This is a genomic window from Streptomyces sp. NPDC050997 (assembly GCF_040660135.1).
Lineage (GTDB): Bacteria > Actinomycetota > Actinomycetes > Streptomycetales > Streptomycetaceae > Streptomyces.
Map to the genome: position 1 here is coordinate 115,344 of NZ_JBFAGK010000021.1, position 57,671 is coordinate 173,014.

Consider the following 57,671-nt stretch of genomic DNA (forward strand, 5'->3'; position numbering starts at 1 on the left):
TGGCTCGACGACGAGGACCGGCAGTTGCTGTCCCTGTGGTGGCTGGAGGTCGCCGGCGAACTCACCCGGCGTGAGCTGGCCGCGGCCGTCGGCATCAGCAGGCAGCACGCCGCCGTGCGTGTCCAGCGGATGAAGGAGCGCCTGGAGACCTCGCGCGGCATCGTCAGGGCCCTCGACGGCGCCTGCCCGGACCTGCGCGAACTGACCGCCCGCTGGCCCGGCCGCCCCGACTCCGTGTGGCGCAAGCGGCTGGCCCGGCACATCCGCGGCTGCGGGTACTGCGGCGACGCCCGCGAGTCCGTCGTACCGGCGGAGCGCCTGCTCGTCGGGATCGCGCTGGTCCCGCTCCCGGTCGGCTTCACGCTCTCCCTCGCCCTCGGCGGCAAGACGGCCGTGGCCGCCACGGCCGCCGGCACCTCCGTCGGCTGGTCCGCCAAGGTGCTGAGCGCGCTCACCAAGCCGGCCGTCGCCGTGACCGCGGGCGCGACCTTCGTCGCGGGCGGCGCGTACGTCGTCACCCGGCCCCCGGACCCCGCCCCGCCCCCGCGCGCGGCCGTCACCGCCCCGAGCCGGACGGCCACCTCCGCCCCGCCACCGCCCTCGGCCTCCCCGACTCCCACGGCCCCGCCGTCACCGACCCGGCCGAAGAAGACCGACCTGTACGGCACCGTCGTCGACGCCGTCGACCGGGCGCCCGACCCGAACGCCGAGCCGGCCGCCCTGCCGCACCGGCCCGAGAGCGGCATCACCAGCAGCGGCGGCGCGCACGCCACCATGAACCACCGCGGGGACAGCGTGAAGCTCAGCGGCCGGGGCTATGTCCTCGTCCGCTGGCAGATATCGCCGCAGTACCGGGCCGGCGGCCTGGTCATGCCGGCCTGGACCGGTCTGCGGGGCGAGCTCTTCCATGTCGCCTCGGGCGGCGGCCGGCGCATGGACGACCCGGTCGGCGCCACCGACGGTTCCGCCACCGGCATGGGCGACTCGGCCACCGGCTACGCCGTCCTGCCGTCCGGCACCCAGCAGATGTGGCAGAACGAGTACTTCTACGTCGACGGCAGCGTCACCCTCACCGTGAACGAGCGCGGCGCCGACTACGGCCTGAACGTCTTCCCGTCGAGTTTCGACGCCGTGGAGAAGGACGTCACGACGGGCCCCGACCGGGGCGCGAAGCGCTACGGCCTGGTCCGCGACACCGGCAAGGACGACGCACCCGTGCCGCAGTACGTCACGCGCGCGACCCCGGCCGATCCGGCGACCGTCTCCCAACGCTCCCGCGTGTAGCTCCCCGGCTCCGGTGGCCGCGGGGCCCGCGATCAGTCGCCGTCGCCGTCGCGCGGAGCGCTGTCGCGTAGGGCGCCGTCACGCAGGGCGCACAGGATGTCGACGCGGTTGGTGGTGATCGAGTCGACGCCCATGCCGACGAGGCGGCGCATGGAGCGCAGGGTGTCGGGGGTCCAGACGGAGAGCAGACAGCCGTCGGTGTGGACGCGCTCGGCCAGGGCGCGATCCACCAGCCCGAAACGGTAGTTGAGCCAGCGCGGGCGCACCGCGTCCAGCAACGCGGGCCGGGGCGGGGCCAGCGAGGTCCAGGTCAGCGCGATCTCGGCGGCCGGGTCGGCGGCACGCACGGCGAGCATGGCCGGGGCGCCCGCGCAGTAGTACACCCGGTCCCGCGCCCCGCACTCCCGCACCACGTCCGCGACCCGGCGGGCCGCCCGCACGTCCGGCGTGCCCGGCAGGTCGAGCAGCACCCGGCTGCCGTCGGTCGCGGTCAGCGCCTGAGCGAGTGTCGGTACCCCGCCGTCCGTGAGCCCGCGCACCTCGTCCGCCGACAGCGACCGCAGTGGCCGTTCGTGCTCCCACAGCCGCTTCAGCGTGTCGTCGTGCAGCAGGACGGGCACGCCGTCCCGGGTGAGCCGTACGTCGATCTCGACCGCGTCCGCGCCCCGCCGGAGCGCGGACCGCAGCGAGTCGACGGTGTTCTCACGGACGCGGTAGGGGTCGCCGCGATGGGCCACGGCGGTCAGCTTCTGCATGCGCCCATTGTGGTCGGGTCAGGGGGCGAGCCAACCAGAGGTGTACGTGTCGATCTCGTCCTTGATGCGGGTCTTGCCGGCCTCGTCGAGGAACGAGACCTCGACCGCGTTCTTCGCCAGCTCGGCCAGTCCACGCTCGTCGAGGTCCAGCAGCCGGGCGGCGACGCCGTACTCGTTGTTGAGGTCGGTGCCGAACATCGGCGGGTCGTCGGAGTTGATCGTGACCAGCACGCCGGCGTCCACGAAGTCCTTGAGGGGGTGCTCGTCGAGCGTGCGCACCGCGCGCGTGGCGATGTTGGAGGTCGGGCACACCTCCAACGCGATCCGGTGCTCGGCGAGATGGGCGAGGAGCTTCTCGTCGCGTGCGGAGCTGGTGCCGTGTCCGATGCGCTCGGCACGCAGGTGGGTGAGCGCGTCCCACACCGTCTGGGGGCCGGTGGTCTCGCCGGCGTGCGGAACGGAGTGCAGGCCGGCGGCGATCGCCTGGTCGAAGTAGGGCTTGAACTGCGGCCGGGGTACGCCGACTTCGGGCCCGCCGAGCCCGAAGGACACCAGGCCCTCCGGACGCAGACGCTCGTCGGTGGCCATCCGTACCGTCTCCTCGGCGGACATCAGACCGGCCTCGCCGGGGATGTCGAAGCACCAGCGCAGGACCGTCCCGAACTCGGCCTCCGCCGCCTTGCGGGCGTCCTCGATCGCCTCCATGAAGGCGAGTTCGTCGATGCCGCGCCGGGTCGAGGAGAACGGGGTGATGGTCAGCTCGGCGTACCGCACCTGCTGCCGGGCCAGGTCCCGGGCGATCTCGTACGTCAGCAGCCGGACGTCCTCCGGCGTGCGGATCAGGTCGACGACGGACAGGTACACGTCGATGAAGTGGGCGAAGTCCGTGAAGGTGAAGAAGTCGACCAGGGCCTCGGGGTCGGTGGGGACCTTGGAGTCGGGGTGGCGGGCGGCCAGCGTGGAGACGATGCGCGGAGAGGCGGAGCCGACGTGGTGCACATGGAGTTCGGCCTTGGGCAACGACGCGATGAAGGCCTGCAGATCGCGTGGGGCACGGGCGTCGACGAGGTGCTCGGTCATGGGGGCCTCCCCGGGGCAGGGCGCCGGGCACCGGTCGGGTGCGGCGCGGGTGATCGGCTGATCGAGTGCGGTGACATCGTAGGCGGTGGGCGGGGTGGAGCCCCCTGCGGGCTGCGCCGGGACCGGCCGCCGAGGCGTGGTGGCCAGGCCGTAGCATGGCGGCAGGAACGACCTAGGGGGACATGGCATGACGGACGCAACTCAGCCGAGCGGGGAGGCCGGTGGGGGCCACGACCCCTGGGCGCCGCCGGAGAGCAGACCGTCCCTGGACAAGAACCAGGCACCCGGTTCCGGCCAAGCCCCGGGCACCGCCCCGGCCCCCGGTTCACCGCCCCCGTCCGTACACGACCAGGCCACGGTCACCTCGATGCCCGCCGACGGGTACGCGGCACCCGGCTACACCCCGCCCGGCTACCCGCCGCCCGGCACCGCCTCCCCGGGCGCGGACGCTCCCGGCGCCGCTCTGCCTCCGCCGCCCGTCGCCCCCACCGGCCCCACGCCTCCCGGCGGTTACGGATACCCGTCCTACCCCCCGGGCTACGGCTGGCCCGGTATGCAGGCGCCCCCGCAGAACGGCATGGGCGTCGCCGCGATGGTCCTGGGCATCCTGTCCTGCTGTCTGTTCTGCCTCTACGGCATCGTCTCGATCGTGCTCGGCATCCTCGCCGTGATCTTCGGCCTCAAGGGGAAGAAGCGGGCCGAGCGCGGCGAGGCCGACAACCACGGTCAGGCGCAGGCCGGCCTGATCACGGGCGTCATCGGCATCATCCTCGGTGTCGCGGTCATCGTCCTGATCGCCATCGGGATCACGGCCGCGATCAACATGGACGACGAGTACGACGACACCTACGGCGCCTTCCGGGCCGGTCCCGTGTCCGTGCTCACGAACGACTGAGGCATCAGCCGGAGCGACCGCCGAGCCACTGCCGAACCAGCCGCGGAAGCAACTGCCTGATCCACCTGGCGAATTCACCCGTCGAAACGGTGCCCCCCGAGGTGAGCTGGGCCATTACGATGCCCTGGCAGTCAACGAGGGGAGCAGTTCATGTCCGACGCCAATCCCGGATCCGGTGGGTTCGGGCCACCGCCGTCGCAGCCACCGCAGCCGCCGCAGCAGCCGGCCGGGGGCTACGCCTATCCGCAGTCCGGATCCGCTCCGGGGTACGGCTACCCGAACCAGGGGCAGTCCTACGCCAGTCCGGCCCCGTCGTACCCGGCCGCCGCTCCGGTGGGTGCCTACCCGCAGATGCCCGGCTACGGCATGGCACCGCAGCCGAGCAACGGTATGGGTACGACCGGTCTGGTGCTCGGCATCATCGGCGTCGTGTGCAGCCTGACGTTCTTCCTGTGGTTCTTCGGGGTCATCCTCGGGATCCTGGGGATCATCTTCGGCGCGATCGGCCGCGGCAAGGCGGGCCGTGGTGAGGCGACCAACAGGGGCGCGGCGACCGCGGGACTCGTCTGCGGGATCGTGGCCACCGTGATCCTCCCGCTGCTGGGGCTTCTGCTCTTCGCGAGCTTCATGAGCGCCTTCTGACACCGCGGCTGAGGCGGGGCGGGCCCGACGGCCGGTCCCGCCTCAGATCGTCCCGCCGGCGAGGTCCGTCCGGTCGGCAAGGTCCATCCCGCCGGCGAGGTCTGTACGGCCCCTGAGGTCCGTCCCGTTCACGAGGCCGGTCCGCAGCCGCTCCCGTGCCTCCATCAAAGCGAACCCGAGCAGGTTCGGCCCCCGCCACCGCTCCGGATCCGAGGCCGCCGCGTCGTCGGCGGCGAGGCCGATGCCCCACACCCGGTCCACCGGGCTCGCCTCGACGAGCACTCTCTCACCCGTGGCCAGCAGGAACTCCCGCAACTCGGGATGCGCGGCGAACTTGTGCACGCTGCCCTCGACCACGATCCCGAACCGCTCGCGCTCCCACAGCGCCTCGTCGAAGCCGCACACGAGCCGCCCCGCCTTCTTGGCCTCGGCGGGGTGCCCCGCCGCCAGCACCCGCTGCTCGGCCTCCGCGTCGTCGAAGAGCCGCGCTTTGCGCGCCATCATCCAGTGCTCGGCGCTCGCGTAGGACACGCCGGACACCGTGAACGGCGAGGGCCACCACTGGCTCAGACAGCTCGGCCCCACCCTGCCGTCGCTCCGCGGCCGGTGTCCCCAGAAGTGCAGATACTTGATCCTGGAGCCGGCCCGGACCTCGCTGACCAGCGCGTCCCGCGAAGCGATCTTCCCCGTGATCCCTTTCATGCACGCGAGTCTGGCAGGCACCACTGACATTCCGTCCTACCTTTTCGCGGCCGACTCGACACCTGGTCGACAGATTCCGTCGCGTAACCAAAAGGCAACAACGGAATCACTTGTTGGACGCCCTTTGCTCTGTCAGGATCGGCATTCAAATCGAGCTGGAGCTACGCCACCCGCCTCCATGAACGCGGGGCGAGGGCGGAGGAGAGCGGCATGCACAACCCGGGCACTGTCACCCCGGACCGGTTCGCGGCCCAGGAGCGTTTCGCGGAGGGCGCCCAGTTCATCGCGGGCCGTCTCACGAAGGGAACCTCCGGCCGCACGCACGCGGTTGTAGACCCCTCGACCGGCGAGGAGGTGTTTACGTACGAGCTGGCGGGCGTCGCCGACGTGGACGCGGCCGTGGCCGCCGCCCGGGCGGCCTTCCCGGGCTGGTCCTCGATCACCCCGGGCGAGCGCTCCGACGCCCTGCACCGGTTCGCCGCCGTGCTGGCCGACCGTGCCGAGGACCTCGCCCGTGCCGAGTCCATGCAGTGCGGCAAGCCCCTCAAGCTGACCCGTGAGTTCGACGTGCCGGGCACGATCGACAACATCGCCTTCTTCGCCGGTGCCGCCCGACACCTCCAGGGCCAGTCCGCGGGCGAGTACTCCGGCGACCACACCTCGTACGTCCGCCGCGAGCCGATCGGCGTCGTCGGCTCCATCGCGCCCTGGAACTACCCCCTCCAGATGGCCGCCTGGAAGATCCTCCCGGCGATCGCCGCGGGCAACACGATCGTGCTGAAGCCCGCCGAGCTCACCCCCCTCACCTCGCTGCTGTTCGCGCAGGCCGCCACCGACGCCGGGATCCCCGACGGTGTGATCAACATCGTCAACGGCGCCGGCCGGGTGGCCGGTGAGCACCTCGTCGGCCACCCGGACGTGGCGATGACGTCGTTCACCGGCTCCACCGCCGTCGGCAAGCGCGTCGCCGAGATCGCCACCGCCACCGTCAAGCGCCTCCACCTGGAGCTGGGCGGCAAGGCCCCCTTCGTCGTCTTCGACGACGCGGACCTGGAGGCGGCCGTCAACGGCGCGGTCGCGGGCGCGCTCATCAACACCGGGCAGGACTGCACGGCGGCCACGCGCGCGTACGTACAGCGTCCCCTCTACGAGGCCTTCGTCGAGCAGACGGCCGCCCTCATGGAGACCGTCCGCCTCGGCGACCCGTTCGCCCCGGGCACCGACCTCGGCCCGCTGATCTCGCATGTCCAGCGCGACCGGGTCGCCGGGTTCGTCGACCGGGCGCGCGGCTACGCGCGCGTGGTGACCGGCGGCGAGGCTCCGAAGGCGGATCTCGAGAACGGTGCCTACTACCGCCCCACCCTGGTCGCCGACGCCGCCCAGAACAGTGAGATCGTCCAGTCCGAGATTTTCGGGCCGGTTCTGGTCGTCCTGCCCTTCGACACCGACGACGAGGGCCTTCGGCTGGCCAACGACACGCCGTACGGGCTGGCCGCCTCGGCCTGGAGCCGGGACGTCTACCGGGCGAACCGCGCCACCCGGGAGATCAAGGCGGGCTGCGTATGGATCAACGACCACATTCCGATCATCAGCGAGATGCCTCACGGCGGGTTCCGGGCGTCCGGCTTCGGCAAGGACATGTCCGCGTACTCGTTCGAGGAATACACCCAGATCAAGCACGTCATGTTCGATAACACTGCGGCGCCCCGCAAGGACTGGCACCGGACGATCTTCGGGGATCGACAGGGATAACCGGCTGCCTGACCAGTGGCCGTATTATCACAAAAAGAACATTTGCCAAAAAGGGCATCTCCCGAAAGGGCACCACGGCATGGAGCAGTACGAGCCAGACCGCCTGTCCCCGGCCCAGGTGGCCGCTATGCGGCGCAGCCTCAGGAACGGCAGGGCCGCCATGACCCGGCGGTCCGTGCTGGGTGGCGCGCTCACGATCGGCGGTCTCGGGGCGCTGAGCGCCTGCGGCATCCCCGCGGCCGGGAGCACCCAGGGCGGTGTCTCCGCGGACGACCACTCGGCTCAGGAGAAGACCGTCAACTTCTCCAACTGGACCGAGTACATGGACGTGGACGAGAGCGAGAAGCACCACCCCACGCTCGACCAGTTCACCGAGCGGACCGGCATCAAGGTCAAGTACACCGAGGACATCAACGACAACAACGAGTTCTTCGGCAAGATCAAGCCGCAGCTCGCCGCCGGCCAGGACACCGGCCGTGACCTCATCGTCCTCACCGACTGGCTGGCCGGCCGCCTCATCCGCCTGGGCTGGGTCCAGAAACTGGACCCGGCCAACCTCCCGCACGCCTACGCCAACCTGTCGGACCAGTTCCGCAGCCCCGACTGGGACCCGGGCCGCGCCTACTCGTACGTGTGGCAGGGCATCTCGACGGTCATCGCCTACAACAAGAAGGCGCTCGACGGCGTCGAGGTGAAGTCCATCTCCGACCTGCTGGACAATCCCAAGCTCAAGGGCCGGGTCGGCTTCCTGTCGGAGATGCGCGACAGCATCGGGATGACCCTGCTCGACATGGACAAGGACCCGGCGAACTTCACCGCGGACGACTACGACGCGGTGATCGCCCGCCTCCAGAAGGCCGTCGACAAGGGCCAGATCCGCCGCTTCACCGGCAACGACTACACCTCCGACCTCACCAGCGGCGACTTCGCGGCCTGCGTCGCCTGGGCCGGTGACGTGGTCCAGCTCAAGGCGGACAGCCCGGACATCGACTTCCTGATCCCGGCCAGCGGCTACATGACGTCGACCGACAACCTGCTGATCCCCAACAAGGCGCGGCACAAGACGAACGCCGAGCGGCTCATCGACTACTACTACGAGCCGAAACCGGCCGCCGAGCTCGCCGCGTACATCAACTACGTGTGTCCCGTCGACGGTGTGAAGCCCGAGCTGGCGAAGATCGACAAGGACGCGGCGAACAACCCGCTGATCATCCCGGACCGGGCCATGGCCGCGAAGTCCCGCGCCTTCCGCTCACTGAGCTCGAAGGAAGAGACCGAGTTCGAAGAGAAGTTCGCGAAGCTGACTGGGGCGTGATCACCGTGAAGACGACCGACAAGACCGACCACGGCGGCGATGTCCGCCTCTCCGGCATCAGCAAGACCTACGGCTCGTTCACCGCCGTGCACCCGCTCGAACTGACCGTCCCGCACGGCTCCTTCTTCGCTCTGCTCGGCGCCTCGGGCTGCGGCAAGACCACCACCCTGCGCATGATCGCGGGCCTGGAGGAACCTTCCTCCGGCAGGGTTTTCCTCGGCGACCAGGAAGTCACCGATCTGCCGCCGTACAAGCGGCCGGTGAACACCGTCTTCCAGTCCTACGCCCTCTTCCCGCACCTGGACATCTTCGAGAACGTCGCCTTCGGCCTGCGCCGACGCGGCATCGGGTCGGTGAAGAAGCAGGTCGAGGAGCTGCTCGACCTGGTCCAGCTCGGCGAGCAGGCGCGCAAGAAGCCGCACCAGCTCTCCGGCGGCCAGCAGCAGCGCGTCGCCGTGGCCCGCGCGCTGATCAACACCCCCAAGGTGCTCCTCCTCGACGAGCCCCTCGGCGCCCTGGACCTCAAGCTGCGCCGCCAGATGCAGCTGGAGCTCAAGCGCATCCAGACCGAGGTCGGCATCACCTTCATCCACGTCACCCACGACCAGGAGGAGGCCATGACCATGGCCGACACGGTCGCCGTGATGAACGCGGGCCGCGTCGAACAGCTCGGCTCGCCCACCGACCTCTACGAGAACCCGCACACCACGTTCGTCGCCAACTTCCTCGGCACCTCCAACCTGATCGAGGCCGAGATCGACTCCAGGAGCGGCGACGACGTCGTCCTCAAGGCGGGCGGCGGCAAGCTGGTGCTGCCCGGGACGCGATGTTCCGCGCCGACGACGACCGGCGGCAGGGTGCTGGTCGGCGTCCGCCCGGAGAAGATCTCCCTCACCCACGCCGACCAGGCGGGCGAGATCCCCGAGGGCCGCAACCGGATCACCGGCAGGATCGCCGACTCCAGTTTCATCGGAGTCTCCACGCAGTACGTCATCGACAGCCCTGTCTGCCCCGAGTTCGAGGTCTACGCCCAGAACATCGACCGCGACGCCCGGCTCGTGCGCGGCGCCGAGGTCGTCCTGCACTGGAACCCCGCGCACACCTTCGGGCTCGACCCGGCCCAGGACATCGACGCCGGCATCGACATGTCGGAAGAGGCGGCCTGATGTCGACGCTCACCGAGGCGCCCCCGCCGCTCTCCCCGACGGCCCCGGCGCAGAAGCCCCCGCGCAAACGTGGCCGCCTGGTGCCGTACTGGCTGCTGCTGCCCGGCATCCTGTGGCTGCTCGTCTTCTTCGCGCTGCCGATGATCTACCAGGCCTCCACGTCCGTGCAGACGGGCTCCCTGGAGGACGGCTACAAGGTCACCTGGCACTTCGCGACCTACTGGAACGCGCTGAGCGAGTACTGGCCGCAGTTCCTGCGCTCGGTCCTCTACGCCGGATCCGCCACGATCCTGTGTCTGGTCCTCGGCTACCCGCTGGCGTATCTGATCGCCTTCCGCGCGGGCCGCTGGCGGAACCTGATCATGATCCTGGTGATCGCGCCGTTCTTCACCAGCTTCCTGATCCGCACGCTCGCCTGGAAGACGATCCTCGCGGACGGCGGCCCGGTCGTCGGCGCGCTCAACACGCTGCACGTCCTGGACGTCACCAGCTGGCTCGGCTGGACCTCCGGCGACCGCGTGCTGGCCACGCCACTCGCCGTCGTCTGCGGTCTGACGTACAACTTCCTGCCGTTCATGGTCCTGCCGCTGTACAGCTCGCTGGAACGCATCGACACACGCCTGCACGAGGCGGCGGGCGACCTGTACGCGCGGCCGGCCACGGTCTTCCGCAAGGTCACCTTCCCGCTCTCGATGCCCGGAGTGGTCTCCGGCACGCTGCTGACCTTCATCCCGGCGGCGGGCGACTACGTCAACGCGGACCTGCTCGGCTCCACCGACACCCGCATGGTCGGCAACGTCATCCAGAGCCAGTTCCTGCGCATTCTCGACTATCCGACCGCCGCGGCGCTCTCCTTCATCCTCATGGCCGCGATTCTCATCATGGTCACCGTCTACATTCGCAAGTCCGGCACGGAGGATCTGGTTTAAATGACCTTCGTCAAATGGCTCAAGCACCATCTCGTCGTCATCGCCGGACTGCTGACGCTCGGATATCTCCTGCTGCCGAACGTCGTTGTCACGGTGTTCTCCTTCAACAAACCGAAGGGCCGCTTCAACTACGAGTGGCAGCAGTTCTCCACGGACGCGTGGAAGGACCCGTGCGGGGTCGCCGACATGTGCGGCTCGTTGTCGATCAGCCTCCAGATCGCGGTGTGGGCGACGATCGGGGCCACGATCCTCGGCGCGATGATCGCCTTCGCGCTGGTGCGCTACCGCTTCCGCGCGCGGAGTTCGGTCAACTCGCTGATCTTCCTGCCGATGGCGATGCCCGAGGTCGTCATGGCCGCCTCGCTGCTGACCCTGTTCCTCAACATGGGCGCCCAGCTGGGATTCTTGACGATCCTCATCGCGCACATCATGTTCTGCCTCAGCTTCGTCGTCGTCGCCGTCAAGGCGCGCGTGATGTCGATGGACCCGAGCCTGGAGGAGGCGGCCCGGGACCTGTACGCCAGTCCCGCACAGACCTTCCTTCGGGTCACCCTGCCGATCGCCGCCCCCGGAATCGCGGCGGGCGCGCTGCTCGCCTTCGCGCTCTCCTTCGACGATTTCATCATCACGAATTTCAACGCGGGCTCGACCGTCACCTTCCCCATGTTCGTCTGGGGTTCGGCACAGCGCGGAACGCCCGTTCAGATCAACGTCATCGGTACGGCCATGTTCCTGGTCGCCGTACTTCTCGTCCTGGCCTCGATGGTCATCGGGAAACGCCGCACCAGGCAGAAGGCGTAACCGGAAGACCCCTGTAGGGAGTTGACATCATGGCCCCGAGCGCCATGAACAGGTGGACCAGATCCCTTTCCGAGGCCCAGCCGGTTCCGTACTGGCTGGACGACCCTGGCAAGCCCCGCCCCGAACCCGCGCTCACCGGCGTCGAGATCTGCGACCTCCTGGTCGTCGGCGGCGGCTACAGCGGACTGTGGACCGCGCTCCTCGCCAAGGAACGGGACCCCGGGCGGGATGTCGTGCTGCTGGAAGGCCGCGAGGTGGGCTGGGCCGCCTCCGGCCGCAACGGAGGCTTCTGTGCCGCCTCCCTCACCCATGGCCTGGCCAACGGACTGACTCGCTGGCCGGGCGAGATCCACAAGCTCCAGGAACTGGGCGCCCGCAACCTCGACGAGATCGAGAAGGCGGTCGCCCGGCACGACCTCGACTGCGACTTCGAGCGCACCGGCGAGATCGACGTGGCGACCGAGACGTACCAGGCGAGGGAACTGCGCGACTGGTACGAGGAGATGGAACGCGAGGGCTTCGCCGACGGCGTGGAGTTCCTGGACACGGAGGCGGTACGGGAACAGGTGGCCTCACCGACCTTCCGGGCGGGCCTCCACGACAGCCGGGGCGTGGCCATGCTCCACCCGGCGAAGCTCGCCTGGAACCTGAAGCGGGCGTGCGTCCGACTCGGGGTCCGCGTCCACGAGCACACCCCCGCCCTCACCCTGAAGCCGTACGGCGCCGGGATGGCCGTACGCACTCCGTACGGCCAGGTCCGCGCCCGCAGGGTCGCGCTCGGCACGAACATCTTTCCCAGCCTGGTCAGGCGCGTGAGGGCGTACACGGTCCCGGTCTACGACTACGCGCTGATGACCGAGCCCCTGAGCGCCGACCAGTTGGCGTCCATCGGCTGGAAGAACAGGCAGGGGCTGGGGGACAGCGCCAACCAGTTCCACTACTTCAGGCTGTCCGCGGACAACCGCGTCCTGTGGGGCGGCTACGACGCGATCTACCCGTACGGCGGCCGGGTGCGCGCCGAGTACGACGACCGCCCGGAGACCTACGCCAAGCTCGCCCGGCACTTCTTCACCTGCTTCCCGCAACTGGAGGACGTCCGCTTCACCCACGCGTGGGGAGGCGCGATCGACACCTGCTCGCGCTTCTCGGCGTTCTACGGCACGGCCCACCACGGGAAGGTGGCGTACGCGGCGGGCTACACGGGCCTCGGGGTCGGGGCCACCCGGTTCGGCGCGGACGTGATGCTGGACCTGCTGGCGGGGGAGTCCACGGAGCGCACCTCGCTCGAAATGGTCCGCAAGAAGCCCCTGCCGTTCCCGCCCGAGCCCTTCGCCTGGACGGGCATCGCCCTCACCAAATGGTCGCTCGCCCAGGCGGACGCGCATGGCGGCCGGCGCAACCTGTGGCTGCGCACGATGGACCGCTTGGGCCTGGGCTTCGACAGCTGATCCCACCTGGCTCTCCTCGAACTGGCCATGCACGAGGCGGCGGCGGGCCTGCCACGGTGCTAGGAGGGCCGGCCGGGCGTCCCCCGTCCGGGAACCCGCCCGAGGAACAGCCACAGCGACGAGAGCAGCACCGCACACAGACACCAACTGGCCAGGACATCCAGCGGCCAGTGGTAGCCGTGGCGGACCAGGCCGAAGGAGACGCCCAGGACGAGCAGGGCGCAGGTGGCGAGGAGGGCGCGGCCGGTGTGGGCGCGCAGCCGGGGCAGGAGGAGCAGGGTCGCGGAGCCGTAGGCGAGGGCGGCCGTGGCGGTGTGGCCGGAGGGGAAGTAGCCGGTGCCGGGGGGTACGGCCGGGGTTCCCGGGCGGGCGATGACTTCCTTCAGGGGGACGATCAGGGCCGGGGCCAGGGCCATCACGAGGGCGGCGGCGGTGGCCGGAAGCCACCAGCGGTCTGTACCAGCGCGGCGGGAGCGCCAGGCGACATGGGCCAGCGCGAGGACCAGGACCGGGACCGCGACCTGGACATTGCCCAGGTCGGCGAGGAGTTGGGAGATGCGGTCCGGGTGGACCAGGGCGCGGCTGGCGCGCTCGTCCACGCGCACCAGCGGGCCGTCGGCGACGACCTGCCAGGTGATCAGCGTGAAGAGGAGGGCCGAAAGCCCGAGCATCCCGAGAAGGAGGAAGGAGGCCGGCCGCCCCGGAACAGGGGGGGTGGTTCCGGGGCGGCCGATCGGATCGGATGGTCGCGCGCCCCGGGGGGTTTGGGGCGAGCGACTGTCCGATCGGTGAGGAGATCCGGAGCCAGAGGCCCCGTTTGTGTGCGCGAGGGCACGACCAGGTCGAAGCTGGGGAGGCCTCGGCCTGAACTCGCCCGCAGTTTCCCACGGACGGGGTGTATCTCTCATCTGGGTAGAACCTACGGCAGGGGGTGGGCTCACGACAGGCGGAATCGAGTCCTGTCATCTACCTCGCACACCTTCTTCACACCGTCTGCCGTTGGCGCGATCAGCTGTGCGGGGCGACCGTCAGATGCGCGCGAACGCCTGCTCGATGATGTCGAGGCCCTCGTTCAGCAGGTCCTCGCCGATGACCAGCGGCGGAAGGAAGCGCAGGACGTTGCCGTAGGTGCCACAGGTCAGGACCAGCAGGCCCTCCTGGTGGCAGGCCTTGGCCAGCGCGGCCGTCGCCGCCGGGTTCGGCTCCTTCGTCGTACGGTCCTCGACCAGTTCGATGGCGATCATCGCGCCGCGGCCGCGGATGTCGCCGACGATGTCGAACTTCTCGGCCATGGCGGCCAGACGGGACTTCATCGTCGCCTCGATCGCCTTCGCCCGGGCGTTGAGGTCGAGCTCCTTCATCGTCTCGATCGCGCCCAGCGCGCCCGCGCAGGCGACCGGGTTGCCGCCGTAGGTGCCGCCCAGGCCGCCCGCGTGCGCGGCGTCCATGATCTCGGCGCGGCCGGTCACCGCGGCCAGCGGGAGTCCGCCGGCGATGCCCTTCGCCGTGGTGATCAGATCCGGGACGATGCCCTCGTCCTCGCAGGCGAACCACTGGCCGGTGCGGCAGAACCCGGACTGGATCTCGTCGGCGACGAAGACGATGCCGTTGTCGGCGGCGAACCTGCTGATGGCGGGCAGGAAGCCGGTCGCCGGCTCGATGAAGCCGCCCTCGCCGAGCACCGGCTCGATGATGATCGCGGCCACGTTGTCCGGACCGACCTGCTTGGTGATCTGGTCGATGGCCTGCGCGGCGGCCTCCGGGCCCGCGTTCTCCGGACCGGTCGGCCAGCGGTAGCCGTAGGCCACCGGCACCCGGTAGACCTCGGGCGCGAACGGGCCGAAGCCGTGCTTGTACGGCATGTTCTTCGCGGTCAGCGCCATGGTGAGGTTCGTACGGCCGTGATAGCCGTGGTCGAAGACGACGACCGCCTGGCGCTTCGTGTACGCACGGGCGATCTTCACGGCGTTCTCGACGGCCTCGGCGCCACTGTTGAACAGGGCGCTCTTCTTGGCGTGGTCACCCGGCGTGAGCTCGGCGAGGGCCTCGGCGACCTCCACGTAGCCCTCGTACGGGGTGACCATGAAACAGGTGTGGGTGAAGTCGGCGAGCTGGGCGGAGGCCCGGCGTACGACGGCCTCGGCGGAGGCGCCGACGCCGGTGACCGCGATGCCGGAGCCGAAGTCGATCAGACGGTTGCCGTCGACGTCCTCGATGATCCCGCCGCCCGCCCGCGCGGTGAACACGGGCAGCACGGAGCCCACACCGGCCGCGACCGCGGCGGTACGGCGGGCCTGCAGCTCCTGCGACTTCGGGCCGGGGATGGCGGTGACGACGCGGCGCTCCTGCGGAAGTGCGGTCATGAGAGCTCCCTGAAGATATTGCGAACCGGAGTTTCCGGGTGGGCGTCTTTCGGACGCTTGAGGTCTTTTCTCGCAGGCTAGGACGGGGCATGGGGGGTGGGCATGCTCCATGTGGGCGGTGTCGGCGACACCTATTGTCCGCCGTGGACATGGCGCTGGACATGGCGCTGGACATGGCGGTGGATACGGCGGTGGACATGGCGGTGGATACGGCGGCCGGACCGCGCAGCACCGGCCACCCGGCCGCGTAACGGTGAACTCCCCTTCCGGGGGCGTTAGATTGACTCGCTGATGGTGGACGGAACGGCTGGTCAAGGGGCGAGGGCGAGGGCGATGAACAGCGACGGGACGCAGGACGCGCGGGGTACGCATGCGAACCCGGTGCCACGTCCGGCGGGGCCCCCGGAGGTGCCCGCGATGCCGCCGCGGCCTCCCGCGGCACCGGGCATGCCGCCGATGCCGGACGGCTCGGCCTTCCTCACCTGGCTGCGGGTACCCCGCCCGGAGGCGGCACCGGGCATGTGGCGGTTCGGACACCGGCCCCGCCCCGAGGAGGAGCCCGAACAGATCCCGACCCGGCAGCTGCTCAGCGGCGCGGTGATCGCGTTCCTGGTGGGCTGGCTGGTCTGGTCCCTGCTGTGGAACGGCTACCTCGGCGGCTGGTGGGTGCTGCCCCTGGAACTCTTCACCCCGGACTCCTGGCGGCACAGCGACGACCGCGTAGGCAACGCGGTCCTCTGGTACGGCTACTACACCCTGATCGCCTTCACGATCATGCTCGTCGTCGGCCGTCTCGGTCGCTGGGGCGAGATCTGGCGCCGCTTCGGCCCACCCGCCTGGAGCCGGGCCGCACCGACGCCCGAGCGAACCCGCACCCCCGAGCAGGACCCCGCCGAGTGGCCCGAGCTGCGGGCCGCCGGCGCCGCCGACGCCGCCGAACGGCTCGCCGCCGAGGCCCGCGCCGGGCTGATGCGGGACGTCGACCACGCCCGGATCACCCGCGCCTGGCAGGGCGTACGCGGTGGCCGGCACAGCCTCGCCACCTTCACCGGCGCCGTGCTCCAGGAGGGTGCCGCCGCCTGCCCGCACCCCTCCGGGGAACGCGACCTGCCGACCCGGCTCGCCCGCCACGACCTGGTCACCGGCCAGGTACGCCTCGGTGCCACGGCCGACGACGCCCGCAACCCGTACGCCTACCGCGGCACCGGCCTCGGCCTCGGCCCCGACCTGCTCGGCACCTCCCTGCTCGCCGTCGGGCCGGCCGGCTCCGGCAAGACCGGGACCGTGGTGCTGCCGCTCACCGAGTCCCTGTGCCTGCACGCGCTCGCCGGTCGGGCCGCCGTCGTCGTGGTCGGTGCCGCGGGCGCGGGGCTCGGCCCGGCCGACTCGTACGACGTCGTCGTACAGATCGGGAATCCGGAGTCGGTCTACGACCTCGACCTGTACGGCGGGACGAGCGACCCGGACGAGGCCGCTGCGGTGCTCGCCGAGGCGCTCGTCGGAGACCTCGCCGAACCCCACCAGGGCGGGGACACCCGCCGGTCCACCACCGTCCTCGCCCAGCTCCTCGGGCCGTTCCGGGCGGTCCACGGACGCTTTCCGTCCGTGCCGGAGCTGCGAGGGCTCCTCGACGGCGCTCCGGTGCCGCTGGCCGCGCTGCGCAAGGGCCTCGAGGACGCCGGACAGGAGTCGCTGCTGCGCGAACTGGACGCGCGGGAGCGGCAGATGGGGCACCCGGGGGATGTCGGCGGGGTGCTCGCCGACCGGGTCGCGCTGCTCGACCGGCCCGCCTTCGCCGGGTTCTTCGACACCTCCGGCCAGTCCCGGCCCTTCTCGCTGAAGGCACTGGACCACCCGGTGCGGGTGCGTGTCGACCTGCCCCAGCGCGGGCACGCCGACGCCTCGAAGATGCTGGCCCGGCTGGTACTGGCCCAGTTCACGGCGAGCGTCGCGGTACGGGACGACCGGTCGCTGTTCGCCTGCCTGGTGCTCGACGACGCGACCGGCGTGGTGACGCCCGAGGCGGTACGGGGCATCCAGCGGCTGCGGTCGGGCAACGCCGGGGTCGTGCTGACACTGCGCACCCTGGACGACGTGCCGAGGCCGCTGCGCGGACCGCTGCTCGGGGCCACCGGCTGCCGGATGGCGCTGTCCGGGCTCACACCGTGGGACGGGCAGGACTTCGCCGAGGTGTGGGGCAAGGAGTGGATCGACGCGACGGACGTCACGGACCGGCAGATCATCGCCGAGACCCCGGCGGGCAAGGCGCTCCACATGGTCCGACGGGTGATCACCGGGAAGGCGCCGACCGCGCGGGCCGTGACGGTGCGGCAGGTCGAGCGGGAGCGGTGGTCCGCGTCCGAACTGGCGCACGGGGTGCCGCCGGGGCACGCGGTGCTGTCTCTGACCAACGTGAAGGGGGAGCACGCGCCGCCGCTGCTGGTGGACCTACGGGGTTGAGGTGACGCGCGGACCGTACGGTGAGGCAGAATCACCATAGGTCGTTCATACATGGCGGCCAAAAGATCATAGAGATCACCACGGTCACACATACCTGAAGGCCTCATGCCCCCGACCCTCGCCTCGCTCGTCCATCACTCCGCGCTCAAGCTGACCGTGCGGGCGGGCGGCGACCGCCTGGACGTTCCCGTCCGCTGGGCGCACGCCAGTGAGCTCGCCGACCCCGTGCCCTACATGGAGGGCGGGGAACTGCTGCTGATCACCGCGCTGAAGCTGGACGCCGAGGACCCGGAGGCCATGGGGCACTATGTGCGGCGGCTGGTCGAGGCCGGGGTCGCCGGACTCGGGTTCGCCGTCGGGGTCAACTACGAGGAGACGCCCAAGGCACTGGTCGACGCGGCCGAGCAGGAGGGGCTGCCGCTGCTGGAGGTACCGCGCCGCACCCCCTTCCTCGCCATCAGCAAAGCCGTCTCGGCGGCGATCGCGGCCGACCAGTACCGGGCGGTGACCGCGGGTTTCGCCGCGCAGCGCGAGCTGACCAAGCAGACCCTCACGGCCGGCCCGGAGGGACTGCTCGCCGCACTCGCGTCCCAGGTGGACGGATGGGCGGCGCTCTACGACGCCTCGGGTGCCGTCGTCGCCACCGCGCCGGAGTGGTCGGGCCGCAGGGCCGCCCGGCTGACCGCGGACGTCGAGCGGCTGCGGGAGCGTCCCGCGCCCGCCTCGTCGGTGGTGGGCGGTCCCGGGCACGAGGACCGGGTCGAACTGCACTCGCTGGGCACCGGCCGCCGGCCCCGGGCTGCGCTCGCCGTCGGCACGGCCGCGGCGCTCGGTACGGCCGAGCGGTACGCCGTCCACTCGGCCATCGCCCTGCTGACGCTCACCACGGAACGCTCGCGGGCCCTGCACGCGGCCGAGCAGCGGGTCGGGGCGGCGGTGCTGCGCATGCTGCTCGCCGGTGAACCCGACCACGCCCGGGCGGTCGCCGGGGACCTGTACGGGGAGTTGCTCGACGCGCCCTTCCGGATGATCGTCGCCGAGTCGGCCTCCGCCGCGTCCGCCGCACGGGTCCAGGCCGACAGTCACGCGCGGGCGCGGCTCAGCAAGTCGACGGCCGCGACGCTGGCCGCCGCCGACGCCCAGGGCGATCCGCTGGCGTCGCTCACCGAGGTCCTGGAGTCGGCGGCCGCGCGGTCCGGGGAGACCGTGCTGGTCGTGCCCCAGGGGGACGGCGAGGGGGAACGGCTGGTGGCGCTGGCCGCGGACCGGGGCGCGGCGGTGGCCGCGTGCGCGGAGTACGCGGCGGCGCTGGAGGCCGCGCGGGAGGGGGGCGACACCGCGGCGGAGCAGGCCACCGGCACGGGTTCCGGACCCGGACCCGGACCCGGATCAGGATCGGGGACCGTCGGGTACGAGGACGAGCTGGTCGTGGGGCTGTCGGCGCCGGCCGGGCCGATCGCGGCCGCCGCCGCGTACAAACAGGCCGAGCAGGCGCTGTCGGTGGCTCGGCGGCGGGGGTGGGTGTGTGTCGAGCACGAGCAGATGGCGGCGGGGTCGGTGGTGCCGTTGCTCGCGGACGACGCGGTCAAGGCCTTCGCGGACGGCTTGCTGCGGGCACTGCACGACCATGACGCCCGGGGCCGGGGGGACCTGGTGGCCTCCCTGCGGGCGTGGTTGTCGCGGCACGGGCAGTGGGATGCGGCGGCCGCGGAGCTGGGGGTCCACCGGCACACCTTGCGGTACCGGATGCGGCGGGTGGAGGAGATCCTGGGTCGGTCGCTGGACGACCCGGACGTGCGGATGGAGTTGTGGCTGGCGCTGAAGGCGACGTCGTCGGAGTAGGCGCGGGGGTGTCGGTGCGGGTGCCGTTGCCGGGGCTCTCCCCGGGCGTCGTATCGCCCACCACACCCACAAGCCTCCACGGACGTCCGCCCCCACCCTGCCGAACCGGAGTATTACCACACACCACCTCTACACCCCGGCCAACCACAGCCCACCCACCCCCGCTCTACCGTGGAACGCACCGCACCACCCACCCCCAACGCGGAAGGGCCGGGACTCGTACATGCCCAACGACACTGTGGCGGCCACCCACGCCTTCTGGCTCGCCGGCCGCAAGGCCACCGGCGAGGACACCTTCTCCGTCACCTCCCCGTGGGACGGTCACCTCGTCGGCGAGGTCGCCGTACCGACCGACGCCCAGATCGAAGAGGCCGTGGCCGCCGCGTACGCCGTCCGCGAGGACTTCGCCGCCACCCCGGCCCACGTACGCGCCGCCGCCCTCGACCACGTCAGCAGGCGACTCGTCGAGCGCACCGAGGAGATCGCCCGGCTGATCTCCGCCGAGAACGGCAAGCCGCTCAAGTGGGCGAGGGGTGAGGTCGGCCGGGCCGTCTCCGTCTTCCGGTTCGCCGCCGAGGAGGCCCGCCGGTTCAACGGCGGGGAGGCCCAGCGGCTCGACACCGACGCCGGCGGCCAGGGCCGGCTGGCCCTCACCCGCCGCTTCCCGAAGGGCGTCGTGCTCGGCATCGCGCCCTTCAACTTCCCGCTCAACCTGTGCGCCCACAAGATCGCCCCGGCGATCGCGGCCGGCGCGCCGATCATCCTGAAGCCGGCGCCCGCCACCCCGCTCTCCGGCCTGGTCATCGGCGAACTGCTGGGCGAGACCGACCTCCCGGCCGGCTCCTGGAGCGTCCTGCCCGTCCCGAACGACCGGATGCCCGCTCTCGTCCAGGACGAGCGGCTCCCCGTGATCTCCTTCACCGGTTCCGAGAAGGTCGGCTACGCGATCATGGACTCGGTGCCCCGCAAGCACTGCACCCTGGAGCTGGGCGGCAACGGCGCGGCCGTCGTTCTCGGCGACTACGCCTCCGACGCCGACCTCGACTGGGCCGCCACCCGTATCGCCACCTTCTCCAACTACCAGGGCGGGCAGTCCTGCATCTCCGTGCAGCGGGTGATCGCGGACGCCTCCGTGTACGACCGTCTCCTGCCGCGTGTCGTCGCCGCCGTCGAGGCCCAGGTCACCGGTGACCCCAGTGACGACAAGACCGACGTCGGGCCGCTGGTCAGCGAGGACGCGGCGAAGCGGGTCGAGGCGTGGGTGCGGGAGGCCGTCGAGGCCGGGGCCCGGCTCCTCACCGGCGGCGAGCGGGACGGCGCCTCCTACGCGCCGACCGTCCTCACCGACGTACCGGCCGACACGACCGTCTCCTGCGAGGAGGTCTTCGGACCCGTCCTCACCGTGCGGAAGGTGGACGGGGAGGCGGAGGCCTTCGCGGCCGTGAACGAGTCCAAGTACGGCCTCCAGGCGGGGGTGTTCACCCACGACCTCCAGGTCGCCTTCCGGGCCCACCGCGCGCTGGAGGTCGGCGGTGTCGTCATCGGCGACGTGCCGTCCTACCGCGCCGACCAGATGCCGTACGGCGGCGTCAAGCAGTCCGGGGTGGGCCGCGAGGGCGTGAAGTTCGCGATGGACGACTACACGTACGAGCGGGTCCTGGTCCTGACGGGCCTCGCTCTCTGAGTCACTCCGCGAAGGGGCCCGGCACCGATGCCTTCCGGTGCCGGGCCCCTTCTCTGTGCCGGCTTGCTCCGGACCCTCAGCCGGAGAAGCCGACGTGCGCGAGCCGCAGTGCGCCGCGCAGTCTGAGGTGGACGTCGTGCACGCCCTCGGCGGTCAGCGCGGCGCCGAGGACGGTGTAGTCGTAGGGGCCGCTCCCGGGCGCCTCCGCCGTGAGGACGGCTAGTGCCGGGCCGCCGTCGAGGGAGATCTCCACCGTGCCCTCGCCCGCCGCCGACACGGTCACCGCCGTCACTCCGGCACCGAAGTCGCAGAAGCGGTAGGTCAGTTCACCGGTGTGGCCCGGCGCGGCCGTCACCGCCTCGCCCCGGGCCTTCGTACGGTCGACGATGTCCACGCCGCTCTGTTCGTCGAAGTCGGCCGCGTCCAGGCCGTGTTCGAGCACGGCGCGCGGGGCGGCGGGCTCACCGTCGAGCAGCACCGTCGTACGCAGCCGGACATCCTCACTGGAAGCGCCGGCCATGAGCTCGTACGGGCCCGGCTCCAGGCGCGGGCGACCCTGCGCCACATCCCAGAACTCCAGGGCGGACAGGGGGACTTCGAAGGAGAGTTCCGTCCGTTCGCCGGGTGCCAGTGTCACCCGGCGGTGTGCCACCAGCTCGCGGCGCGGGCGGGGGACCGACGGGTCCGCGGCGCGGGCGTAGAGCTGGGGGACCTCGTCGGCCGTCACGTCACCGGTGTTCGTGATCGTGAAGGAGACCTGCAGGGCCTCGGCGGCGACCCGCACCGCCAGATCGCCGTACGAGAAGGACGTGTACGACAGTCCGTGACCGAACGGGAACAGTGGTGTGCCCTCGAAGTAGAGGTACGTCTGGCGGCCGCCGATCACGTCGTAGTCGAGAAGGCCGGGCAGGTCGGCGTCGTCCGCGTACCAGGTCTGCGGGAGGCGGCCCGCGGGCGAGACGTCGCCGGCCAGCACCCGGGCCAGCGCGGTGCCGGCCGCCTGGCCGCCGTGCGCCGTCCACAGAACGGCGGGCAAAGCCTCGGTGTCGACCGCGTACGGGTAGGCGGAGGTCAGCGCGAGCACGGTGTTCGGGTTCGCCGCGCGGGCGGCGCGCAGCAGCCGCTCCTGCTGGACCGGCAGCCGCAGCGTCGTGCGGTCCTCGGTCTCGCGGCCGTTGATGTGCGGGTCGTTGCCCGCGACCACCACGACCACGTCGGCCTCCGCTGTGACCCGGGTCACTGCGTCCTCGCCGCTTTCGACGACGATGAGCTGGAACGTTTCCGGATTCTCGTCGGCAACCTTCACTCCGTCGGCGGCGACCGACACATGGCGGCCCGTACCGATGTGCCTGAGGAGGTGCCCGCTCTCATGGGATTCACACGGTTCCAACCGGAACGTCTCCTGGACGACCCAGCCTCCGGGCTGGTCGGCGGAGGCGCGCAGCCGGCCGTCCTCGGCCACCGAGAGATAGCGGCCGTCGGGCGCGCGCAGGGTCAGGACGCCCTCGCCCCAGTCGACGAGCGCGAACTCGGTACCGGCCGCGTCGGTGGTGAGCGGAGGCAGATCCGTGCGGCCCGCGAGCAGCGCCGGGTCCAGGGCGCCCTCGGCACCGCGCACCTCGTCGACCGCGTCCGCCGCCTCGGGGACATGCAGGAAGGTGCCGTCACTCGTCCTGAGGAGGACCCGGTCCACGCCCTCCGCGAACTCCACGCGCTCGGCGCCGAAGCGCTCGTACAGGCCCTCCAGCGGGGTCGAGCGGTGGATGAGGGTGCCGCTGTACCAGTCGAGCTTGCACTCGTCGGCGAGCAGACCGACCACGGCGATCCGGGTGTCCGGCGCCAGCGGCAGCACGCCGTCGTTCTTCAGCAGCACCACCGCCTGCTCGGCGGCCTCCCGCGCGAGCGCGCGGTGGGCCGGTGTGTCGAAGTCGCGGGTGTCCGCGTACGGGTCGTGGTGCGGGTCGAACTCGGCGAGCCGGAAGCGGACCGAGAGCTGGCGGCGCACGGCCGCGTCGATGTCGGCCTCGGTCACCAGGCCCTGTTCCAGGGCGCCCCGGACCCGCTGGACGATCTGCGAGCTGTCCGTGCCGTGGTCGGTGAAGCTGTCGACACCGGCCAGCAGAGAGGCCGCCGTGGCCTCCTCGTGGGTGTCGAAGTAGTGCTCGTGGTCGACCAGGTTGGAGGGCGCGCCGGCGTCCGAGCAGACCAGCAGTTCCTCGTCGGTCCAGGTGCGCAGGTACTCGCGCAGATAGGGCGAGACATGGTTCGGGCGACCGTTGACCAGGTTGTACGCCGGCATCACCCCGGCCGTGGCGCCCGCCTCGACCGTCTCGCGGAACGCCCGCAGGTCGTACTCGTGCAGTACCCGCGGGCGAACCGAGCTCGACGTGGTGGCGCGGTCCGTCTCGTTGTTGTGCGCCAGCCAGTGCTTGAGGACCGGCGCGGTGAGCCAGTACGTCGGATGGTCGCCGCGCAGACCACGCGTGTACGCGGTGGCGATGGCCGAGGTGAGCTTCGGGTCCTCCGAGTAGCCCTCCTCGTTGCGGCCCCACAGCGGGTGCCTCAGCAGGTTCACCGTCGGCGCCCAGATGTTGAGGCCGACACGGTCGTCGCGGGCGCGCATCGCGCGGGTCTCCTTGGCCACGGCCTCGCCGACCCGGCGTACGAGATCGGTGTTCCAGCTCGCGCCGAGGCCCACGGCCTGGGGGAACACCGTCGCCGGGCCCATCCACGCGACGCCGTGCAGGGCCTCCTGGCCGGTGCGGAAGGCGGCGACGCCGAGCCGCTCGACGGCCGGGGCGAACTGGTGCAGGAAGCCGGCCTTCTCATCGAGGGTCAGCCGCGACAGCAGATCGTCGATGCGCTTCGCGAACGGCAGGTGCGGATCGCGGAAAGGCGGCGTAGGCGGCGTTTGTGCGGTCACGTGGGGTTCCCCTTGCGATGGAGCGACGAAGCGCTTTCGAAGCGCTTCGATGCTCATTCGGCGCGGGGGTGAGTGTCAAGACACTCCAGGGCAACAAGTCGGACTCACCTACGACATTTCAAGCCGCGCAAGAGGCAGGTGGGATCCTCCAAGCCCCGGAGGAAATGTGGAAACCACTCTTGTGCACCCTTGGGTGTTCACTTAACCTCGCAGCAACATCGAAGCGCTTCGACTACTTCGACCACGAGGACTGCCCGCCGGACGGTGCGCGGACCACCGAGGATCAGAGAACCGCTTCGGCTCAGCCAGTTCCACTCAAGACACCGCAGCCGACGGCTCCACCGCCGGGTGTCCTGGTGCGCCATGAAGGGTTGACGCAATGACGCCGAACGCCGCTTCCGACACCTCCGGCCGCAGTCGGAGAAGCTTCCTCGCCTCCACGGCGGTCGCCGCCGCCGCGGTCGCGGGCGGGATGCCGCTGCTCTCCGCCTGCGGCGGTTCGGACAGCGGGTCGCGCGAGGGGACCACGTCGGGCAAGGACGCGAAGAAGATCCTGCCGGCCTTTGTGGCGAGCAACGTGGTGACGCCGGACATCCCGTCCAAGAACGGTTCGTCGATGGGCTTCACCGCCGAGCTCGAGGTCGCCACTCTCAAGACCTCGGTCGCGAAGAAGCTCGGCAAGGGCGGCGAGGTCACCATCATGTCGCCGTTCTGGGGCTCCCCGCCCAAGGGGAACAACCCCTACTACACGTCGATGAACGACATGATCGGCGTCGACGTCCAGTGGCGGAACCAGGACGGCAACACCTACGACCAGAAGCTCGGCGCGGTCCTCGCCTCCAGTGATGTCCCGGACGTGGTCGTCATCCCCGGCTGGAACATGATGGGCAAGATACCCAGCGCCATCGTCGGCAAGATGGCCGACCTCGGCCCGTACCTGTCCGGCGACAAGGTCAAGGAGTACCCGAACCTCGCGGCGATCCCCAGCGACGCCTGGCAGCGCTCCATCTTCGGCGGCAAGCTGATGGGCCTGCCGATGCCCGCCCCGTCCGTCCAGACCATCGTGCCCCTCTACCGCCAGGACATCTTCGACAAGAAGGGCTACGAGGTCCCGACGTCCGCCGACGAGTTCCTGGCCCTGTGCAAGGACATCACCAACGCCCGGGCCAAGGTGTGGGCCTGCGGTGACATGAAGTGGACCGCCATGAACACCTTCGGGGTGCTCGGGGGCGGGGAGAAGCCGCTCTGGTGGAACCTGGTCGACGGCAAGCTGATCAACCGCATCGAGACCCCGGAGTACCTCGAAGCCATCGAGTGGACGCGCAAGCTGTTCGCCGCCGGAGTCGTCCACCCCGACTTCAAGCTGGGCAAGAGCCAAGCGACCGACCCCGCCCCCAAGTTCGCCGCCGGCGAGTTCCTGATCTGGAACAACAACATCGTCAACTGGTACGGCCAGCAGGCCTCCCAGGCCACCCAGAACCCGGACTTCAAGGTCTGGGGCATGGACATCTGGGGCCACGACGGCGGTGACCCGACGCTGTACGCCCAGAACCCGGCCGGCATTTTCGCCTTCGTCAGCAAGAAGGCCTCCGAGTCCGTCATCCGCGACGTGCTGGCGGTCGCCAACGTCACCGCGGCGCCGTACGGCACCAAGGAGTGGATGATGACCAACTACGGCGTCGAGGGCACGCACTACACGATCAAGGACGGCGTCCCCGTCAAGAACGACAAGGGCAACAACGAGGTTCTCAACGCCTACGTCATGGTGGCGAGCCCGGCCGCGACCACCGCCCACCCCGACCTGCCGGACGACACCAAGGCGATGGTCGAGTGGGAGCAGCGGATGGGCGCCTTCACCAAGAAGTCGTCCTTCTGGGGCCTGCAGATCACCGAGCCCTCCCGCTACACCAACCTCGCCAACGACTTCGAGCAGCTCGAGAACGACATCATCCGCGGCCACAAGAAGCTGAGCGACATGCAGCAGGCCGTCTCCGACTGGAAGAGCAAGGGCGGCGACAAGCTGCGCGACTGGTACAAGAAGCTTCTCGACGAGAACGGCACGGCGGCGAGCTGACCAGGCTCTGAGGCAAGGAGAACGGCCGTGGCCAACAGCACGGTGCCTCGCAGCAGTGCCGAGGCCAGCACACCGGTGAAGATCCCGGTGGCGTCCGGCGACGCCACCGTCGCCCGGAAGGAACAGGGCTCGGGCAGGCTGAGCCTGCGGCTCAGGTTCAGACGCGACCGCGTCCTGATCCTCATGACGCTGCCGGCCGTCCTGCTGGTCCTGGTCTTCAACTACCTGCCGATCCTCGGCAACGTCGTCGCCTTCCAGGACTACGACCCCTACATCAGCGACAACGGCATCGTCTCCATCCTGCACAGCCCCTTCGTGGGCCTGGAGAACTTCCAGCGGATCTTCGAGGACGCGGCCTTCTGGAACGCCGTCCAGAACACACTGGTCCTGTTCATCATCCAGCTCGTGCTGTTCTTCCCGATCCCGGTCCTGCTCGCGCTGCTCATCAACAGCGTGGTCCGGCCCCGGGTCCGGGCCGTCGCGCAGGCGGTTCTCTACCTGCCGCACTTCTTCTCCTGGGTGCTGGTCATCGCCGTCTTCCAGCAGATGTTCGGCGGCGCGGGGATGCTCTCCCAGCTGCTGCGGCAGAACGGGTACGACGGCCTCGACATCATGACCAACCCGGACACCTTCGCCTTCCTGATCACCGCGCAGAGCGTGTGGAAGGACGCCGGGTGGGGGATCATCGTCTTCCTCGCCGCGCTGGCCTCGGTGCCCACGGACCACTACGAGGCCGCCGCGATGGACGGCGCCGGACGCTGGCGCCGCATGTGGCACGTCACGCTTCCCGCCCTGCGCCCGGTGATCGCCCTCCTCCTCGTGCTGCGCGTCGGCGACGCCCTGACCGTCGGCTTCGAACAGATCCTGCTGCAACGCGACGGCGTCGGAACGAACGCGGGAGAGGTCCTCGACACCTTCGTGTGGTGGAACGGCGTACGCAACCAGGACTTCGGCTACGCGGCCGCCGCCGGCCTGATCAAGGGCGTGGTCAGCATCGGCCTGGTCCTCGCCGCGAACAAGATCGCCCACCTCATGGGCGAGCAGGGGGTGTACGAGAAGTGACGTCCGTGATGTGGGAGCCGCGCCAGGACACCGAGCCGGCACAGGAGAAGGCGCCCCGCTGGTGGGCCGCGCCTGAGCGCCCGGCATGGGAGGAAGAACCCTCGAAGGCCGGCCTCGCGGGCAAGGGCATCGCCCTGACGATCGCCTGCCTCGCGGTCGTCTTCCCGCTGTGGATCGTGATCGTCACCAGCCTCTCCTCGCGGAAGACCATCGACGAGGCGGGCGGCCTCGTGATGGTGCCCAAGGGCATCACCTTCATCGCCTACCGGGAACTCCTCAGCGGCGGCCAGGTCACCCGCGCCACGATCGTCAGCCTCCTCATCACCCTGGTCGGCACGCTGTTCTCGATGGCGGTGTCCGTCCTGTGCGCCTACGGCCTGTCCCGCAGCGGATCCCTCGCCCACCGCTGGATCCTGATGACGATGCTGGCGACCATGTTCTTCAGCGCCGGCCTCATCCCCACCTACCTGCTGGTGCAGTCCCTCGGCCTGACGGACAGCTATCTCGCGCTGATCCTGCCGAGCGCGCTGAGCATCTTCAACATCCTGGTGCTGCGCGGCTTCTTCATGGGCATCTCGCAGGAACTCATCGACGCCGCGCGCATCGACGGCGCCGGGGACTTCCGGGTCCTCTGGCAGATCGTCATGCCGCTGTCGCGGGCGGTCCTCGCGGTGATCACGCTGTTCTACGCCGTCGGGTACTGGAGCGCCTGGTTCAACGCGTCGCTCTACCTGAACGAGCAGGACATGATGCCGTTGCAGAACGTCATGATCCAGCTGGTGCAGAAGCAGGAGGCGCCGGTGGGGCTCAGCCAGGCCATCAGGACCGGGCAGTTGTCCGGGCTGGCCATACAGATGGCGGTCATGGTGATGGCGCTGCTGCCGGTCGCCGTCCTGTCGCCCTTCGTCCAGAAGCACTTCAAGAAGGGGATGCTGACGGGTGCGGTGAAGGGGTGACCGGTTCGCCTCATCAGTGGGGTGCGTCGGCCGGCTGGCGGCTGCGGGTCGTACGTGGCTTGTCGCGCCCACGCGGCGGAGCCGCATATCAATGCAGCCCCGCGCCCCTAGGTCGGCAAGCTGCGGGCAGTCGTGCCGCTGGGGCGGCACGGGTGGGCGCGGCGGCACCCCGGCGGCGCCGGGCGGCGCGACCCACCCCCGTCCAGCACCAACACCCCGCATCCACAACCGACTTCTCGAGGTACCCCCATGCACGTCACCCGTCGCACCGTCCTCGCCGGCACCGCAGCCGCCGCCGCACTCACCGCCCTCCCCGCCGTGCAGGCCCGCGCGGCCACCGCCGCCGCCCCCGCCTACCGCTGGCGCAACGCCGTCATCGGCGGTACCGGATTCGTCACCGGCGTTCTCTTCCACCCCTCCGTACGCGGTCTCGCCTACGCCCGTACCGACATCGGCGGCGCCTACCGCTGGGACGACAGATCGGCCCGCTGGACCCCCCTCACCGACCACCTCGGCTGGGACGACTGGAACCTCCTCGGTGTGGAGGCGATGGCCGTCGACCCCGCCCACCCCGACCGCCTCTACCTCGCCCTCGGCACCTACGCCCAGTCCTGGGCCGGCGACGGAGCCGTGCTGCGCTCCGAGGACCGCGGCGCCACCTGGACCCGTACCGACCTCGCCGTGAAGCTCGGCGCCAACGAGGACGGGCGGGGTGCGGGGGAGCGGCTGCTCGTCGATCCGCGCGACAGCGACACCCTGTGGCTCGGGACCCGGCACGACGGGCTGCTCAAGTCCACGGACCAGGGCGCGACTTGGAGAGCGGTGAGCTTCCCCGCCACTCCCAGCGCCACCGGCCAGGGCGTCACCCTCCTCGTCGCCGCCGGCCGCGCCCTCTACGCCGGCTGGGGCGACTCCGACGGCACGGCGGGGTCCCCGAACCTCTACCGCACCGTCGACGGCACCACCTGGGAGGCCGTCCCCGGACAGCCCTCCGGCACCGCCGCCAAGGTCCCGATCCGGGCCGCGTACGACAAGAACACCCGCGAGCTGTATGTGACGTACGCCAACGCGCCCGGCCCGAACGGCCAGTCCGACGGCAGTGTGCACAAGCTGGCCACGGCGAGCGGCAAGTGGACCGACGTCACGCCGGTGAAGCCGGGCGGCACCACCACCGACGGCTCCGCCGACACCTTCGGCTACGGAGGCGTCGCCGTGGACGCCCGCCGCCCCGGCACGCTCGTCGTCTCCACCAACAACCGCTGGGCCGCGGTCGACACCCTGTACCGGAGCACGAACGGCGGCCGCACCTGGACGTCCCTGAAGGACTCGGCGGTCCTCGACGTGTCCGAGACCCCGTTCCTCACCTTCGGCGCCGACCAGCCCAAGTTCGGCTGGTGGATCCAGGCCGTCGCCGTCGACCCGTACGACTCGAAGCACGTCGTCTACGGCACCGGCGCCACCCTCTACGGCACCCGGAACCTGAAGCACTGGGCCCCGCGGATCCGCGGCCTGGAGGAGACCTCCGTACGTCAGCTGATCTCGCCCCCGGCCGGTCAGGCGCACCTCATCAGCGGCCTCGGGGACGTCGGCGTGATGTACCACGAGCGGCTCACGGCCTCGCCGTCCCGGGGCATGGCGACGAACCCCGTGTTCGGGACGGTGACGGGACTGGCCCAGGCCGCGGCCAGGCCGTCGTACGTCGTCCGCACCGGCTGGGGCGACCACGGCAACGGCGCCCACTCCGACGACGGCGGCAAAACCTGGGCGCCCTTCGCGGCCCAGCCCGCCATCGCCAAGGACGCCCCGGGACCGATCGCCGCCAACGCCGACGGCAGTGTGCTGCTGTGGACCTTCGTGCACTGGGACGGCACCAAGTACCCCGCCCAGCGCTCCACGGACAACGGAGCGACCTGGTCCGAGGTCTCCTCCTTCCCCAAGGGCGCCACACCGCTCGCCGACCCGGCCGACCCGGCGCGCTTCTACACGTACGACACCGGCAACGGAACGCTGTACGCCAGCACGGACAGCGGAGCCACCTTCACCGCGCGGGCGAGCGGACTGCCCGCCGGTGACAGCGAGTTCCAGCTCGCCGCGGCACCCGGGCGCTCCGGAGACCTCTGGCTGAGCGTGAAGTGGAACGGGCTGTACCGGTCCACCGACGGCGGGGCGACCTTCACCAAGGTCACCAGTTGCTGGGCCTCGTACACCCTCGGCTTCGGCAAGGCCGCCGTCGACGGCGACTACCCGGCGATCTACCTGGTCGGCTCCACGGAGGCGATCACCGCCGTGTACCGCTCCGACGACGGCGCGAAGACCTGGGTGCGGATCAACGACGACCGACACCAGTGGGGCTGGACCGGCCAGACGATCACCGGCGACCCACGCATCCACGGCCGCGTCTACGTCGCCACCAACGGGCGCGGCATCCACTACGGGGAGCCCGTCTGATGCCCGACCTGAACACGGTGACGAACGGCCGCATCCTCTACGGCGGCGACTACAACCCCGAGCAGTGGCCCGAGGAGACCTGGCCCGAGGACGTCCGCCTCATGAAGGCCGCCGGCGTCAACTCCGTCACCCTCGGCGTCTTCTCCTGGGCGAAGCTCGAACCCCGCCCGGGGGAGCGGGACTTCGGCTGGCTGGACCGGCTGATGGACCTGATGCACGCGGGCGGCATCGGGGTCGTCCTGGCCACCCCCACCGCCTCCCCGCCGCCGTGGATGGGCCATCTGCACCCCGACACCCTGCCCGTCGACCAGGACGGCCGCACCGAGTGGTGGGGCGGACGCCAGCACTTCTCGCACTCCAGCGCCACCTACCGCCGCTGTGCCGCCGCCATCACCGAGGACCTCGCCGCCCGCTACGGCGGCCACCCGGCCCTCACGATGTGGCACATCAACAACGAGTACTGCACCTACGACTGGAGCGACGAGGCCGCCGCCCGTTTCCGGGGCTGGCTCCAGAACAGGTACGGCACCCTCGACGCCCTCAACGAGGCCTGGGGCACCGCCTTCTGGAGCCAGGGCTACTGCGACTGGGCGGAGATCCACACGCCCCGCCACGCCCACTACATGAAGAACCCGAGCCAGGTACTGGACTTCAAGCGGTTCACGTCCGACATGCTCCTGGAGTGCTATGTCGCCGAACGCGACATCGTCCGCCGGGCCACCCCGCACCTCCCCGTCACCAGCAACTTCATGCCGCTGTGGGCCGGCCAGGACGCGTGGCGCTGGGCCGAGGAGGAGGACGTCGTCTCGGTCGACCTCTATCCCGACCCGCGTGATCCGCTCGGCGCGCAGAACGGTGCCCTCGTCCAGGACATGACCCGTTCGCAGGCCCGCGGTCCCTGGATGCTGATGGAACAGGCCGCCGGGCCGGTCAACTGGCGGGGCGTCAACCATCCCAAGCCGCGCGGTCTCAACCGACTCTGGTCGCTCCAGGCCGTGGCCCGGGGCGCGGACGCCGTCTGCTACTTCCAGTGGCGGCAGTCCCGGCAGGGCGCGGAGAAGTTCCACTCCGGGATGGTCAGCCACGCGGGGGAGGAGGGCCGGACGTACCAGGAGGTGAAGCGGCTCGGTGCCGAACTCGCCCGGATCGGCGCGGAAGTGACGGGGACTCACACACGCAACGACATCGCCGTCCTGCACGACTGGAACGCCTGGTGGGCCAGTGCCCACGACGGCCGGCTCTCCCAGCAGGTCGACCACCCCGACCTCGTCACAGCCTGGCACCGCGCCCTGTGGGAGGCCCACCTCACCACGGACTTCGCGCACCCCGAGCACGACCTGAGCGCGTACCGGCTCGTGGTCGTCCCGCAGGCGTACGCGCTCACGGACGCGGCGATCGACAACCTCCTCGCGTACGTCCGCGACGGCGGCACCCTCGTCTCCGGCTTCCTCACCGGCATCGCCGACGAGGACGACCGGGTCCGGCCCGGCGGCATGGACGCCCGCCTGCGTGAACTGTTCGGCATCCGCACGCTGCACGAGTGGTGGCCGCTGGACGCCGGTGAACAGATCGACTGCGACGGCTTCCGCGGCACCCTGTGGTCGGAGGAGATCGAGAAGACCGAGGACTCCGAGACGGAGGCCGCGTACAAGGGCGGCGAGCTCGACGGCCTGCCCGCCGTGCTCCGCAAGGGCCGCGCCTGGTACCTCTCGACGCTCCCCGAGCCGACGGCGATGCGCGATCTGATCGCCCGGATCGCCGGCGACGCGGGTGCCCGCCCCGCGCTCGACGCGCTGCCCGCCGAGGTCGAGGCGGTCCGCCGCGGTGACCTGCTGTTCCTCCTCCACCACGGGCGCGACTCGGTGACGGTCGAGGTGCCGGGCACCCACCGGGACCTGCTGACGGACGCGACCGTGACGGACGAGATCACCCTCGGCCGCTATGGAGTGGCGGTCCTGAAGCCATGACAGGGGGAGGCATGACCGAGGGAGCCATGAGCGACGGAGCCGGGGCCGAGGCAGGCATGACCACCGGTCCCGTCCACGGCACCTGGGAGCCGCGGCCCGCCGCCCGCTGGGAGGACGCCTTCCTGAGCGGCAACGGCCGCCACGGCGCCCTGGTGTTCGGCGATCCGAACGACGAGCGCGTCATCGTCACCCATCACACCCTCGTCCGCCCCAACGGCGGCGAGCACGCCCGCCCGCCCCAGCTCGCCGCCGAACTCCCCGCACTCCAGGACCGGCTGCTGGCGGGCGAGACCGCCGCCGCCGAGACCTTCACCGACGGCCGTGACCTCCAGTGGGTCCAGCCCTTCCACCCCGCCTTCCAGATACGGCTGCGGAGACCGAATCCGGCCGAGCCGCACGCCTACCGCCGCCAGGTCGACTTCACCAACGGCGAGGTGACGGCTCAGTGCGCGGGCCTGCGCAGCCGGGTCTTCGTCTCCCGTGCCGACGACGTCGTCGTCCAGCGCATCGACACCCCCGACCTGCACATCTCCCTCGACCACCGACTCCCGGGCGCCCCCCACGACCTCGCTGTCGGCCAGGGTGCCGTCCTCACCCCCGAGGGCGCCCTGCTCACCCTGCGCGTCCGCTACCCCGGCAGCGACCGCGCGTACACCGGCGTGACCCTGGTCGTGGTCTCGGGCGGCCGTACCACCCTCACACCCCCCGGCCTGCACATCACCGGCGCCGAGTCCGTGCTGCTGCTCACCCGGGTCCTGCGCCACCCGGACGGCCCGGACACCGCGAACGCCGACGAGACCGCCCCCAACGCCGACGAGACCGCCCCCAACGCCGACGGGATCGCACCGAGCAACCCGGACGCCCTGGCCCAGGCCCGCGCCCTCGGCGACCTGCTCCCGGCCGACGAGGACCCGTACACCGGCCTCCTGGCCCGCCACACCGCCCCACACCGCACGGCGTACCAGCGGGTGACCCTCGACCTCGACGCGGACCCCGCCGAACGCGCCCTGCCCGGCTCGGAGTTGCTCGCCCGCCCCGACAGCCCCGCCCTGCTGGAACGCCTCTTCGCCGCCGGCCGCTACCACCTGCTCTCCGCCAGCGGCCTGCTCCCGCCCCGCCTGGTGGGCCTGTGGACCGGGGACTGGAACACGGCGTGGGCGGGAGCCTTCACCAACGACGCCAACCTCAACCTGCAGACCGCCTCCGCCGCGGCGGCGGCCCTCCCCGAAGTCACCGAAGCACTCGCCCGCCTGATCGACCGTCAGCTGAGTGACTGGCAGGAGAACGCGCGTGCCGTCTTCGGCGCCCGGGGCGTGGTCGCTCCCGCGCACACCGACGGCGAGTCCGGACTGACGTACCACTTCAGCCGCGAGTACCCGCTCCACCTGTGGACCGCCGGCGCCGACTGGCTGCTCAAGCCGCTCGTCGACCACGACGAGACACGCGGCGAGCGGGACCCGCGCACCGCCCACGCGCTCGCCGAAGTCGCCCTGTTCTACGAGGACTTCCTCACTCGCACGGACCCCGACGGACACCTGGTCGTCGTCCCCTCCTACTCGCCGGAGAACCGACCGGCGAACGCGAGCTGGGGCGCGGTCAACGCGGCCATGGACCTCTCGGCCGCCCGGCACGCCCTGCTCACCGCCGCCACCTACCACCCGGACCAGCCGGAACGGGCGGACCGCTGGCGTGCGCTCGCCGACCGCCTCCCGCCCCACCGGACCAACGCCGACGGCGCCCTCGCCGAGTGGGCCCGGCCCGGCCTCGAAGACACCTACGACCACCGCCATCTCAGCCACCTCTACGGCGTCTGGCCGCTGGACGAGATCACCCCGTACGACACCCCGGACCTCGCGACAGCCGCCCACCGGGCGCTCGAACTGCGGGGCGCCGAGAACGACTCGGCGCACGGTCACCTCCACCACGCCCTGGTCGCCGCCCGGTTGCGCGACGGCGAACGGGTCACGCACGCCCTCAGCCAGGTCCTCAAGGGAGACTTCTTCCACGACTCGCTGATGAGCGCGCACTACCCGAACCGGGACGTCTACAACGCGGACGCCGCGCACACCCTGCCCGCGGTGCTCGTCGAGATGCTGGTGCAGTCGACCCCGGACCGGCTGGTCCTGCTGCCGGCGCTTCCGGCGGCGTACCCGACGGGTCGGCTGCGAGGCATCCGGACGCGGTTCGGGGCCGAGCTCGACCTGACCTGGAGCCCACAAGAAGCACACGCGGTGCTACGCCCCACGCGCAGCCACCGTGTCGAACTCAGGACTTCCTCCGGCACGCGACCGCTCGACCTCGTCGCCGGAGAAGACCACGTCCTCAGCCTGGGGACGTGGTGACTTCCCGTGATTCCCCTCAATCCATGGAAGGGACACCGTGACTCCGCCCAGAAAGGGGCTTCCAACTCAAAGGTTGCGGTCCAGCCCGAACCGTTCCCTTGCGGGATGAACGGAAATTAGCACAGGTCAGGGAAGCGATTCCCCCCCCACATCACCCAGGAGTGTCATGTCTGCACGTGTGTTCGGCAGGATCATGAAAGCTCTGATCGCCCCCGCGCTCGCGCTCGGCGCCACCGTCACACTCGCCTCCGCCCCCGCCTCGGCCGCCGTCTGGAGCTCCTGCGACCAGTGGGGCAACACGAGCCTGAACGGCTACACGCTCTACAACAACATCTGGGGCTCCGGCGCCGGCAGCCAGTGCATCTGGGCCAACTCCGGCACCAACTGGGGCGTCAACGCCAACCACCCCGACACCGGCGGCATCAAGTCCTACCCGAACTCCAAGAAGGTGATCAACAAGTCGATCACCTCGCTGGGTTCGCTCTCCAGCACCTACAACGTCACGGTCCCGTCGTCCGGCGCGTACAACACGTCGTACGACATCTGGGACACCGACTACGACTACGAGATCATGCTCTGGGTCAACAAGACCGGAGCCGTCGGCCCCCTCGGCACCTCGCAGGGCAACCTGACGCTCGGCGGCCACACCTGGACCGTCTACAAGGGCACCAACGGCGCGAACGAGGTCTTCTCGTTCGTGCGCACCTCGAACTCGACCTCCGGCACCGTGAACATCCTGCCGATCCTCAAGTGGATCAAGGACACCAAGGGCTGGTTCGGCAACGAGACCATCGGTGACGTCCAGTTCGGCTTCGAGATCACCTCGTCGTCCGGCGGCAAGGACTTCGCCGCCAACAACCTGACGGTCAGCAGCAGCTGACCCCTCCCGACCGCATGACAGTGCGGCCGGTCCCTCCCCCGTGGGGACCGGCCGCACTTCCGCGTCGGGCGCGCCTACTCCGCCACAGGCAGCCGTGCCCCGTCCCGCAGGAACAGCGGGATGCGGTCCAGCGGGGCGTCGACCGTCACGGCCGCACCGCCCTCGTACGTCTCCCCGGTCCACGCGTCCGTCCAGGTCGCGCCCGCCGGAAGGTAGGTGGTGCGGTCCGTGGCGCCCGCCGTGAGCACCGGGGCGACCAGCACGTCCCGGCCGAACAGGTAGGCGTCGTCTACCGACCAGCTCGTCCGGTCCTCGGGGAACTCCAGGAACAGCGGGCGCATGACCGGCAGGCCCTCCTCGTGGGCCTCGCGCATGACCTTCAGGACGTACGGCTTCAGACGCTCGCGCAGCCGCAGATACCGCTCCATGATCGCCCCGGCCTCCTCGCCGTACGACCACACCTCGTTGGGGCCGCCGGTCATCTCCGGGCCCAGCGGCATCGCCGGGTCGCGGAAGCCGTGCAGCCGCATCAGCGGGGACAGCGCGCCGAACTGGAACCAGCGGACCATCACCTCGCGGTACGCCGGGTCGTCCGGGTCGCCGCCGTGGAAGCCGCCGATGTCGGTGTTCCACCAGGGGATGCCGGACAGAGCGGTGTTGAGACCGGCCGCGATCTGGCGGCGCAGGGTCGGGAAGTCGGTGCCGATGTCACCGGACCACAGGGCGGCGCCATAGCGCTGACTGCCCGCCCACGCCGAGCGGTTGAGGGTGATCACCTCGTCCTCGCCGGACGCCACCAGGCCCTCGTGGAAGGTGCGGGCGTTGTCGGCCGGGTACATGTTGCCGACCTCGAGACCCGGGCCCGCCCAGTAGCGCAGGTTCTCCTGGAAGCCCGGCTTCAGCTCCGGCTCGCAGGCGTCCAGCCAGAAGGCCGTGATGCCGTACTGCTCCAGGTAGTTGCGCCGCACCCGCGACCACACGAAGTCCCGTGCGTCGGGGTTGGTGGCGTCGTAGAAGGCGACCTGGACGGTGGAGGCGACCTCCTTGTCCGGCCAGTCGGCGTGCGCCATCGGACCGTACTGGGTGCCGATGAAGTACCCGCGCTGCTCCATGACGGGGTGGTTCTCGCTGAGCGGGGACACGGACGGCCACACGCTCACCACCAACTTGACGCCCATGTCGTCGAGTTCGCGGACCATCGCCGCCGGGTCCGGCCACTGAGCCGGGTCGAACTTCCAGTCGCCCAGGTGGGTCCAGTGGAAGAAGTCGCACACGATGGCGTCGAGGGGCAGCCCGCGCCGCTTGTACTCCCGGGCCACGGCGAGGAGTTCGTCCTGGGTGCGGTAGCGCAGCTTGCACTGCCAGAAGCCCGCCGCCCACTGAGGCATCATCGGCGTACGGCCCGTCACCGCGCTGTAGCGGCGCTGGCCGTCGGCCGGATCGCCCGCGGTGATCCAGTAGTCGATCTGACGGGCCGAGTCCGCCACCCAGCGGGTGCCGTTGCCGGCCAGTTCCACGCGCCCGATCGCCGGGTTGTTCCACAGCAGGGTGTAGCCACGGCTGGAGGAGAGGACCGGGATGCTGACCTCGGCGTTGCGCTGGACCAGGTCCAGGACCAGGCCCTTCTGGTCCAGCCGGCCGTGCTGGTGCTGGCCGAGGCCGAACAGCTTCTCGTCGTCGTAGGCGGCGAAGCGCTGTTCCAGGCGGTGGTGGCCGTTGCCGACGGCGGTGTAGAGGCGCGAGCCCGGCCACCAGAAGTGGGCGCGGTCCTCGGCCAGCACCTCGAAGCCGTCCTCGGTGCGCAGGAAGCGGATCAGGCCCTCGGCGTGGACCTCGACGGTCAGTGTGCCGACGGTCAGCGACCCCAGGCCGTCCTCGATCTTGACGGTGGATTCGGTGAGGGGCGGCTCGTCGAGGAGTGCGCCCGGCAGTCCCTCCAGGACCGGCCCGCCGAGCCGGGCCCGGACCCGGACCGCGTCCGGGCCCCACGGCTCGATCCGTACGGTCTCCTGACGGCCGCTCCACTCCAGCGCGCCGTCCCGCTCGCGGAAGGCGCCGACGGTGGGTGACGACTGCGCGAGGCTGACCTGGGGCTGGTCCCCGGCCAGGTGCTGTGTTTCGGCGGGCTGATTCACGTGGGTGCTCCTTGGAGGAGGGCAGAAGCAGGGCAGGCAGACGGGGGGTGCGGCCAGACAGGGGCCCGGGCGGGGCACGGCGGTGCGGGGGTGCGGGGGTGCGGGGGTGCGGAGAGGCGAGGAGGAGGCGGCGAGGTCGGAGGGTGTCAGGAAACCGTGGACGGAGCTGGTCCCGTGCTCGTCCGGACCGTCAACTCGGGTGCGATCAGCACGACTTCGTCGCCGCCACTGCCGACGAGCTTGGCGATCAGGCGCTCCACGGCGTGCCGGCCCATCTCCTGGGCGGGGATGGCGACGGACGTCAGCCGCACCGAGGCCTGCACGGCGACCTGGTCCGGGCAGATCGCGACCACCGACACGTCCTCGGGGACGGCCCGGCCCTGCTGACGCAACAGGGCGAGCAGCGGCTCGACCGCCGACTCGTTCTGCACGACGAACCCGGTGGTGCCCGGGCGTTCGTCGAGCACCCGGGCGAGGGTCACGGCCATCGCGTCGTACCCGCCCTCGCACGGTCGGTGCAGCAGCCGTACGCCCAACTCCTGGGCGCGGGAGCGCAGTCCGTCGAGGGTGCGCTCGGCGAAGCCGGTGTGCCGTTCGTAGACGGCCGGGGCCTCGCCGATGACAGCGATGTCACGGTGTCCGAGCTTCGCGAGGTGCTCGACACACAGCGCCCCCGTCGCCCGGAAGTCAAGATCCACGCAGGTCAGGCCGGTGGTGTCGGCCGGCAGTCCGATGAGCACGGACGGCTGGTGGGTGCCGCGCAGCAACGGCAGCCGCTCGTCGTCGAGTTCGACGTCCATCAGGATCATCGCGTCGGCGAGCCCGCTGCCGGTGACGCGGCGTACGGCGTCGGGACCCTCTTCGCCGGTCAGCAGCAGGACGTCGTATCCGTGGGTGCGGGCCGCGGTGGCCACCGCGATGGCGATCTCCATCATCACCGGCACATAGATGTCGGTGCGCAGCGGGATCATCAGCGCGATGATGTTCGACTTGCTGCTGGCCAGGGCGCGGGCGCCCGCGTTCGGGTGGTAGCCGAGTTCGCGGATGCTCTGCTCGACCCGCTGCCGGGTGGTCGTGGAGATGGACCGCTTGCCACTGAGGACATAGCTCACCGTGCTGGCCGAGACTCCGGCGTGCTGGGCGACCTCGGCGAGGGTGACCATCCAGCTCTCCAAGCTTTGTGAAGCGCTTCGACAGTGCGCAATGCGAACAAGGGCGGGTGAGAGTGGTTCGACAGTAGCTTCAGAGAAGGTGGGTGTCCATAGGTTGTCGAAGCGCTTCGACAGCGACTTCCGGACGCGAGGCCGGGTTGCGGTTTCCTGCGTACCACGAGCGGCCGTCGGGGGCCATGGATCGGGGTGTCGGCGAGAGCGCGGGTCCACCGGCCCGAGCCGTTCATGACGCCGGTAATCTGAGCCGCTCATGACAGAGGGCGGGGGCAGATGGTGGGCACTTTACGGGTGGTCGCACTGGTGTGTCTGGTGGGCGCCGCGGTGACCGGTTGCGCGGACGGCACCGGCGCGCGGGAGCGTTCCGCCGAGCAGATGCTCGAGGACGCGAACGACACGATGAGTTCGCTCAAGTCGGTGACCGTCGCCATGACCGGCGGCGCGGGCTTCTCCATGCGGGTGACGACCGACCTCAGGAGCAGATGTACGTCCAAGGTGGCCTGGGGGAACGGAGCCCGCCTCGAACAGATCCGGATCGGTGAGACGGACTATGTCCGCCCGAATCGCACCTACCTCGAACGGTGGAAGGGCTCTGCGGTATCCGGAAGGGACGACCAGGAGCGCTGGATCAAGGTCCCTGCCGACAGCGCGGAGCCGGGGGACGGGCTCAGTGCGTGCCCCCGGGAGTTCGCCTCGTTCGGCAAGGCGACGAAGGGCAGGTCGACCGAGGTCGACGGCAGCCCGGCGATCGAGCTGGTGGTGACCGACAAGGCGGACAAGGGCGGCACTTACACCTTCCAGGTCGCCACCGAGGGCAAGCCGTACATCCTCAAGGTCGTCTACAAGGGCACCGGGGAAAGCACCACCACCTCGTACAGCGCCTTCGACGAACCCCTGGGCGTCCGGGCGCCGGCCGAGGCCGACGTGCTGGACGCGACCGCCGGTGACCTCATCGGCTGAACGGACGCTCCAGGGGTGGTGGGGTCGGGGCGGATCGGGTACATACGAACGGGTAGCACCCGTCAGTAACCAAACGGCCCCAAGATCCCGATTCGCGGCGAGGTGAGCCTCAATGTCCGCACCACCCACCCAACCGACCGTCACCGAGCGTGAAGCACGCCAGGTGGCGGAGGCAGCCCGGGAGCAGGACTGGCGTAAGCCCAGCTTCGCCAAGGAACTGTTCCTCGGCCGCTTCCGGCTCGACCTCATCCACCCCCACCCGATGCCGCCCGACGAGGACGCCCAGCGCGGCGAGCAGTTCCTCGCCAAACTGCGCGACTTCTGCGAGACGCAGATCGACTCGGCGCGGATCGAGCGGGACGCCCGGATCCCCGACGAGACGATCAACGGTCTCAAGGAGCTCGGCGCCCTCGGCATGAAGATCGACACCAAGTACGGCGGCCTGGGCCTCACGCAGGTCTACTACAACAAGGCCCTCGCCCTGGTCGGCTCCGCGAACCCGGCGCTCGGCGCGCTGCTGTCCGCCCATCAGTCGATCGGCGTACCGCAGCCGCTGAAGATCTTCGGCACCCAGGAGCAGAAGGACACCTTCCTGCCGCGCCTGGCCCGCACGGACATCTCGGCGTTCCTGCTGACCGAACCGGACGTCGGCTCCGACCCGGCGCGCCTGGCCACCACCGCCGTCCCGGACGGTGACGACTACGTCCTCGACGGGGTCAAGCTGTGGACCACCAACGGCGTGGTCGCCGACCTGCTCGTGGTCATGGCCCGCGTGCCGAAGTCCGAGGGGCACAAGGGCGGCATCACCGCGTTCGTCGTGGAGGCCGCCTCCGAGGGCGTCACGGTCGAGAACCGCAACGCCTTCATGGGTCTGCGCGGCCTGGAGAACGGTGTCACCCGCTTCCACCAGGTCCGTGTCCCCGCCGCGAACCGCATCGGCTCCGAGGGTGCGGGCCTGAAGATCGCGCTCACCACGCTCAACACCGGCCGACTGTCGCTGCCCGCGATGTGCGTGGGCGCCGGCAAGTGGTGTCTGAAGATCGCCCGCGAGTGGTCGGCGGCCCGGGAGCAGTGGGGCAAGCCGGTCGCGTTCCACGAGGCGGTCGGCTCGAAGATCAGCTTCATCGCGGCGACGACCTTCGCCCTGGAGGCCGTGGTCGATCTCGCGAGTCAGATGGCGGACGAGGACCGCAACGACATCCGCATCGAGGCCGCGCTCGCCAAGCTGTACGGCTCCGAGATGGCCTGCCTGATGGCGGACGAACTGGTCCAGATCCGCGGCGGCCGCGGCTTCGAGACGGCGGCGTCCCTGGCCGCCCGCGGGGAACGCGCGGTACCCGCCGAACAGATACTGCGCGACCTGCGCATCAACCGTATCTTCGAGGGCTCGACCGAGATCATGCACCTGCTGATCGCCCGCGAGGCGGTCGATGCCCACCTGTCGGTGGCCGGTGACCTGATCGACCCCGACAAGTCCCTGTCGGACAAGGCGAAGGCGGGTGCGAACGCGGGCGTCTTCTACGCCAAGTGGCTGCCGAAGCTGGTCGCGGGTCCGGGGCAACTCCCGGGCTCCTACAGCGAGTTCAAGCATGAGGTGGACCTCTCCGGACACCTGCGCTACGTCGAGCGCACCGCCCGCAAGCTGGCCCGCTCCACCTTCTACGCCATGTCCCGCTGGCAGGGCCGGATGGAGACCAAGCAGGGCTTCCTGGGCCGGATCGTCGACATCGGCGCGGAGCTGTTCGCGATGAGCGCGGCCTGCGTGCGCGCGGAACTCCTGCGCGCCACCGAAGACCACGGCCGGGAGGCCTACCAGCTCGCCGACGTCTTCTGCCGACAGTCCCGCATCCGGGTCGAGGAACTCTTCGGCCGCCTGTGGGCCAACACCGACGACATCGACCACAAGGTCGTCAAGGGCGTGCTCTCGGGCACCTACGAGTGGCTGGAGGAGGGCATCGTCGACCCGTCGGGCGAGGGTCCGTGGATCGCGGACGCGACACCGGGACCGAGCCGGCGGGAGAACGCCCACCGCCCGATCCGCTGACCGACCCATGACAGGACGCATCCCCTTCGGCCCCCCGTGCGGGGGACGAGGGGGACGCACTGTCCTCACACACCGTCCTTACGGCGACAATGGGGGGATGAGCGACAGTCCAGCCCCCTCAGGGCAAGGGTCGGAAGCCCCGTCCGCCCCGCGACGCCACGCACTCACTCTCGCCGCACCGGGCCCCGACCCGAGGGCTCCCGGTGCGAGGGTCGGGGCCCGGCACGCCGAGAGCACGCACCGGACGCCACAGGGCCCACCCTCCGGGCGGACGACGGGGCCCGCGACCCGCGCCCTGGCCGACCCGCACCTCGTCTACGACCCGGTCCCGGGCGACGGACCGAAGGACGTGGTGATCCTCGGCTCCACCGGCTCGATCGGCACCCAGGCCATCGATCTCGTGCTGCGCAACCCGGACCGGTTCCGGGTCACCGGGCTCTCCGCCAACGGCGGCCGGGTCGCCCTCCTCGCCGAGCAGGCGCACCGCCTCGGGGCGAGGACCGTGGCCGTGGCCCGCGAGGACGTCGTACCGGCCCTGCGCGAGGCCCTGAGCGCCCGGTACGGCGCCGAGCCGCTCCCCGAGATCCTCGCCGGACCGGACGCGGCCGCCCAGCTCGCCGCATCCGACTGCCACACCGTCCTGAACGGCATCACCGGTTCCATCGGTCTGGCCCCGACCCTCGCCGCGCTGGAGGCGGGCCGCACTCTCGCGCTCGCCAACAAGGAGTCGCTCATCGTGGGCGGCCCGCTGGTCAAGGCCCTCGCCGAGCCCGGTCAGATCATCCCGGTCGACTCCGAGCACGCGGCGCTCTTCCAGGCGCTGGCCTCCGGCAACCGCGCCGACATACGCAAACTCGTCGTCACCGCGTCCGGGGGGCCCTTCCGGGGTCGTACGAAGGCACAGCTGGCGGACGTCACGGTCGAGGACGCCCTCGCCCACCCCACCTGGGCCATGGGCCCGGTGATCACGATCAATTCCGCGACCCTCGTCAACAAGGGTCTGGAGGTCATCGAGGCGCACCTCCTGTACGACATTCCCTTCGATCGGATTGAGGTGGTCGTGCACCCGCAGTCGTATGTCCACTCGATGGTTGAGTTCACGGACGGATCCACGATCGCCCAGGCGACGCCCCCCGACATGCGGGGGCCGATCGCCGTCGGCCTGGGCTGGCCCGAACGCGTGCCCGACGCGGCGCCCGCCTTCGACTGGAGCAAGGCGTCGACGTGGGAGTTCTTCCCGCTCGACAACGACGCGTTCCCGTCGGTGAATCTGGCGCGACACGTGGGGCAGCTCGCGGGCACCGCCCCGGCGGTGTTCAATGCCGCAAACGAGGAGTGCGTGGAAGCCTTCCGGGCCGGCGCGCTGCCGTTCGACGGGATCATGGACACCGTGACCCGGGTGGTGGACGAGCACGGCACCCCGGACACGGGAACCTCGCTCACCGTCGCGGACGTCCTCGAAGCGGAGACCTGGGCGCGGACCCGGGCCCGGCAACTGGCGGCACAGACGGCGGAGGCCCGTGCATGACGACCCTGATGTTCATCCTCGGCATAGTGATCTTTGCCGTCGGCCTGCTGGTGTCGATCGCTTGGCACGAGCTTGGGCACCTGTCCACCGCCAAGCTCTTCGGCATCCGCGTGCCGCAGTACATGGTCGGCTTCGGACCGACGATCTTCTCCCGCCAGAAGGGCGACACCGAGTACGGCATCAAGGCCATCCCGTTCGGCGGCTACATCCGCATGATCGGCATGTTCCCGCCGGGCCCGGACGGCCGCCTGGAGGCCCGGTCCACCTCGCCCTGGCGCGGCATGATCGAGGACGCCCGCTCGGCCGCGTTCGAGGAGCTCAAACCGGGTGACGAGAACCGCCTCTTCTACACGCGCAAGCCCTGGAAACGGGTCATCGTGATGTTCGCGGGCCCGTTCATGAACCTGGTCCTGGCGGTGGCGCTGTTCCTCGGCATCCTCATGGGCTTCGGCATCTCCCAGCAGACCACCACCGTCAGCTCGGTCTCCAAGTGCGTCATCGCCCAGAGCGAGAACCGCGACGACTGTGAGAAGTCCGACGCGGCCTCCCCGGCCGCTGCCGCGGGCATGAAGGCGGGCGACAAGATCGTCTCCTTCGACGGGGTGCGGACCGACAACTGGAACAGGCTCTCCGACCTGATCCGCGCCAACCCCGACAAGGAGGTGGCGATCGTCGTCGACCGGGGTGGCCAGGAGGTGACCCTGCACGCGAAGATCGCCAACAACCAGGTCGCCAAGAAGGACTCCAACGGCCAGTACGTCCAGGGGCAGTACGTCACCGCGGGCTTCCTCGGCTTCAGCGCCGCCACCGGCATCGTGAAGCAGGACTTCGGCGACTCCGTGACCTGGATGGGCGACCGCGTCGGCGACGCCGTCGACTCCCTCGCCGCGCTGCCCGGCAAGATCCCGGCCCTGTGGGACGCGGCCTTCGGCGACGGCCCACGCGAACCGGACTCCCCGATGGGCGTGGTCGGCGCGGCCCGCGTGGGCGGCGAGATCTTCACCCTGGACATCCCGCCCACCCAGCAACTGGCGATGGCGTTGATGCTGGTCGCGGGCTTCAACCTGTCGCTGTTCCTCTTCAACATGCTCCCGCTGCTGCCGCTCGACGGCGGCCACGTCGCGGGCGCCCTGTGGGAGTCGCTGCGCCGCAGCGTGGCGAAGGTGCTGAAGCGGCCCGACCCCGGCCCGTTCGATGTGGCGAAGCTGATGCCGGTCGCCTACGTGGTGGCGGGAATCTTCATCTGCTTCACCCTGCTCGTCCTGGTCGCCGATGTCGTCAACCCCGTAAGGATCAGCTGACACACGGTCGTTGTCTTCCGCGACAACCCTCGAAGCGGCACCCTTCACTCGCGCAGTCGGTACGAGTGGAGGGTGCCGTTCGTCTCTCCGCCAGGGTGATCGGCCAAGGAGTGTGTCCTCCTGATCGGGGGCCACGCCCGGTCGGCCGCGAGGGGACGCCATCGGACGAACCGATGAGGCGCCACCGGACGAACCGATGGGACGCCGTGCGCCTGAGTTCACGCTCGTGCCGTAATCTCGAAGCTCGGAGCCCGCTGCTGACGGGACCGAACCTTGATCCACGACTTGGGGTTGCACAGCAGATGACTGCGATTTCTCTCGGCATGCCGTCCGTTCCGACCAAGCTCGCCGAGCGCCGTAAGAGCCGGCAGATCCAGGTCGGCTCCGTGGCGGTCGGCGGAGACGCCCCGGTGTCCGTGCAGTCGATGACCACGACCCGTACGTCCGACATCGGCGCCACCCTCCAGCAGATCGCCGAGCTCACCGCCTCCGGCTGCCAGATCGTCCGGGTGGCCTGCCCCACCCAGGACGACGCCGACGCCCTCGCGACGATCGCGCGCAAGTCGCAGCTCCCGGTCATCGCGGACATCCACTTTCAGCCGAAGTACGTCTTCGCGGCCATCGAGGCCGGCTGCGCCGCGGTCCGGGTGAACCCCGGCAACATCAAGCAGTTCGACGACAAGGTCAAGGAGATCGCGCGGGCCGCGAAGGACCACGGCACGCCGATCCGGATCGGGGTCAACGCCGGATCGCTGGACCAGCGCCTGCTCCAGAAGTACGGCAAGGCGACCCCCGAGGCCCTGGTCGAGTCCGCCCTGTGGGAGGCGTCCCTCTTCGAGGAGCACGGCTTCCGGGACATCAAGATCTCGGTGAAGCACAACGACCCGGTCGTGATGATCGAGGCCTACCGCCAGCTGGCCGCCGCCTGCGACTACCCCCTCCACCTCGGTGTGACCGAGGCGGGCCCGGCGTTCCAGGGCACGATCAAGTCGGCGGTCGCCTTCGGCGCCCTGCTGAGCGAGGGCATCGGCGACACGATCCGGGTCTCCCTCTCCGCGCCCCCCGTCGAGGAGGTCAAGGTCGGCAACCAGATCCTGGAGTCGCTCAACCTCAAGCAGCGCGGACTGGAAATCGTATCCTGCCCGTCCTGCGGCCGCGCCCAGGTCGACGTCTACAAGCTGGCCGAAGAGGTCACCGCGGGCCTGACCGGCATGGAGGTCCCGCTGCGCGTCGCCGTCATGGGCTGCGTCGTCAACGGCCCGGGCGAGGCCCGAGAGGCCGACCTCGGTGTCGCCTCCGGCAACGGAAAGGGCCAGATCTTCGTCAAGGGCGAGGTCATCAAGACCGTCCCCGAGTCGAAGATCGTGGAGACCCTCATCGAGGAGGCCATGAAGCTGGCCGAGCAGATGGAGGCGGACGGCGTGATCTCGGGCGAGCCGTCGGTGTCGGTGGCGGGCTGAGGGTCGCGGTTGCGGGCTGAGGGTCCTGGCTGAGGGCTGAGGGTCCCGGCTGAGGGCTGAGGGTCCCGGTGGCGGGCTGAGGGTCTCGGTTGCGGTCTGAGGGATTCGGTGACGGGCTGAGGGCCCCGGTTGCGGTCTGACGGGTTCGGTGGCGGGTTGAGGGTTGCGGTCCCGATTGCGGGCTGACGGGTTCGGTGGCCGGCTGACGGATTCGGTCGAGGGCCGACGCTTTCGGACAACGACCGGCGTGACTTTTCACGCACCGGTCCAGACAATCCCAGCCCGTCCGGCGTTTGAGGACGAGGCCCCTTCAGGGCCGAAGCGGGGGTCTGGGGGCGGCAGCCCCCAGGGAGTGGGACGGGCAGCCCCCAGGGCCGGAACCCCGGCAGACGGTTACGGACAAGCGGGCGCCAACACAGGGCGGCGCCGCTCAGCTTCCGCAGGTACAGTGCGGAGATCAGCAGACCCCAGTGTGAGGCCCCGCGCGTGTTGACCCAGACGACCTCCCGGGTCCTCGAACCGAGCGACCTGGACGCCGCGCTCGCCGTCCTCGACCGCGAGCCGGTCGCCAACGCCTTCGTGACATCCCGGATCCAGGTCGCGGGCCTCGACCCATGGCGGCTCGGCGGCGAGATGTGGGGCTGGTACGAGGACGGCATGCTGACGTCCCTGTGCTACGCGGGCGCCAACCTGGTCCCGATCTGCGCCACCCCGCGCGCCGTCCGGGCCTTCGCCGACCGGGCCCGCCGGGCCGGCCGCCGCTGCTCCTCCATCGTCGGCCCCGCCGAACCCACCTCCCAGCTCTGGCGGTTGCTCGAACCCAGCTGGGGCCCGGCCCGCGAGGTGCGCCGTCAACAGCCCCTCATGGTCGCCGACCGCATGACCACCGGCATCGCCCCGGATCCCTACGTCCGTCGCATCCGCAAGGACGAGATGGAAACGATCATGCCGGCGTGCGTGGCGATGTTCACCGAGGAGGTCGGAGTCTCCCCGATGGCCGGGGACGGAGGGCTGTTGTACCAGGCCCGCGTCGCCGAACTCGTCGGCGCCGGCCGCTCCTTCGCCCGCCTCGACCACCACGGCAAGGTCGCGTTCAAGGCGGAGATCGGCGCCGCGACCGACCGCGCCTGCCAGATCCAGGGCGTCTGGGTGGCCCCGGAGTACCGGGGCAGGGGCCTCGCCGCCCCCGGCATGGCAGCGGTCCTCAGCTACGCCCTCGCGGACGTGGCCCCGGTCGCCAGCCTCTACGTGAACGACTTCAACACGGCGGCGAGGCGCACGTATCGAAGGGTCGGCTTCCAGGAAGTGGGCGCGTTCATGAGTGTGTTGTTCTAGACGGACGGTGACCGCAGGACGTGCGCACCCCCCTGTACGCTCCCCGCATGGACCTCGTCATCGGCCCCTTGGACCTCTCCGCGCACGTGGACGAGGCCCTGGCAGTCCAAGCCATCGCCTTCGGACTCGGCCCCGACGAGATCGCCGTACGCCGCCAGATCGTCCTCCGTCACATGACCCACTCGGGAGCCAGGGCCCTCGGGGCGACAGCCGGAGCCAACCTCGTGGGGTTCGTCTACGGTATGCCGAACAACCGCACCCACTGGTGGTCCACCGTGGTGGAGCCGTATCTCCGAGCACGCCACTGCGACGACTGGCTCGACAACTCCTTCGTGATCACCGAACTGCACGTGCACCCCCGCTACCAGAACCGCGGCATCGGCCGGTCGCTGATCACCACGATCACCGACGCCGCCGTCGAACCCCGCTCGATCCTCTCCGCGATCGACACCGACAGCCCGGCCCGCGGCCTCTACCACTCCCTCGGCTACCAGGACCTCGCCCGTCAGGTCCTGTTCCCCAGCGCGCCGAAGCCGTACGCGGTGATGGGCGCCCCGCTGCCGCTCCGCAGGCGATAGCGCGGGGCCAATCGATTTCCAACGGGATGGACCCCCCGGCTAACCTCCTGGCATCACCCGCAATCAGCAGGAGTACGAGAACCATGGCGAACGCACCGGTCCAGCGCATGTCCCAGTTGTTGGCGAAGACGCTGCGCGACGACCCGGCGGACGCCGAGGTCCTCAGTCACAAGCTGCTCGTCCGGGCCGGCTACGTCCGCCGTACCGCGGCCGGTCTGTGGAGCTGGCTGCCGCTCGGCAAGAAGGTCCTCGCCAACGTGGAGCGGATCGTCCGCGAGGAGATGGACGCGATCGGCGCCCAGGAGGTGCTGCTCCCCGCGCTGCTGCCGCGCGAGCCGTACGAGGCGACCGGTCGCTGGGCGGAGTACGGCCCCGAACTGTTCCGCCTCCAGGACCGCAAGGGCGGTGACTACCTCCTCGGCCCGACCCATGAGGAGATCTTCACGCTGCTGGTGAAGGACCAGGCGTCCTCCTACAAGGACCTGCCGGTCATCCTCTACCAGATCCAGCACAAGTACCGCGACGAGGCCCGCCCCCGTGCCGGCATCCTGCGCGGCCGTGAGTTCCTGATGAAGGACTCCTACTCCTTCGACACGGAGGACGAGGGCCTCGCCCGGTCCTACGCGCTGCACCGCCAGGCGTACCAGAAGGTGTTCGAGCGTCTCGGCCTCGACTACCGCATCTGCGCCGCCACCGCGGGCGCCATGGGCGGCTCGAAGTCGGAGGAGTTCCTGGCCCCGGCAGGCGCCGGCGAGGACACCTTCGCCGACTGCCCGAACTGCGACTTCGCGGCCAACACCGAGGCGATCACATACGAGCTGAAGACGGTGGACGCCGACGGCGTGGCCGCGCTCGAAGAGATCCCGACCCCCGACACCCCCACCATCGAGACCCTCGCCGCGCACCTCGGCGTCCCGGCCTCCGCGACCCTCAAGAACCTCCTCGTGAAGGTGGACGGCGAGATCGTCGCCGTCGGCGTGCCCGGTGACCGCGAGGTCGACCTGGACAAGGTGGAGGCGCACTTCGCGCCGGCCGCGGTCGAGCTGGTCACCGCCGAGGACTTCGTGGGCCGCCCGGACCTGGTGCGCGGCTATGTCGGCCCGCAGAGCCTGGAGAAGGTCCAGTACATCGCCGACCCGAGGGTGGCGCCGGGCACCTCCTGGATCACGGGCGCCAACAAGGAGCACACGCACGCGAGGAACGTGGTCGCGGGCCGTGACTTCGAGGTCGACGCGTACGTCGACGTCGTGGTCGTCCAGGAGGGCGACCCCTGCCCGAACTGCGGCACCGGCCTCAAGCTGGACCGCGCCATCGAGATCGGCCACATCTTCCAGCTGGGCCGCAAGTACGCCGACGCCCTCAAGCTCGACGTCCTCGGCCAGAACGGCAAGCCGGTCCGGGTGACCATGGGCTCCTACGGCATCGGCGTCTCCCGCGCGGTCGCCGCCCTCGCCGAGCAGACCGCCGACGACAAGGGCCTGTGCTGGCCCGCCGAGGTCGCCCCGGCCGATGTGCACGTCGTCGCCGCGGGCAAGGCGCTGCAGACCGAACTCGCCCTCGACGTCTCCGACAAGCTGGCGGCCGCCGGACTGCGCGTCCTGGTGGACGACCGGGCCGGTGTCTCCCCGGGCGTGAAGTTCACCGACTCGGAGCTGATGGGCGTACCGCAGATCCTGGTGGCCGGACGGCGTTCCGCCGAGGGCGTGCTGGAACTGAAGGACCGCCGGACCGGTGAGCGCGAGGAGCTGACGGTGGACGAGGCGATCGCGCGCCTCACGACCGCCTGAGGAAACCTCTCGGAGAACCAGGGAACGAGGTGCCGCGGCCGGGGTGTTCGCCCCGGCCGCCACGATGCAGGCCGGCGCCACCGACGTCGAACTCCACGCCCACGCAAGCGAGTTCCGCACCGCGTCCGACGGCTGGGTGACGCTCTGAGGGACGCGGGCTGCCGTCACCCCTCAAAGCCACCCGGCGAACTCCAGCAACAACTCCGCGTCCTTCGGCCGCCCCACCCGAAGGGCCCGCACCCCGGACTCCACCGCCCGGAACAGCGTCCAGCCCCGCAGCCGCTCCTGGTCCACGTCCAGCGACTCCGCGAGCCGCTTCACCCGCCGCCGGGTCGTCGCCGCGCCCGACGGCGAGGCGATCAGGTCCTCCACCCGGTCCCGCACCAGCCGCGCCAGATCGAAGGCGCACTCGCCGACCACCGGATCGGGCCCCACGGCCAGCCACGGCATCCGCTCCCCGGCGAGCACCTTGCTCTGCCGGAACGTCCCGTGCAGCAGTCGTCGCTCGGGCGGCGCGGCCAGCAGGTCCGCACGGGCCGCGAGGGCCGCGTCCACCAGCGGAGCCAGCTCCGCGTCGGCGACGGCGCTCGCCCGCATCGCCCCGGCCTGCCGCCCGGTCCGCCCGGCAACCGTCTCGAAGGCATGGTCCCCGGGCTCCACCCACAGCCGCCGCAGCGTCCCCGCCGCCTCCAGCAGCGCCTTCGCCTCCGGCAGCGAGCGCACCGACACATCCGGATGCAGCCGCTCCAGGAGCAGCACGCCCTCCGCCACGAAGGGGTCGAGCAGCTGTACGGCGCCCAGGCCGGCCCACCGGACGAGCGCGGCCCGCTCGCTCTCCGGACGTGCCCGGGGCGGGGCCAGCTTCAGCGCCGCGGGCGTCCCGTCCGGCCGCCGCACCAGCACCACCAGGCTGCTGCGCCCACCGGGCACCTGCACCCGCTCCACCGTCGATTCGCGCAGCGCGACGGCCTGTCGGGCCGCCTCGGGCAGCTTCTCCAACCAGCCGTCACCGTCCGGTGCCGTCTCACCGAGCGCCCTCACCAGCCGCGGCGGCGGTTCGAAAGCCATGCGCGAGTCGTTCCCTTCCCGTACGGATCGAGCAGTACGTGCTACGCGGTGGGCGTCGCCGATGGCGACGCCGTAGCGGTCCTGGCCCGCTCGGCGAGCCCAGGGAAGGCTACGCTCTCGCCGCGCCAGCGCACCGCCCGCACCGCCGCCTCCCGCAGCGCCCCGGCCGCCGTGCCCCGCCGCTCGCCCGTGGCCGCCCGCACCAGATCGGAGTACACCCCGGCCATCCGGTCCTCCAGCTCGGCGGCCAGCCGCACCGCCGCGGACGAGTCCGGCACCGGGAAGGGCAGCGCGTACGCCGCCGCCGCGGACACCGGGGTGCCGTCCAGGTCCCGCACCTGGCGGACCAACGCGTCCCGCCGGGCGCGGTGGGCGTCGTACGCGGCCTTCGCCTCGGTACGCCGACCCTCCGGGACCCGGCCGCCGACGACCCCGTAGCCGTACACCGCCGCGTGCTCGGCGGCCAGTGCGGCCTGCAGGGCCGTCAGCTCCCGTTCCGTCTCCCGTTCCGTCACTTCGTGTCCTCCGTCAGCAGGTACGCGTGCGCCGCGCCGGCCGCCGCGACCGAGGCCAGCAGCCGTGCCAGTTCGCCCGGCACCTCGAGCAGCGCCTTCGCGCGCCGGTCCGCGAGCGACCGCTCGGCGGCGGCCAGTTCGGCGAGGGCGTCCCGCTCGGTCCCCGGTACGGCGGGCGACGGGGAAGCGGAGGGCGGAGGAGAGGCAGCGGCCTCGGATGCCTTCCCGGAAGCCCCCTGGGCAGCGCCCCCGAACGCCTCCGTGTGCCGCGCGACCGCCGCCCGCAATGGCCCCAGCCGGTCCGCCAGCGCGGGATACGCGGTGAGGACGGCGTCGTACCGCTCGGTCAGTCCCCGGCTGTCCCGGGCCGCACGCGCGCGTGCCCGCGCCGTGACCGACGGACTGCCGCCCGCGCGCTCCCCGGATCCGTCGGAACCGGCGGAGCAGCCCGCCGACAGGGCGGCGGCCCCGGCGGCCGAGACGAGCAGCGCTCTTCTGCGCGGCCCCGAGGGGGTGCGCGACGGTGGGGGGTACGGCACGGCAGACGTCCTCTGGAGCTCGTACGAACACACGGGCGGGGAGGGCGGCCCCGCCGGTGATCACGGTACCCGCGGACCGGCCCACCGACGCTCATCGCCGCCGCTCATCGGCGCAGCCAGAGCCCGCGCCGGGGCCCGCGCCGGGGCCCGCGGGCGCCCCGTGGACGGCAACACACCCTGGGACCGGATACCCTTTGACCAGACACGCGACGTTCCCCACAACAGCACACGCGGCCGAGGAGTCACCCGGATGAGCACCACCCAGAGCGAGAGGCTGCGAGAACTTCTGGAACCGCTCGTCGGCTCCCAGGGCCTCGATCTCGAGGAGATCGCGGTGGACTCGGTCGGACGCAAGCGTGTGCTGCGCGTCGTCGTCGACTCCGACACCGGTGCGGACCTGGACCAGATCGCCGATGTGAGCCGCGCGCTCTCGGCGAAGCTCGACGAGACGGACGCGATGGGGGAGGGCGAGTACACCCTCGAAGTCGGAACCCCCGGCGCGGAGCGCCTCCTCAAGGAGCACCGGCACTTCGTACGCGCCGTCGACCGACTGGTGAAGTTCCAGCCGCACGAGGGCGACGAACTGGTCGCCCGGATCCTCCAGGTCGACGACGAGGGTCTCGACGTCGAAGTGCCGGGTGTGAAGGGCCGCAAGGCCACCCACCGCAGACTCGCCTTCTCGGACATCGACAAGGCGCGCGTGCAGGTCGAGTTCAACCGCAAGGACAAGCAGGACATGACGGAAGAAGAGGAGGCGTAGCCGTGGACATCGATATGAGCGCCCTGCGGGGCTTGGTTCGGGAGAAGGAGATCTCCTTCGACCTGCTGGTCGGGGCGATCGAGTCGGCCCTCCTCATCGCCTACCACCGCACCGAGGGAAGCCGCCGTCACGCGCGCGTGGAGCTCAACCGGGAGACCGGGCATGTGACCGTGTGGGCGAAGGAGGACCCGGACGACCTCGAAGAGGGCCAGGAGGCCCGCGAGTTCGACGACACCCCGTCCGGCTTCGGCCGTATCGCCGCCACCACCGCCAAGCAGGTCATCCTGCAGCGGCTGCGCGACGCCGAGGACGACGCGACGCTGGGCGAGTACGCGGGCCGTGAGGGCGACATCGTCACCGGCGTGGTCCAGCAGGGGCGCGACCCGAAGAACGTGCTGGTGGACATCGGCAAGCTGGAGGCCATCCTGCCGGTGCAGGAGCAGGTGCCGGGCGAGACGTACCAGCACGGCATGCGCCTTCGGTCGTACGTCGTACGCGTGGCGAAGGGGGTGCGCGGTCCGTCCGTGACCCTCTCCCGCACACATCCCAATCTGGTGAAGAAGCTCTTCGCCCTGGAGGTGCCGGAGATCGCCGACGGTTCCGTCGAGATCGCCGCCATCGCCCGAGAGGCCGGACACCGCACGAAGATCGCCGTCCGGTCCACCCGTTCGGGTCTGAACGCCAAGGGTGCCTGCATCGGCCCCATGGGCGGACGGGTGCGCAATGTCATGGGCGAGCTCAATGGTGAGAAGATCGACATCGTCGACTGGTCGGACGACCCGGCCGAGATGGTCGCGAACGCGCTGTCCCCGGCCCGCGTCTCCAAGGTCGAGGTCGTGGACATGGCAGCCCGATCGGCACGGGTGACCGTGCCCGATTACCAGCTGTCCCTTGCGATCGGCAAGGAAGGGCAGAACGCCCGGCTCGCGGCCCGTCTCACCGGCTGGCGCATCGACATCCGGCCGGACACCGAGCAGCCCGGGGAATAGATCCAAGCCGCAGGTCGCTCAGATCACGACAGTTTGGTGCGCGGCAACTGTTCGATGCTTGCCCCAAAGGGGTGAGGTCGGTGCGGGGAGGTAGACTTAAGAGTGTCTGGCCGGACGCGTGCCCGCGCATGCCCTGAGCGCACCTGTGTGGGGTGCCGGGACCGAGCGGCCAAGAAGGACTTGCTGCGGACCGTGGCGATCGAGGGCGAATGCGTCCCCGATGATCGCGGTACGCTGCCCGGCCGGGGTGCGTATGTGCACCCCGCCCTGGTCTGTCTCGACCTGGCGATACGCCGTCGGGCGTTCCCAAGGGCGTTGCGCGCCCCGGGACCGCTCGACACCACGGCATTGCGCCGCTACGTCGAGCAGGCAACACCGTAAAAAGCGTCGCGCGGAACCCCGTGCGGCGCTGGTACCCCGCGAGTTGGAAGTAGGTCGAGATTGCGATGAGCACTCGATGAGCACGCGATGAGTACGCCCATGAAGTAGCGACGGTCCGGACGCAACCCGGACCTAAAAGGAGCGAAGTGGCTAAGGTCCGGGTATACGAACTCGCCAAGGAGTTCGGGGTGGAGAGCAAGGTCGTCATGGCCAAGCTCCAAGAACTCGGTGAATTTGTCCGTTCGGCGTCCTCGACGATCGAGGCGCCCGTTGTACGCAAGCTGACCGATGCCCTCCAGCAGGGCAACGGAGGCGGCAAGCCCGCCGCACGCAAGGCTGCCCCGGCCAAGCCGGGCGCCCCCTCTCCCGCGCAGGCCGCCCGTCCGGCAGCCCCGCGCCCGCCGGCCCCCAAGCCGGCCGCCGCCGAGAAGCCCGCGGCTCCCGCCGCGCAGGCCGCTCCCGGCCCCCGTCCCACTCCGGGCCCGAAGCCCGCGCCGCGGCCCGCCCCGGCGTCCCCGGCTCCGACCGCGCCCGAGTTCACGGCCCCCCCGGCGGCTCCGGCCGCTCCGGCCGCTCCCGCAGCACCGGCCGCCTCCGGCTCCGGTTCCGGCTCCGGCCCCCGTCCGGGCGCTCCGCGTCCGGCCGGTCAGGGTCAGGGCCAGGGCCAGGGTCAGGGTGCGCGTCCAGGCGCCCGTCCGTCCGGCCCCGGCCAGGGCGGCCAGGGTCGTGGTGACCGTGGCGAGCGTCCCGGTGGTCAGCGTCCGGGTGGCCAGGCGCCGCGTCCCGGTGCCCGTCCGGCCGGTCCCCGTCCGGGCAACAACCCGTTCACCTCTGGTGGCTCCACCGGCATGGCGCGTCCGCAGACGCCCCGTCCGGGCGGTGCCCCGCGTCCCGGCGGCCAGGGCGGCCCCGGCGGCGCTCCGCGTCCGCAGGGCGCCGGTCAGGGCGGCGGTCCCCGTCCCCAGGGCGCGTCGGGCGGTCCCCGTCCGCAGTCTCCGGGCGGCGCTCGTCCCAGCCCGGGCGGCATGCCCCGCCCGCAGGGCGGCGGTCCGCGTCCCGGCGGTGGTCCCGGCGGCGCCCGTCCGAACCCCGGCATGATGCCGCAGCGTCCGGCTGCCGGCCCCCGTCCCGGTGGCGGCGGTCCCGGTGGTCGCGGTCCCGGCGGTGCCGGTCGTCCCGGCGGTGCCGGCGGCGGTCGTCCGGGTGGCGGCGGCTTCGCCGGTCGTCCGGCCGGTCCCGGTGGTGGCGGCGGCGGCTTCGCCGGTCGTCCGGGTGGTCCCGGTGGCGGTGGCGGCGGCTTCGCCGGTCGTCCCGGTGGTCCCGGTGGCGGCGGCGGTCGTCCCGGCTTCGGCGGTCGTCCCGGTGGTCCCGGTGGCCGTGGTGGCACGCAGGGCGCCTTCGGTCGTCCCGGCGGTCCCGCGCGTCGCGGTCGCAAGTCGAAGCGGCAGAGGCGCCAGGAGTACGAGGCCATGCAGGCCCCGTCGGTCGGCGGCGTCATGCTGCCTCGCGGCAACGGACAGTCCGTCCGCCTGTCGCGCGGTGCGTCCCTCACCGACTTCGCGGAGAAGATCAACGCCAACCCGGCGTCGCTCGTCGCCGTGATGATGAACCTCGGCGAGATGGTCACTGCCACGCAGTCCGTCTCCGACGAGACGCTGAAGCTCCTCGCGGACGAGATGAACTACGTCCTCGAGATCGTCAGCCCGGAGGAGGAGGACCGCGAGCTGCTCGAGTCCTTCGACATCGAGTTCGGCGAGGACGAGGGCGGCGAGGAATTCCTCATGCCGCGTCCGCCGGTCGTGACCGTCATGGGTCACGTCGACCACGGTAAGACCCGACTGCTGGACACCATCCGCAAGACGAACGTCGTCGCGGGCGAGGCCGGCGGTATCACGCAGCACATCGGTGCGTACCAGGTCGCCACCCAGGTCAACGATGAAGAGCGCAGGATCACCTTCATCGACACCCCGGGTCACGAGGCGTTCACCGCCATGCGTGCTCGTGGTGCGAAGTCGACCGACATCGCGATCCTGGTCGTCGCGGCCAACGACGGCGTCATGCCGCAGACGGTCGAGGCGCTCAACCACGCCAAGGCGGCCGACGTCCCGATCGTCGTCGCGGTCAACAAGATCGACGTCGAGGGCGCCGACCCGACCAAGGTGCGCGGTCAGCTGACCGAGTACGGGCTGGTGGCCGAGGAGTATGGCGGCGACACGATGTTCGTCGACATCTCCGCCAAGCAGGGCCTCAACATCGAGAGCCTGCTGGAGGCCGTGGTCCTCACCGCGGACGCCTCGCTCGACCTGCGGGCCAACCCGGAGCAGGACGCGCAGGGTATTGCGATCGAGTCGCACCTCGACCGTGGCCGCGGTGCCGTCGCGACCGTCCTGGTGCAGCGAGGCACCCTGCGGGTCGGCGACACCATGGTGGTCGGCGACGCGTACGGCCGAGTCCGCGCGATGCTCGACGACAAGGGCGAGAACGTGGAAGAGGCGGGTCCCTCGACTCCGGTCCTCGTCCTCGGTCTCACCAACGTCCCGGGCGCCGGCGACAACTTCCTGGTTGTCGACGAGGACCGTACGGCGCGTCAGATCGCCGAGAAGCGTGCCGCTCGTGAGCGGAACGCCAACTTCGCCCGCCGGGGTGTCCGGTTCTCCCTGGAGAACCTGGACGAGGCCCTCAAGGCCGGTCTGGTGCAGGAACTCAACCTCATCATCAAGGGCGACGCGTCCGGTTCGGTGGAGGCTCTCGAGTCCTCGCTGCTCCAGCTCGACGTCGGCGAAGAGGTCGACATCCGCGTCCTGCACCGTGGTGTGGGTGCGGTCACCGAGTCGGACATCGACCTGGCGACCGGCTCCGACGCCATCGTCATCGGCTTCAACGTCCGCGCTGCGGGCCGCGCGGCGCAGATGGCGGACCGCGAGGGCGTCGACGTCCGGTACTACTCGGTGATCTACCAGGCCATCGAGGAGATCGAGGCGGCCCTCAAGGGCATGCTCAAGCCGGAGTACGAGGAGGTCGAGCTCGGCACGGCGGAGATCCGCGAGGTCTTCAAGTCGTCCAAGCTGGGCAACATCGCCGGTGTCCTGGTCCGCTCGGGCGAGGTCAAGCGCAACACCAAGGCGCGCCTCGTCCGCGACGGCAAGGTCGTGGCGGAGAACCTCAACATCTCCGGGCTGCGTCGCTTCAAGGACGACGTCACCGAGATCCGCGAAGGCTTCGAGGGCGGTATCAACCTCGGAAACTTCAACGACATCAAGATCGACGACGTCATCGCGACGTACGAGATGCGGGAGAAGCCGCGCGCGTAAGCGCTCGGACTTCCGAGACGGTCCGGTCCGGGGCCGGTCGA

General features: G+C 70.8%; 41 protein-coding genes and 1 pseudogene (1 of these 42 only partly in view). 31 read left to right on the forward strand and 11 right to left on the reverse strand.

Annotated features, from left to right (window positions below; translation table 11 throughout):
- Positions 1-1,284, forward strand: partial view of a sigma-70 family RNA polymerase sigma factor gene (locus AB0H86_RS35290; RefSeq protein ID WP_362448549.1) — the 3' portion only. Its footprint begins 381 nt before the window's first position; 1,284 of the gene's 1,665 nt are visible here — the last part of the coding sequence; its start codon lies off the left edge, out of view; it ends in the stop codon at positions 1,282-1,284.
- Between the two features lie 32 nt (positions 1,285-1,316).
- Here AB0H86_RS35290 and AB0H86_RS35295 read toward each other — a convergent pair whose 3' ends face one another.
- Positions 1,317-2,039, reverse strand: a complete 723-nt coding sequence (locus AB0H86_RS35295; protein ID WP_362448428.1) for a glycerophosphodiester phosphodiesterase — start codon at positions 2,037-2,039, stop codon at positions 1,317-1,319.
- Between the two features lie 18 nt (positions 2,040-2,057).
- Entirely contained in the window at positions 2,058-3,119 is a 1,062-nt protein-coding gene (locus AB0H86_RS35300; RefSeq protein ID WP_362448431.1) for an adenosine deaminase, read from the reverse strand.
- 187 nt (positions 3,120-3,306) lie between these two features.
- Between AB0H86_RS35300 and AB0H86_RS35305 the strand changes: the two genes are divergently transcribed.
- Positions 3,307-4,014: a DUF4190 domain-containing protein gene (locus AB0H86_RS35305; protein WP_362448434.1), complete on the forward strand. Its 708-nt coding sequence runs from the start codon at positions 3,307-3,309 to the stop codon at positions 4,012-4,014.
- Between the two features lie 150 nt (positions 4,015-4,164).
- The gene (locus tag AB0H86_RS35310; protein WP_362448437.1) at positions 4,165-4,656 is read left to right on the forward strand and encodes a DUF4190 domain-containing protein; all 492 of its coding nucleotides are present in this window, start codon (positions 4,165-4,167) and stop codon (positions 4,654-4,656) included.
- 141 nt (positions 4,657-4,797) lie between these two features.
- On the opposite strand, the pseudogene AB0H86_RS35315 reads toward AB0H86_RS35310, so the two are convergent.
- Positions 4,798-5,388, reverse strand: a pseudogene (locus AB0H86_RS35315) (NADAR family protein); the annotation flags it as partial.
- 180 nt (positions 5,389-5,568) lie between these two features.
- Here AB0H86_RS35315 and AB0H86_RS35320 point away from each other — a divergent pair.
- The 6 genes from AB0H86_RS35320 (at position 5,569) to AB0H86_RS35345 (ending at position 12,769) form a co-directional block, all read left to right on the forward strand.
- Complete coding sequence (locus AB0H86_RS35320; RefSeq protein WP_362448440.1) at positions 5,569-7,110, forward strand: gamma-aminobutyraldehyde dehydrogenase; 1,542 nt, start codon at positions 5,569-5,571, stop codon at positions 7,108-7,110.
- Positions 7,111-7,189: 79 nt separating this feature from the next.
- Entirely contained in the window at positions 7,190-8,425 is a 1,236-nt protein-coding gene (locus AB0H86_RS35325; RefSeq protein ID WP_362448443.1) for a spermidine/putrescine ABC transporter substrate-binding protein, read from the forward strand.
- The gene (locus AB0H86_RS35330) at positions 8,422-9,591 is read left to right on the forward strand and encodes an ABC transporter ATP-binding protein (RefSeq protein ID WP_362448446.1); all 1,170 of its coding nucleotides are present in this window, start codon (positions 8,422-8,424) and stop codon (positions 9,589-9,591) included. The genes AB0H86_RS35325 and AB0H86_RS35330 overlap by 4 nt, the downstream gene beginning before the upstream one ends.
- Positions 9,591-10,520: an ABC transporter permease gene (locus AB0H86_RS35335; protein WP_362448449.1), complete on the forward strand. Its 930-nt coding sequence runs from the start codon at positions 9,591-9,593 to the stop codon at positions 10,518-10,520. Before AB0H86_RS35330 ends, AB0H86_RS35335 begins: the two co-directional genes overlap by 1 nt.
- Entirely contained in the window at positions 10,521-11,321 is an 801-nt protein-coding gene (locus tag AB0H86_RS35340; protein WP_362448452.1) for an ABC transporter permease, read from the forward strand.
- A 29-nt stretch (positions 11,322-11,350) separates the two neighbouring features.
- Complete coding sequence (locus AB0H86_RS35345) at positions 11,351-12,769, forward strand: FAD-dependent oxidoreductase (RefSeq protein WP_362448455.1); 1,419 nt, start codon at positions 11,351-11,353, stop codon at positions 12,767-12,769.
- Between the two features lie 59 nt (positions 12,770-12,828).
- On the opposite strand, the gene AB0H86_RS35350 is transcribed toward AB0H86_RS35345, so the two are convergent.
- Both AB0H86_RS35350 and gabT read right to left on the reverse strand, forming a co-directional pair.
- Positions 12,829-13,677 carry a phosphatase PAP2 family protein gene (locus AB0H86_RS35350; RefSeq protein ID WP_362448458.1) on the reverse strand — a complete coding sequence of 283 codons (849 nt, stop codon included), beginning with the start codon at positions 13,675-13,677 and terminating at the stop codon, positions 12,829-12,831.
- Positions 13,678-13,797: 120 nt separating this feature from the next.
- Positions 13,798-15,132 carry a 4-aminobutyrate--2-oxoglutarate transaminase gene (gene gabT, locus AB0H86_RS35355; RefSeq protein ID WP_362448461.1) on the reverse strand — a complete coding sequence of 445 codons (1,335 nt, stop codon included), beginning with the start codon at positions 15,130-15,132 and terminating at the stop codon, positions 13,798-13,800.
- Between the two features lie 333 nt (positions 15,133-15,465).
- Here gabT and AB0H86_RS35360 point away from each other — a divergent pair, with 333 nt between their 5' ends.
- The 3 genes from AB0H86_RS35360 (at position 15,466) to AB0H86_RS35370 (ending at position 21,118) form a co-directional block, all read left to right on the forward strand.
- Positions 15,466-17,592, forward strand: coding sequence for an ATP-binding protein (locus tag AB0H86_RS35360; RefSeq protein ID WP_362448464.1), 2,127 nt, complete (start codon positions 15,466-15,468; stop codon positions 17,590-17,592).
- A 105-nt stretch (positions 17,593-17,697) separates the two neighbouring features.
- Positions 17,698-19,434: a PucR family transcriptional regulator gene (locus tag AB0H86_RS35365; protein ID WP_362448467.1), complete on the forward strand. Its 1,737-nt coding sequence runs from the start codon at positions 17,698-17,700 to the stop codon at positions 19,432-19,434.
- A gap of 238 nt (positions 19,435-19,672) precedes the next feature.
- A complete protein-coding gene (locus AB0H86_RS35370) occupies positions 19,673-21,118 on the forward strand; it encodes an aldehyde dehydrogenase family protein (protein WP_362448552.1) in 1,446 nt (481 codons plus the stop codon).
- Between the two features lie 76 nt (positions 21,119-21,194).
- Here AB0H86_RS35370 and AB0H86_RS35375 read toward each other — a convergent pair whose 3' ends face one another.
- The gene (locus AB0H86_RS35375) at positions 21,195-24,041 is read right to left on the reverse strand and encodes a glycoside hydrolase family 3 C-terminal domain-containing protein (protein WP_362448470.1); all 2,847 of its coding nucleotides are present in this window, start codon (positions 24,039-24,041) and stop codon (positions 21,195-21,197) included.
- A 379-nt stretch (positions 24,042-24,420) separates the two neighbouring features.
- Here AB0H86_RS35375 and AB0H86_RS35380 point away from each other — a divergent pair, with 379 nt between their 5' ends.
- From AB0H86_RS35380 to AB0H86_RS35410, 7 genes are all read left to right on the forward strand, one after another.
- Positions 24,421-26,115, forward strand: coding sequence for an extracellular solute-binding protein (locus AB0H86_RS35380; RefSeq protein WP_362448473.1), 1,695 nt, complete (start codon positions 24,421-24,423; stop codon positions 26,113-26,115).
- A 27-nt stretch (positions 26,116-26,142) separates the two neighbouring features.
- A complete protein-coding gene (locus AB0H86_RS35385) occupies positions 26,143-27,177 on the forward strand; it encodes an ABC transporter permease subunit (protein WP_362448476.1) in 1,035 nt (344 codons plus the stop codon).
- 8 nt (positions 27,178-27,185) lie between these two features.
- A complete protein-coding gene (locus tag AB0H86_RS35390; protein ID WP_362448555.1) occupies positions 27,186-28,133 on the forward strand; it encodes a carbohydrate ABC transporter permease in 948 nt (315 codons plus the stop codon).
- 249 nt (positions 28,134-28,382) lie between these two features.
- The gene (locus AB0H86_RS35395; protein ID WP_362448479.1) at positions 28,383-30,581 is read left to right on the forward strand and encodes a 1,4-beta-glucanase; all 2,199 of its coding nucleotides are present in this window, start codon (positions 28,383-28,385) and stop codon (positions 30,579-30,581) included.
- Positions 30,581-32,548 (forward strand): beta-galactosidase, encoded by a 1,968-nt coding sequence (locus AB0H86_RS35400; RefSeq protein ID WP_362448482.1) that lies wholly within the window; start codon positions 30,581-30,583, stop codon positions 32,546-32,548. Before AB0H86_RS35395 ends, AB0H86_RS35400 begins: the two co-directional genes overlap by 1 nt.
- Positions 32,549-32,604: 56 nt before the next feature.
- Entirely contained in the window at positions 32,605-34,890 is a 2,286-nt protein-coding gene (locus AB0H86_RS35405) for a glycoside hydrolase N-terminal domain-containing protein (protein ID WP_362448558.1), read from the forward strand.
- A 166-nt stretch (positions 34,891-35,056) separates the two neighbouring features.
- Positions 35,057-35,770 (forward strand): hypothetical protein, encoded by a 714-nt coding sequence (locus tag AB0H86_RS35410; protein WP_362448485.1) that lies wholly within the window; start codon positions 35,057-35,059, stop codon positions 35,768-35,770.
- A gap of 74 nt (positions 35,771-35,844) precedes the next feature.
- Here AB0H86_RS35410 and AB0H86_RS35415 read toward each other — a convergent pair whose 3' ends face one another.
- Together AB0H86_RS35415 and AB0H86_RS35420 are read right to left on the reverse strand one after the other, a co-directional pair.
- Positions 35,845-37,905 (reverse strand): glycoside hydrolase family 31 protein, encoded by a 2,061-nt coding sequence (locus tag AB0H86_RS35415; protein WP_362448488.1) that lies wholly within the window; start codon positions 37,903-37,905, stop codon positions 35,845-35,847.
- A gap of 146 nt (positions 37,906-38,051) precedes the next feature.
- Positions 38,052-39,068: a LacI family DNA-binding transcriptional regulator gene (locus tag AB0H86_RS35420; RefSeq protein ID WP_362448491.1), complete on the reverse strand. Its 1,017-nt coding sequence runs from the start codon at positions 39,066-39,068 to the stop codon at positions 38,052-38,054.
- A gap of 279 nt (positions 39,069-39,347) precedes the next feature.
- Here AB0H86_RS35420 and AB0H86_RS35425 point away from each other — a divergent pair, with 279 nt between their 5' ends.
- From AB0H86_RS35425 to AB0H86_RS35460, 8 genes are all read left to right on the forward strand, one after another.
- On the forward strand, positions 39,348-40,034 hold the full coding sequence (locus tag AB0H86_RS35425; RefSeq protein WP_362448494.1) for a hypothetical protein: 687 nt from the start codon (positions 39,348-39,350) through the stop codon (positions 40,032-40,034).
- A gap of 112 nt (positions 40,035-40,146) precedes the next feature.
- The gene (locus AB0H86_RS35430) at positions 40,147-42,078 is read left to right on the forward strand and encodes an acyl-CoA dehydrogenase family protein (RefSeq protein WP_362448497.1); all 1,932 of its coding nucleotides are present in this window, start codon (positions 40,147-40,149) and stop codon (positions 42,076-42,078) included.
- Between the two features lie 97 nt (positions 42,079-42,175).
- Positions 42,176-43,606 (forward strand): 1-deoxy-D-xylulose-5-phosphate reductoisomerase, encoded by a 1,431-nt coding sequence (gene dxr / locus AB0H86_RS35435; protein WP_362448500.1) that lies wholly within the window; start codon positions 42,176-42,178, stop codon positions 43,604-43,606.
- Between the two features lie 8 nt (positions 43,607-43,614).
- A complete protein-coding gene (locus AB0H86_RS35440) occupies positions 43,615-44,907 on the forward strand; it encodes a site-2 protease family protein (protein WP_362448561.1) in 1,293 nt (430 codons plus the stop codon).
- Between the two features lie 302 nt (positions 44,908-45,209).
- A complete protein-coding gene (gene ispG / locus AB0H86_RS35445) occupies positions 45,210-46,367 on the forward strand; it encodes a flavodoxin-dependent (E)-4-hydroxy-3-methylbut-2-enyl-diphosphate synthase (protein ID WP_362448503.1) in 1,158 nt (385 codons plus the stop codon).
- A gap of 486 nt (positions 46,368-46,853) precedes the next feature.
- Positions 46,854-47,702 carry a GNAT family N-acetyltransferase gene (locus tag AB0H86_RS35450; RefSeq protein ID WP_362448506.1) on the forward strand — a complete coding sequence of 283 codons (849 nt, stop codon included), beginning with the start codon at positions 46,854-46,856 and terminating at the stop codon, positions 47,700-47,702.
- 47 nt (positions 47,703-47,749) lie between these two features.
- On the forward strand, positions 47,750-48,280 hold the full coding sequence (locus tag AB0H86_RS35455) for a GNAT family N-acetyltransferase (RefSeq protein ID WP_362448509.1): 531 nt from the start codon (positions 47,750-47,752) through the stop codon (positions 48,278-48,280).
- An 83-nt stretch (positions 48,281-48,363) separates the two neighbouring features.
- Positions 48,364-50,067, forward strand: coding sequence for a proline--tRNA ligase (locus tag AB0H86_RS35460; RefSeq protein ID WP_362448512.1), 1,704 nt, complete (start codon positions 48,364-48,366; stop codon positions 50,065-50,067).
- Between the two features lie 171 nt (positions 50,068-50,238).
- On the opposite strand, the gene AB0H86_RS35465 is transcribed toward AB0H86_RS35460, so the two are convergent.
- The 3 genes from AB0H86_RS35465 to AB0H86_RS35475 are packed head-to-tail and all read right to left on the reverse strand — an operon-like array spanning position 50,239 to position 52,189.
- Positions 50,239-51,135 carry an aminoglycoside phosphotransferase family protein gene (locus tag AB0H86_RS35465; RefSeq protein ID WP_362448515.1) on the reverse strand — a complete coding sequence of 299 codons (897 nt, stop codon included), beginning with the start codon at positions 51,133-51,135 and terminating at the stop codon, positions 50,239-50,241.
- Positions 51,136-51,176: 41 nt separating this feature from the next.
- Positions 51,177-51,650, reverse strand: coding sequence for a ferritin-like domain-containing protein (locus AB0H86_RS35470; protein WP_362448518.1), 474 nt, complete (start codon positions 51,648-51,650; stop codon positions 51,177-51,179).
- A complete protein-coding gene (locus tag AB0H86_RS35475; protein ID WP_362448521.1) occupies positions 51,647-52,189 on the reverse strand; it encodes a hypothetical protein in 543 nt (180 codons plus the stop codon). Before AB0H86_RS35475 ends, AB0H86_RS35470 begins: the two co-directional genes overlap by 4 nt.
- A gap of 250 nt (positions 52,190-52,439) precedes the next feature.
- Between AB0H86_RS35475 and rimP the strand changes: the two genes are divergently transcribed.
- The 4 genes from rimP (at position 52,440) to infB (ending at position 57,630) form a co-directional block, all read left to right on the forward strand.
- A complete protein-coding gene (rimP, locus tag AB0H86_RS35480) occupies positions 52,440-52,949 on the forward strand; it encodes a ribosome maturation factor RimP (protein WP_362448524.1) in 510 nt (169 codons plus the stop codon).
- A 2-nt stretch (positions 52,950-52,951) separates the two neighbouring features.
- Positions 52,952-53,938 carry a transcription termination factor NusA gene (gene nusA / locus AB0H86_RS35485; RefSeq protein WP_362448527.1) on the forward strand — a complete coding sequence of 329 codons (987 nt, stop codon included), beginning with the start codon at positions 52,952-52,954 and terminating at the stop codon, positions 53,936-53,938.
- Positions 53,939-54,040: 102 nt separating this feature from the next.
- The gene (locus tag AB0H86_RS35490; protein ID WP_362448530.1) at positions 54,041-54,319 is read left to right on the forward strand and encodes a YlxR family protein; all 279 of its coding nucleotides are present in this window, start codon (positions 54,041-54,043) and stop codon (positions 54,317-54,319) included.
- A gap of 146 nt (positions 54,320-54,465) precedes the next feature.
- A complete protein-coding gene (gene infB / locus AB0H86_RS35495) occupies positions 54,466-57,630 on the forward strand; it encodes a translation initiation factor IF-2 (RefSeq protein ID WP_362448533.1) in 3,165 nt (1,054 codons plus the stop codon).
- Positions 57,631-57,671: the final 41 nt, after the last annotated feature.

Excerpts from the sequence above, each read along its gene's own strand:
- AB0H86_RS35295 (WP_362448428.1), bottom strand. The coding sequence starts at position 2,039 with ATGCAGAAGCTGACCGCCGTGGCCCATCGCGGCGACCCCTACCGCGTC.
- AB0H86_RS35300 (WP_362448431.1), bottom strand. The coding sequence starts at position 3,119 with ATGACCGAGCACCTCGTCGACGCCCGTGCCCCACGCGATCTGCAGGCC.
- AB0H86_RS35305 (WP_362448434.1), top strand. The coding sequence starts at position 3,307 with ATGACGGACGCAACTCAGCCGAGCGGGGAGGCCGGTGGGGGCCACGAC.
- AB0H86_RS35310 (WP_362448437.1), top strand. The coding sequence starts at position 4,165 with ATGTCCGACGCCAATCCCGGATCCGGTGGGTTCGGGCCACCGCCGTCG.
- AB0H86_RS35320 (WP_362448440.1), top strand. The coding sequence starts at position 5,569 with ATGCACAACCCGGGCACTGTCACCCCGGACCGGTTCGCGGCCCAGGAG.
- AB0H86_RS35325 (WP_362448443.1), top strand. The coding sequence starts at position 7,190 with ATGGAGCAGTACGAGCCAGACCGCCTGTCCCCGGCCCAGGTGGCCGCT.
- AB0H86_RS35335 (WP_362448449.1), top strand. The coding sequence starts at position 9,591 with ATGTCGACGCTCACCGAGGCGCCCCCGCCGCTCTCCCCGACGGCCCCG.
- AB0H86_RS35340 (WP_362448452.1), top strand. The coding sequence starts at position 10,521 with ATGACCTTCGTCAAATGGCTCAAGCACCATCTCGTCGTCATCGCCGGA.
- AB0H86_RS35345 (WP_362448455.1), top strand. The coding sequence starts at position 11,351 with ATGGCCCCGAGCGCCATGAACAGGTGGACCAGATCCCTTTCCGAGGCC.
- AB0H86_RS35350 (WP_362448458.1), bottom strand. The coding sequence starts at position 13,677 with ATGAGAGATACACCCCGTCCGTGGGAAACTGCGGGCGAGTTCAGGCCG.
- gabT (WP_362448461.1), bottom strand. The coding sequence starts at position 15,132 with ATGACCGCACTTCCGCAGGAGCGCCGCGTCGTCACCGCCATCCCCGGC.
- AB0H86_RS35360 (WP_362448464.1), top strand. The coding sequence starts at position 15,466 with ATGAACAGCGACGGGACGCAGGACGCGCGGGGTACGCATGCGAACCCG.
- AB0H86_RS35365 (WP_362448467.1), top strand. The coding sequence starts at position 17,698 with ATGCCCCCGACCCTCGCCTCGCTCGTCCATCACTCCGCGCTCAAGCTG.
- AB0H86_RS35380 (WP_362448473.1), top strand. The coding sequence starts at position 24,421 with ATGACGCCGAACGCCGCTTCCGACACCTCCGGCCGCAGTCGGAGAAGC.
- AB0H86_RS35390 (WP_362448555.1), top strand. The coding sequence starts at position 27,186 with ATGTGGGAGCCGCGCCAGGACACCGAGCCGGCACAGGAGAAGGCGCCC.
- AB0H86_RS35395 (WP_362448479.1), top strand. The coding sequence starts at position 28,383 with ATGCACGTCACCCGTCGCACCGTCCTCGCCGGCACCGCAGCCGCCGCC.
- AB0H86_RS35400 (WP_362448482.1), top strand. The coding sequence starts at position 30,581 with ATGCCCGACCTGAACACGGTGACGAACGGCCGCATCCTCTACGGCGGC.
- AB0H86_RS35405 (WP_362448558.1), top strand. The coding sequence starts at position 32,605 with ATGACCACCGGTCCCGTCCACGGCACCTGGGAGCCGCGGCCCGCCGCC.
- AB0H86_RS35410 (WP_362448485.1), top strand. The coding sequence starts at position 35,057 with ATGTCTGCACGTGTGTTCGGCAGGATCATGAAAGCTCTGATCGCCCCC.
- AB0H86_RS35420 (WP_362448491.1), bottom strand. The coding sequence starts at position 39,068 with ATGGTCACCCTCGCCGAGGTCGCCCAGCACGCCGGAGTCTCGGCCAGC.
- AB0H86_RS35425 (WP_362448494.1), top strand. The coding sequence starts at position 39,348 with ATGGTGGGCACTTTACGGGTGGTCGCACTGGTGTGTCTGGTGGGCGCC.
- AB0H86_RS35430 (WP_362448497.1), top strand. The coding sequence starts at position 40,147 with ATGTCCGCACCACCCACCCAACCGACCGTCACCGAGCGTGAAGCACGC.
- dxr (WP_362448500.1), top strand. The coding sequence starts at position 42,176 with ATGAGCGACAGTCCAGCCCCCTCAGGGCAAGGGTCGGAAGCCCCGTCC.
- AB0H86_RS35440 (WP_362448561.1), top strand. The coding sequence starts at position 43,615 with ATGTTCATCCTCGGCATAGTGATCTTTGCCGTCGGCCTGCTGGTGTCG.
- ispG (WP_362448503.1), top strand. The coding sequence starts at position 45,210 with ATGACTGCGATTTCTCTCGGCATGCCGTCCGTTCCGACCAAGCTCGCC.
- AB0H86_RS35455 (WP_362448509.1), top strand. The coding sequence starts at position 47,750 with ATGGACCTCGTCATCGGCCCCTTGGACCTCTCCGCGCACGTGGACGAG.
- AB0H86_RS35460 (WP_362448512.1), top strand. The coding sequence starts at position 48,364 with ATGGCGAACGCACCGGTCCAGCGCATGTCCCAGTTGTTGGCGAAGACG.
- AB0H86_RS35465 (WP_362448515.1), bottom strand. The coding sequence starts at position 51,135 with ATGGCTTTCGAACCGCCGCCGCGGCTGGTGAGGGCGCTCGGTGAGACG.
- rimP (WP_362448524.1), top strand. The coding sequence starts at position 52,440 with ATGAGCACCACCCAGAGCGAGAGGCTGCGAGAACTTCTGGAACCGCTC.